Origin of the sequence: Pseudomonas sp. BN417, from assembly GCF_029871205.1 — a bacterium.
Classification (GTDB): Bacteria; Pseudomonadota; Gammaproteobacteria; order Pseudomonadales; family Pseudomonadaceae; genus Metapseudomonas.
Genome location: NZ_SSOJ01000137.1, coordinates 1 through 57,671, shown reverse-complemented (window position 1 = coordinate 57,671; position 57,671 = coordinate 1). Strand labels below are relative to the sequence as shown.

Here is a 57,671-nt window from a genome sequence, read left to right as displayed (position 1 = left end):
GCAGCAATGCGCGCAAGGCAGCGCTGTATATTCCAGCCGCTGCTGCCGGGAATCTGGATGCCGAGTAGATCGCGGAGGCAAACCGACTGCTGCACCCGAACCAGCGTGGGCGAGCCATCCAGTTCTCCCAGGGTCAGGGCTAGATGGATATCCCCATTAATACGGTCTCGATAGGAAAGCATCATGAACTGACCATGATCGGTCATCACCGACTGCTGCCCCAGCCGCTCAACGGTCGTTTCATGGACGGCCCGGTAATGGATCAGATCGGCAATGGTACCGATCCGGAGCCCGTGTTCCTTGGCAAACTCGATCAGCTCGGGCAGGCGTGCCATGGAGCCGTCTTCGTTCATCACCTCACAGATCACACCGGTTTCGTTCAGACCAGCCAGCCTGGCGAGATCGCAGGAGGCTTCTGTATGCCCGGCTCGTACCAGCACACCACCCGGCTCCGCGACAAGCGGAAAAATATGCCCAGGCTGGACAACGTCCTCTGCCCGCGCGTTGGGCGCCGCTGCGGCCTGAACGGTTAGAGCTCGATCCGCGGCGGAGATCCCCGTGGTGACCCCCGCCGCCGCCTCGATCGAGGTGGTGAACTTGGTGCCGAACCCTGACCCGTTGCGTTCGACCATCAGCCGCAACCCCAAGCGCTCGGCCTGGGACTTGCTCATTGGCATGCAAATCAGACCGCGGGCAAAACGGGCCATGAAGTTGATGTGCTCAGCCTTCACATGCTGAGCAGCCATGACGAGGTCGCCCTCGTTTTCGCGATCCTCATCGTCAATCAATACGACCATTTTACCGAGGCGGATGTCTTCGATGATGTCTTCAATCTTGTCTAACTGCATAGCTGCACCCTTAATGGCCGTTTGATGGGATTCCCCCTAGCTACAGGCTTTCCCGGCGTGCCGGCAAATCGGCCGGCTGCGGATCGCTACCCGGCCACCGGACCCGCAGATCGGCGGTGAGTGAGGTCGCAACCTGCTCCCAAGGCCCCATATGTACTGCCAGCATTTCCCTTTTAGAAAAATGCCATTTGCCGTGCAGACGTTGGTATTTGTCGTTATAACGCACAGCCCCAAACAGGCTCTGCCCAGCCATGGCAATTTCGAGATGCGCGCCAACCACCCCCGTTGCCGTGTCTTCTCCGGTGAAGGTGATTAGGCAGTAATGGGGGGTATGGATAGTGACGCCCATGTTCGCTCTGGCACTTCGCAGGAAAGCCATGATGGCGGCCCGATCAGTACCGCCAGTGAACCCGCCGGCACGGAGTACGGCCTCAGGCGTAAAAAGCGCTTCTAAAGTGGCGTAGTCATCATCGTCCGTGGCAACGAAGTAGCGGACCGCCAAATCCTGCAATTCGGCGCGGTCTTCCAGGGCTTTCAGCCTGCGTTCGATATCCGACATGGTGCATACCTTCTTGTTGTTTCAGGCAATCGTGCAGCCTTTGTCGACGCCAGTCAACTAAAGAGTTGATAAATCCTGTTGACGACAGAACCTCCAGATCCGATCCCCGGGCAACCTGCCATGCGCGGCAGCCAACATGGCGACATCGGAATGAATAAATTCCAGCCTCAGCCTGCAGATCCGCGGCCGCATATTCAACACCAAAGTTGACTAAATGACCTTGCCAGCCGACATTCGGAGCAGATGAACAACACCAGGAGATGCGCACATGCGAGCAATCATTTGCAGAGAATACGGCCCGGCAGACAAGCTGACCCAGGGCGAGATGGACAGTCCGGCCATAGGGCCCGACGACATTCGGATCAGGGTCTATGGGGCGGCGATCAACTTTCCGGACAATCTGATCATCCAGGGGAAATACCAAGCCAAGCCTCCGATGCCCTTTGCACCCGGCTTCGAGATCGCGGGGGAGGTGATTGAAACCGGCACCAATGTCAGCACATTACACCCGGGTGACCACGTCATGGCCCTGACCCGAGACGGCTATGGCGGCTTCGCCGAAGAGGCTGCGGCCCGGGCCGAACTGGCGGTTCCGGTACCGGAGGGCATGGACTGTATCACCGCATCAGGTTTTTATTCCTCGTACGGCACCAGCTACTACGCCCTGGTTCGCCGCGGCCGGATTCAGGCAAAGGAGACCCTGGTTGTGCTTGGCGCTGCGGGCGGCGTGGGCCTGGCAAGTATTGAAATTGCCAAGGCGCTGGGTGCAACGGTCATCGCCGTCGCCAGCTCTCCCCACAAGCTGGAGACTGCCAGGGCGCACGGCGCCGACCATCTGATTGATTACAGCCGCGAGGATCTGAAGCAGCGGGTGCTGGAGCTGACCGACGGCCAGGGGGCGGATCTGTGCATGGACACGGTGGGCGGCGAAGCCTTCAACAGTATGTCGCGCTGCATGAGACATGACGGCAGGCTGTTGATTGTCGGCTTCGCCAGCGGACAAATTCCGCAGATACCGGCCAACCTGCTGTTGCTGAAAAACTTCCAGGTGGCCGGCATCTTCTGGTGGCCTGCCGTGCAACGCAATCCAGCGCAGCACCAGGCCAGCTTCAGGCACCTATCGGAACTTTACAGGGCGGGCAAACTGAGGCCGCTGATTGCGCAGACCTACCCCTTGGAGAAGACTCCGGATGCCCTCAAGATGGTATTGTCGCGCAACCTGACCGGCAAACTGGTTATTACGCCGACCGCCGAGCCACGCAACTAGAACCAGTCGTCCCGGTCGCCAACCCCGCTTAACTGGGTTGTTCTGTCGCCATCTGCCGGTGCCGATAGACGGGATCGGCCGGGAAGCGGGAACCGCGCAAGAACCCGTCGAGAGGGATCGGCGCCTGCGCGTCGGCCCAGGCTTCAACCTTGTGCCAGTCCAGCACCACGGTGCGCTCATCAATCTTCCATTCGCCATTGCGCCGGGACAGTCGATCCAGATAACGGGCGCCCATTACATCGGCCAACTGCGGACTGCCCTTGCGCACAAGGGTCGCCATGACCTGCGACTCCGATTGGGCGGTATCCCCGTGAACCTCAATTAGCACGTTGGTGATTGAATGCGTGGTCGCTAGGTTGGCAGCTGTCAGGCGTGCAGATACAAAACGGGCAAAGTCGCTACCGGATCCCCGCCAGTAACCATGATCATCATAGGCATCGTCATGGTAGACGGAGCGGATCAGCTCCTCATCGCAGCGATCCACACCACGGCAGTAACGGATCAGCACTTCATAAATCGCCTGCTTGTCCAGCAGCACCTGCATGTCGTTGTTCATCTATCAACCCTTACTGTCACTGTGATCCCGGCCATAAGCCAACGCTCGGACAGCCCGAACGGCTTACAGCGACACTTGTAGCTAACGACTTAGCATCGTTCATCCGAAAGCATCAATCAACACAATTGTTGACACGAGTGAAACAGGAATGCTACTGATAGCCACACCACACAAGAGGTGGGCTAGGCCGAGCGACATTAGGCAAGCTGGCGATCGGATCAGCCAATCCAAGTCACAGGAGTAGCACAGTGAACACAGCCAACAACCTGCTCGAACGCAATAAGGAGTTGGTGCGCCACTTCCTGAGGGTCTTCTCGTCCGGCGATGTGACCGACATTCTCGACTGCCTGGACGATGAATGTACCTGGTGGATATCCGGCAACATACCCGGCATTTCAGGCAGCTACAGCAAACAACAGATGGGCGAGCTACTGGCTGGCATCGTCACCGTCTACAAGCAAGGCGCCCTGCCCATCACCCCCGGTGGCATGACCGCCGAAGGCAATCGTGTCGCGGTGGAAGCCGAGTCTTGCTCGGAACTGAACAATGGACGGGTGTTCAAGAACACCTATCACTTCCTGTTCGAAACGGACGGCAAGCGCATCACCGGCATACGGGAATACAGCGACACGCTGCACATGTACGAAACCTTCATCGTCGAGTAGATCAGAGCCCTCACCAGCATCGCAGGGCTGCCCCTGCACAACACAACAAGAGGAAGAACCGTGGGTAGACTAACAGGCAAAGTGGCGTTGATTACCGGAGCTGCCAGGGGCATGGGCGAGTCCCATGCCAGATGTTTCATTGCGGAAGGCGCCAAGGTGGTGCTGACCGATCTGTCGGAAGAAGCCGGCCAGGCCCTGGCCGATGAACTGGGCGGCAATGCGCTGTTCCTCAGACACGACGTCACCAGCGCCAACTCCTGGGCAGAGGTGGTGGCGAAGGCCGAATCCGCGTTCGGCCCACTCACGGTGCTAGTCAACAATGCAGGCATACTCGGCCCGGTTGCTAACACCCTGGCCCTCAACGAGGCCGACTACCTGAAGGTCTGCGACGTCAACCAGCACTCGGTGTTCCTGGGAATGCGGGCCGTTCTGCCGTCCATGCTCAAGGCCGGCATCGGCTCAATTGTGAACATTTCCTCGATTGCGGGCATGGCCGCCAACTATGGCTTCCCGAATCTGGCCTATGTGGCCAGCAAGTTCGCAGTACGTGGCATGACCAAGGCCACAGCGATTGAATACGGCCCGAAAAAGATCCGCGTCAACTCAGTACACCCCGGCTTCATTCAGACGCCGATGATGGTCGAGGCGACCGATGAGAGCGGCGGGGATGCGCTGGGCCTGATTCCGCTGGGCCGTATAGCCGATCCCAAAGAGGTCTCCAACCTGGTGCTGTTTCTTGCCTCGGACGAGTCCTCCTACATCACCGGCAGTGAACACCTAGTTGACGCCGGGATGCTGGCTCAGTAACCAGCCCATCCTTGCTGATCAAAGCAGTCGTGCTTAGGATTTCTTTGCCAAGCTCGAAGCGTCAACAGCCCCTCGCGGCGCCCCGACTCGAGCGCTGCGAAGGGCTCAAAGCCGCGTGACTGGATCCGTGGCTGGCCAGCTGATTGCCCACGGCTCCCCGCTTCATTGAGCCGCCCGGCTTTCGGCTAATTCCTACAGCAATGAAGCTGTGAGGCGAGAAAATGCGCAAGATGCGATTCAAGGGCGCCGCGGGCGTCAGCCTGGCGGCCGATGTCGGCGGCGATCCCGATCGTCAGCCCGTCGTGTTGCTGCATGGCGGGGGACAAACTCGTCACTCGTGGAAGAATACGGCGCAGCGTCTGGTTGACCGCGGTTATCACACCGTGTCGCTGGACTTGCGAGGCCATGGCGACAGCGACTGGTCGCACGACCAAGACTACAGCCTGGATCTCTTCATTGCAGACTTACGCGAGGTATTGGAGACCCTTCGCCGACCACCTGTACTGGTCGGAGCCTCGCTCGGCGGGCTGACTTCGCTACTCGCCATCGGCGAAGCCCGTCAGCCGGCCCGCGGCCTGGTGCTGGTGGACGTAGTGCCGCGGATCGAGGCCGAGGGTGCAGCGGAGATCCTCCAGTTCATGCAGGCCGCCCCGAATGGATTCGAAAACCTACAAGAAGCGGCCGATGCAGTCTCCGCCTATCTTCCCCATCGGCAGCGACCGACAGACTTCGCAGGGCTCGAGCGCAACCTGCGCCTGTGCGCGGACGGCCGCTACCGCTGGCATTACGATCCGGCGTTCACCTCTCCGGACAACCAACGCACTCGGCACGCCGAGCGCCTAGAAGCTGCTGCCTCAGGGGTGGGTATACCTACGCTGCTGATCCGTGGCGGCGCCAGCCGGCTGGTCAGTGAGAAGGGGGTAAAGCAGCTACTTGCGCAGATTCCGCACGCACGACTGGCCAACGTGGCCGGCGCCGACCACATGGTCGCTGGCGACAGCAACGACGCGTTCAACGAAGCCTTGTTCGACTTCCTGAGCAACTCGGTAAAGGCTTAGAAACCATCCGTAAATAACGTTGATGGTCGGTGCAACCGTTCGAAATGACGATGATTGCTGCGGCCAAACAGGAAGGGCAAGGGAGCTTCGCTCACGCTTTTCGCACAGGCTGTGGATGGTTCACATAGGTAGCCATAGCAACCCGCAGGCCTTGGCTACCATGCTTTCGTAAACTCGTTTCAGCTTGTCATATCGGAACGCCACAGCAAGGTATACATTTTTCCCAGTAGTGCGGACCTCGAACAATTTTCACCTCAACCCATACGCCTGACATTTTCAATTTATGCCAGTCCTGGCGCTAGGGCTTCCTCATGCCCCCAAGCAGGAGAGCCTGGTTCGCCTGAGCCATTTCTCGCAGAAAATTCCCGCCTGCCTTCATTCGTGCAATGTCCTTCAGTTCAATTGGCATCAGCATCCAGAACGTCCGGGTGAACTCAATCTGCTCGCTCAACACTCGTCTCAAGCGCAGATCCGAATCGGCAGAGAATGACGGGAGGATCGCGATACCGGCCCCTGAGGCGGTGGCCTGCTGCTGCGCGAGAATACTGGTGCTTCGCAATGCAACATGCCGGGGCTTGCCGATTTCATCGAGATAGAGGAGCTCCTTGCTGTAAAGCAAATCATCGATATAGCTGACAAAAGCATGATCGCGCAGATCCTCCCGATGCCGAATGGGCGGATGCTGCTCCAGATAACTGACGGAGGCCTAGAGCTTGAGCACGTAGTCGGTCAGTTTGGTAATGATGAATGGCCCACGCACGGGACGTTCCAAGGTAATCACGATATCGGCTTCGCGGCGCGACAGTTGCACGGTCCTAGGCACTGCCAGCAAATCGATCCCCAGGCTCGGATGACGTTGGGTGAATTCGGCCCGATCGGCGAGCAGCCCTGAAGCCAACGCGAAATCAGCAGGCCGCGAATAGGCCTGCCTACTCCTTTTCAACATTGAAGAGTGCAGCCAGAGTGATCTCGAGCATGGCCCTTTGCAGGGCCAGGTCTTGTGTGTCCTCGACCTCTTCCCGGCTGACCGTGTACGTCAGCGAACCCAATGCCCCCATCCACAGCAACTGCGCCGTCTCCCTCGGCGGATACTTCAATAGCCCCTGCGCATGGAACTGGGCCAGGTCGTCAGCCAAGCCTCGCAGGGTATCGGCGACAAGGCTCGGTGGCTCTCCCGCCATGATTTGCTGGATCACTATGCGACACATATTCGGCTCTGAGTAAGCAAACTTCAGGAAGGTTGCCCACCCATCGCGAATCCCCTTGAGCGGCCCCTTCTCTTCGGTGCCGTCGTGATAGGCCTCGGCAACCTGCAGGTAGGTTTCGTCAATCGCAGCCTTGTGCAGCCCCTGCAGATCACCATAGTGGTGATACAACGTTGGCGGCGTTACACCTACCTCCGCACAGATCGCCCGCATGGTTGCACCGTCGCGTCCCTTGGTGCTCAGCAGGTGCATTGCTGCACGCAGCAAGTCCTGCTTGATATCGCCATTGCTGGGGTCGATCCGACCTTTTTTTTCCAGAGGGCACGCTGTTGTCAAAGTAAGTCCTCACTGCCGTGTTCGATCCAGGGCGACCCAAGCCACTCGGCTGCTAAACGCCCCTCCGGAAAACCGGTCCGCACAATACCAGCATGCTTCACAAGTCAAAACCACCCATCAACCATGCCGTTGAATATTTTTCACCGCGCATGTTGACCACCAACGCCATCGTCCATATATTTACTATATCACCGATATACAGCTCAACCTGACCCGTTGAGCAACGCGGCTCGGCCTCGCTGGCCCAGGCCCAAAGCACAATAAAAACGAGGTGTAACAATGCAATATGCAAGAGCAGCTGTGATGGTCGAGCAAAATCGGGTCGAGACATGGAAAGTCCCGATTTTTGATCCTGCACCAGGCGGAGCCCTGGTACGCGTGGTCCTCGGTGGCGTGTGCGGCAGTGATGTTCACATTGTTTCCGGCGAAGCAGGCACCATGCCCTTCCCGATCATTCTCGGCCACGAGGGTGTGGGCCGCATCGAAAAACTCGGGGCCGGCGTCACCACGGATTACGCAGGAGTTCCGGTCAAGCAGGGTGACATGGTGTATTGGGCACCCATCGCCCTGTGCCATCGCTGCCACAGTTGCACCGTTCTGGATGAAACCCCCTGCGACAATTCAACCTTTTTTGAGCATGCGGAAAAGCCCAACTGGGGCAGTTACGCCGACTTTGCCTGTCTGCCCAATGGCATGGCCTTCTACCGCCTGCCCGATCATGCCCAGCCGGAAGCACTGGCCGCACTCGGCTGCGCCCTGCCAACTGTGCTGCGCGGCTATGACCGCTGCGGCCCCGTCGGCCTGGATGACACTGTCGTCGTCCAAGGTGCTGGCCCGGTCGGACTCGCAGCCGTGCTGGTTGCTGCAGCATCGGGTGCCAAGGAAATCATTGCCATCGACCACTCGCCGGTTCGCCTCGAAATGGCCCGTAGTCTCGGCGCGACCGAGACCATTTCGCTCAAGGACACAACGCGGGAAGAACGACAACGTATTGTCAGCGATCGCTTCGGCAAGCGTGGCGCCAGCGTGGTGGTGGAAGCGGCCGGCGCCCTGCCGGCATTTCCCGAGGGCGTGGATCTGACCGGCAACCATGGTCGCTACATCATTCTCGGCCTGTGGGGCGCGATCGGTACTCAACCCATCGCACCCCGCGACCTGACCATCAAGAACATGCACGTTTCCGGAGCCACCTTTGCCAAGCCAAAGCACTTCTATCAGGCGATGCACTTTGCCGCCCGGATGCAGGATCGCTATCCGCTGGCCGACCTGATCACGCAGCGCTTTTCCATCAATGATGCCAACAAGGCGCTTGAGCTGGTCAAGACAGGTGCACTGATCAAACCCGTGATCGATCCGACGCTCTAGCCGCCCCCTTCTTCCGGAGAACAAAAATGAGTACTGAAGCCACACAGAGCAATGCCAATCTTGCGCCCCTGCCGCCCCATGTACCTGAGCACCTGGTTTTTGACTTCGACATGTACAACCCACCGAACATATCGGAAGGTGTGCAGAAAGCCTGGGCGACTCTGCAGGGACCGAATGTACCGAATATTGTATGGACTCGATGCAATGGCGGGCACTGGATTGCCACCCGGGGACGATTGATCCGTGAGGCCTTCGAAGATCCCGCACACTTTTCGAGCGAGTGTCCGTTCATTCCCCGCGAAGCGGGCGAGGCCTACGACTTCATTCCCACTTCGATGGATCCGCCGGAGCAGCGCCAGTTCCGCGCCCTAGCCAGCAGCGTGGTGGGTATGCCGGTAGTGGATAAAATGGAAGGTCATATCAGGGAGCTGGCGTGCTCACTGATCGACAACATCCGCCTTCAGGGTCACTGCAACTTTACCGAAGATTTTGCCGAGCCCTTCCCGATTCGGATCTTCATGCTGCTCGCGGGGCTGCCGGATAAAGACATTCCGCATCTGAAATACCTCTCGGATCAGATGACTCGCCCGGATGGCAGCATGACCTTTGCTGAAGCCAGAGACGCGCTCTATGAGTATCTGATGCCAATCATCGCAGAGCGCAAACTTAAGCCAGGCACTGACGCCATAAGCGTAATCGCCAATGGCCAAGTCAACGGACGCCCAATCACCAGCGACGAAGCCAAGAAAATGTGTGGTCTGCTGCTGGTTGGTGGCCTGGATACCGTAGTCAATTTCCTCAGCTTCTGCATGGAGTTTCTGGCCAAAAGCCCAGAGCACCGCAAAGAGTTGATAGAGCATCCAGAGCGCATTCCGGCTGCCACCGAGGAACTGCTCCGGCGCTTTTCACTAGTAGCTGATGGCCGAATTCTCAAGTCCGACCTTGAGTTCCATGGCGTGCTACTAAAGAAGGGCGATCAGATCCTCCTGCCGCAACTGCTGTCGGGCCTGGATGAGCGTGAGAACGCCTGCCCGATGCACGTCGACTTCGGCCGCCAGAAGGTATCGCATACGACATTTGGTCACGGCAGTCATCTGTGCCTTGGCCAGCATCTAGCCCGCCGCGAAATCGTCACCACCCTACGGGAATGGCTAGCCAGGATTCCTGACTTTGCCATTGCCCCGGGCGCCCAGGTGCGCCACCAGAGTGGCATTGTCAGCGGCGTGCATGCACTCCCGCTGGTCTGGGATCCGGCGACTACCAAAGCGGTATAAACACGTGGGGTGGGTGCAGTGAACGCAAACAAAAATCTGGTCATCGTCGGTGCTGGCCACGCAGGGGTTGAGGTTGCTTTTAGCCTGCGCGCCAACGGCTGGGAAGGTAATATCTGGCTGGTGGGGGATGCAGCAGTTATTCCCCATCACCTGCCGCCCTTGTCCAAAGCCTATCTGGCTGGCAAGTCCACACCGGAAAGCCTGTACCTGAGAACCCCGGATGCCTACGCGGCGCAGAACATCCAATTGCTCAGCGGCACGCAGGTAACGGCGATCAACCGCAACCGACGGCAGGTCAGCCTGTCGGATGGCCAGGTACTGGACTACGAGCGGCTGGTGTTGGCTACTGGCGGACGTCCGAGGCTGCTACCGGTAGCCAGTGGCGCAGCCGGCAAGGCGGCCAACTTTCGATACCTACGCACACTCGAGGATGCCGAGTGTATCCGCCAACAGCTGATTCCCGGCAATCGCCTGGTAGTGATTGGCGGCGGCTATGTCGGCCTTGAAGTGGCTGCAACCGCCATTAAGGCGAACGTGCAGGTCACCCTGCTCGACACGACAGACCGCGTTCTCGCGCGAGTTACCGCTCCGCCGGTTTCGGCCTTTTACGAACGCCTGCACCGTGACGCCGGCGTTGACATACGAACCGGCATGCAGGTGTGCGGATTTGAGATGTCAGCCGACCAGCAGAAAGTGACCGCCGTACTGTGTGAGGACGGCACGCGACTGGCAGCAGATCTGATAGTTGCCGGGATTGGTCTAATCCCGAACTGTGAGCTGGCCAGTGCGGCCGGGCTGCTGGTAGATAACGGTATCGTGGTCAACGAGCAGATGCAGACCTCTGATCCCGTGATCATGGCGATCGGCGACTGCGCCCGGTTTCACAGCCAGATCTATGGCCGCTGGGTACGTATCGAGTCGGTGCCCAATGCATTGGAGCAGGCGCGGAAAGTTGCCGCTATCGTCTGCGGCAAGCCAACGCGCAACGAGACTGCCCCTTGGTTCTGGTCCGACCAGTATGAAGTCGGATTGAAAATGGTTGGGCTGTCCGAGGGATACGATCGGATCATTATACGGGGCTCTTTGGAACAGCCCGACTTCAGCGTTTTCTACCTGCAGGGGGACCGAGTGCTGGCGGTTGATACGGTGAACCGTCCGGTGGAATTCAACCTGTCAAAGCAGATCATCACGGATCGACTTCCGGTTGAACCAAACCTACTGGATGACGAAAGCGTGCCGCTGAAAGAAATAATTGCGACAGCCAACACTGAATTGAATAGGGCCTGAAATTTTCCCGCGATCGGTACCCGCTATAGATCGCCGTTTTTGCCCCAAGAGTGCGAGGATAAAAATGTCTAAAGTAGTGTATGTGTCACATGATGGAACGCGCCGCGAGTTGGATGTTGCTGACGGAGTAAGTCTTATGCAGGCTGCAGTCTCCAACGGTATCTACGATATTGTCGGCGATTGCGGCGGCAGTGCCAGCTGCGCAACATGCCATGTGTATGTTGATAATACCTTCATGGACAAGGTGCCGACTCCCACCGAGCGAGAAACAGGAATGCTGAGTTGTGCTGCGGCCGAAGTGAAGCCGAACAGCAGACTTTGCTGCCAGATATTCATGACCTCTGACCTGGACGGTATTGTAGTGAACATACCAGACAAGCAATGGTGATTTGCGGTATTGACGAACAGCGACCAAGGCCTGCCGGACAGACGTCTGTCCGGCAGCAATTCGAGATACGCCCTGATCGCCGCAATTGCACAGGGCCGCAAGACCTTGACGTGAACCTTGCGACTGCGGCTCTCCGCTCCCACCTGAACACCAGCGCCTGCAAGGCAAAGGCATTACTCGCTTCGTCCTATGCATTCATTGCACGGCAGAGGCCGTCAAGGCGTGCGTTTCATGCTTGAAGGTCTTTGCAAGGATGGACCATCAGAAACGTGCAACATAGATGAAAAGTTGCAAACGGGTGGCGCGAGAGTATAGTGCCGACACTGTGCATATAGAAACATCATAACTTTGCGATGAAATGCCCTCCCCTTACCGCCAAATCCACAGAACAGTAGATCGGGATACCGACAAAGACATTTCATGAATTTAAGATTGTCCCGATATCATGACCGAGCCCAGCTCTTGAACCAGGTCTCTTGGGAAATCCTGAAGAAGACTTCCTGAATCTGGTGAAATACGCCGATCCCGTTGCATGAGTTGCCCGATGAAGCAGATGACCTTCGCCGACGCCGAGTACGCCGGCAAGCGCAAGCAGACCCGCAAGGAGTTGTTCCTGATCGAGATGGATCAGGTGGTGCCGTGGCAGGGTTTGATGGCCCTGATCGAGCCACATTACCCGAAGGGCGAAGGTGGCCGCCCGGCCTATCCGTTGAGGGCGATGCTGCGGGTGCACCTGCTGCAGAACTGGTTCGGCTACAGCGATCCGGCGATGGAGGAAGCACTGTACGAGACGACGATCTTGCGCCAGTTTGCCGGGCTGAGCTTGGCGCGTATCCCCGACGAAACCACCATCCTCAACTTCCGTCGTTTGCTGGAAAAGCACGAACTGGCGGCCGGGATTCTGGCCGTGATCAATGGCTATCTGGGGGATCGCGGCCTGTCGCTGCGCCAGGGCACCATCGTCGACGCCACGCTGATTCATGCGCCGAGTTCGACCAAGAACCAGGACGGCCAGCGCGACCCGGAGATGCACCAGACCAAGAAGGGCAACCAGTGGTACTTCGGCGCGAAAGCGCACATTGGCGCCGACGATGAATCGGGACTGGTGCACAGCGTGGTGGTCACGGCGGCCAATGTCGCGGACGTCACCCAGGTCGACAAACTGCTGCATGGCGCGGAAAACGTGGCGTGTGCCGATGCTGGCTATACCGGGGTCGAGAAGCGTGAAGAGCATGCGGGGCGCCAGGTCATCTGGCAAATTGCGGCCCGGCGCAGCACCTACCAGAAACACGGCAAGCGCAGCGCCTTGTACAAAGCGATCCGCAAGATCGAGAAAACCAAGGCCCAGGTGCGAGCGAAGGTCGAGCATCCGTTCCGGGTGATCAAGCGCCAATTCGGCTACACCAAGGTGCGCTTCCGCGGCCTGGCCAAGAATGCAGCGCAAATGGTCACGTTGTTCGCCCTGTCGAATCCGTGGATGGCGCGCCGCCATTTGTTGGCCACAGCAGGAGAGGTGCGCCTGTAATGCGGGGAGTGGCCGCCGCGAGGTGCTCGCAGCGGCTCAAAACATAGAAAAAAGCGGATGATCTGGGTGTTTTGGGTCGATTGACCGCTTTCCAAAATCGGCGGGGTCTGAAGTCAGCCGGAAAGACATGGCTACTTCAGACCATCCCTTGATCCTGACGTCAGGTCAGTCTTTCTGCATTCCAGTAAAGAATATATTGCAAAAAGCATCTGCCACCTCCTTGGCCGAAAACTTGCTTTTTGGGGTGTACCAGCGGTACGTCCAGTTCAACATGCCGAAGATAGTGTTGGCTGCCAGGCTAGCGGGGATATCATCCCGGAAGCTACCCTCGGCCACGCCCTGCTTAATCAGAGCTAGCACCGCATGCTCGAAACCCTTGGTTTTTTCAAGCATTTCCTGCGCCCAAGGAGTTTTGGCATCGGCGATCTTGTGCATCTCCTCCTGAATATAGACATACATGTAAGGATAGCTATCGCTGTATGACTGCATCAGCAGTTGTACCAGTTGCCTCAGCTTTTCCCGGGTACCTATATCCTCGCGGGCGAGCATCTGTTCGATATTCTTGGCATTCTGCTCAACACCACCCTTGACCGCATCGCGGAAAAATTCCTCTTTGTTGCCTACGTAATAATAGACGCTGGCCCGATCCATACCAGCATAATTGGCAATGTCGTTGAGGGTCGTTGTCTGATATCCCTTTTCCTTGAAAAGATCAGCTGCAAGGCGGATCAACTCATCTCTCTTGGCCTTGTACTTGACTCCCCCGTCATTCAAGGCAGTCTTGCGACGCCGGGATATATTGCTACTCGGAGGTGACGAATTGGGCATGCTGCAGGTTCTTCCTTAAGTCAAATGTAGTGACCCACTTGCTGATCACTTTTCAATCAATGCTACCGATTATCAACGCATGCGTAAAGAAGAAGATATTGCCACCTGACTGCTCCAACCACATGCTGCGGCACCTGAGCAATCTACAGCCAGCCGCACCGGCTTCCAGCCTGGCGCGTGCCGGCCTATCTTCAATCCAATGTCGTTAGGCAGCCTCAATAGCTGTAAAAGCCTTGGCCGCTCTTGCGTCCCAGATAGCCGGCTTCGACCATCTCACGCAATAGCGGTGCTGGACGGTACTTGGAGTCATTGAAGCTGCTGTAAAACACTTCCATCACCGACAACAGGGTATCCAGGCCAATCAGGTCTGCCAGCGCCAGTGGCCCGATGACATGGTTGCAGCCCAGGCGCATGCCCTCATCGATCGCCCTAGCACTGGCGATCCCTTCCTGCAAAACGAATACCGCCTCATTGATCATCGGTACCAGAATCCGATTCACGGCAAAGCCCGCGCTGTTCTTTACCGAGATAGCAGTCTTTTTGATATTTTCTACAAACTGCTCGGCTGCCTGATGGGTGGCATCATCGGTCTGCAGCCCACGAATCAATTCGACCAGCAGCATAACCGGCACTGGATTGAAAAAGTGCATGCCTATGAAGCGGTTCGGCGCGCTACTTGCCGCCGCCAGTTTGGTGATGGACATGGATGACGTATTGCTGGCAATAATCGCGTCTTTACGTACCGTTTTGTCCAGGGTCTGGATGATAGCCAGCTTGACTTTCTCCACCTCGGAGGCAGCTTCAATCACCAGATCTACATCAGCGAGATCGGCGTAATCGGTGGTGCTCTTGATGCGCTGCAGGGCAGATTCGCGGTCAGTCGGCAATAGCTTTTCCTTGCGCACCAAGCGCTCAAGGCTACCAGACACAGTATGGAAACCTCGCTCCAGTGACCGCTGATCAATGTCCAGCATGACCACGCTGAGCCCCGCAGTGGCACACACCTGAGCAATACCGTTACCCATGGTACCGGCTCCGACGACACCAACCTTGTTGATCTGCATAGCTGTTGTCCAACCTCTATAAAAAATGCTGTCTATTACACACGCTCAAATATGGCGGCAATACCCTGCCCGCCGCCGATGCACATGGTGACCAGGGCATAACGCCCACCTGTACGTTGCAGCTCATAAATGGCCTTGATGGAAATGATTCCACCGGTAGCACCGACCGGGTGCCCGAGAGAAATACCCGAACCATTGGGGTTCACAATCTCTGGATTCAACCTCAACTCCTTGATCACCGCACAGGCCTGGGCGGCAAAGGCTTCGTTAGCCTCAATCACATTAATCTGGTCGAGATTGATGCCGGTTTTCTCCAGCACCTGACGAACCGCCGGCACCGGACCTATACCCATGTAATCTGGATCGACTCCGGCATGGGCGTAGCCAACTAGGCGGGCTAGGGGAGTCAGGCCTAACGTCTCTACTGCCTTGCCCTCCATGAGTACTAGTGCTGCGGCACCGTCGTTCAGACTGGAGGCATTTCCTGCGGTAACCGTGCCATTTTCTTTGACAAAAATCGGCTTCATGGCTGACAGTTGCTCGATTGTCACGTCGGCGCGGACATTTTCGTCGCGGCTGAAGTAGTTGGTGCCTTTGCGAGTCTTGAGTTCGACCGGCACAATCTGCTCGTCGAAGTAGCCCTTGGAAATTGCACGGGCAGCGCGGCGCTGACTTTCAACCGCGAGTTCATCTTGCGAAGTACGGTCAATGCCAAAACGGACAGCCACATTCTCGGCGGTGACCCCCATGTGCATGCGCTTCCAGGGGTCATGCAGAATGCCGTTCATATAATCGATGGCTTCAGCATTGCCGAGCCGCGCGCCCCAGCGCAGATTGCCCATGATGAACGGACCGCGGCTCATGCTTTCCGCTCCGGCACCGATGGCAATATCCGTGTCGCCTAGCAGAATCGACTGCGCGGCGGATACGATGGCCTGTAGAGCGGAGCCGCACAGACGATTGACATTGAACGCTGGAGTTTCCTGCGGCACACCGGCATCGATGGCAGCGACTCGGCTCAGGTAGGCGTCCTTGGGCTCGGTGGGAATCACATTTCCCATGACCACGTGCCCGACCTGTCCCGGCTCGATGCCGGCACGCTCAATTGCCGCCCGTACCGCTACGGTAGCCAGAGTGGAAAGCGGAAGGTCCTTCAGGGAACCGCCAAAACTGCCAATTGCGGTGCGTGCAGCCCCCACCACAAATACCTGACGCTGTGTCATGTGTAGCCATCCTAATCAGTAATTTGGTAGCGGCCTTGGCGACAGTGCCGTCCCTATACCTTAAAAAAGAAGGGCCTGACTGACATTATCTGCCAGCGGCCCAAAATGGAGCGTTGCCACAAACTAAACCGGAAGCGCGAACTTCAGGGTAATTACCGAAAGTTCTCGTTGCCCCGATACTTCAGCCATTCCTGTTCGGTAGCCAGCCGACCTTTCCGCTCTCGGTATTACCGATCCGCGCGTTGAAACTCTCAACCGCCTGCGCCACCACTCCGCCGATATCAAAGCCGGTCATGGAGGTTAAACCTCCGTCAACGGCAATGGACTGGCCGGTGACATGCGCAGAAGCATCGGAGGCAAAGAACAGTACCGCTTCAGCAATATCCTTCGGCTTGCCGGCCCGGCCCAGAGGAATCAGCTTGCCGTAGGGCTCCTCAAGACTTTCAGTGAAGGCCGCGTAATGCTCAGGTGCCACATCGCAAGCAGTACCAATGATTGGCGTGAGAATTAGACCGGGCGCGACCACGTTGGATCTGATTTGCTTGGGCGCCAGTTCATAGGAGGCTGAACGTGCCAGGTGCAGTACTGCGGCCTTAGCTGCATCGTAGGAAACCGATGACCAGCCGGCTTCGATACCGGCAATACTGGAAATTGAAACGATGCTACCGCCCTGCCCCTGGGCAATCATCTGACGCGCAGCATACTTGTGACCAAGTGCCGCAGAGCGAAGCAGCAGGGTTACCGTTTTGGTAAAACCGTCCGCATCAAGGTCGATCAGCGCGGTCTGATCGCCAAGGGCACCGGCGTTGTTAACCATGATGTCCAGGCGTCCGAAGCGTTCAACCGCATAGGTAACCAACGCCTCAATCTCGACATCGCTGGTCACATCCGTACGCTTGAAGGCAACCACCTCCGCGCCAAGCTGCGATTCGAGTTCGGCAGCCTGATCATTGATGTCACCGACCACCACCTTCGCACCTTCGGCAACGAAGGTCTCGACAATGCACTTGCCAATACCCCGCGCGCCGCCGGTGACGATAGCTACCTTGCCCTGCAATCTCGACATGCTAACCCCTTCTTGTCTTCGTTCATTTTAGGGGCACTCTTGCACATCACCGCCCCAACAATCAACACATAAGTTGATTTGCGCTTCGCATTTGCTCCCCACTCCGAAGAGCAAGCGCATCAACCCTACCTCAGCGACGCCGCAAGCCTTCCAGCAGCGCTCTAAACTCGCAGGTAGCCATGCAGGCGATGATGGATTGCGCCTCGGCCTCAAGCTGCTGCTCAAATGGAACTGAGGCCGATTGCCAGACCAGACGTTTTGTGCCGGACACCGCTGCCGGGCTCAGCTCAGCCAGACGCTCAGCGTATTCACAGGTTTTGGCTTCCAGTTCGGCCGGCTCGACCACCCTGGACAACAAACCGAGTTGCCTGGCCCCATCAGCGTTCAACTCCGGCTCGTCCAGAAATATCTGCAGGGCGCGCCGAGCCCCTAGGGCCTGCACCAGACCGATCGTACCGCCACCGTCAGGTGAAACACCGATCTGCGCATAGGCCGGACGAAAACGGGCATTGGCCGCGGCAATACAGAAGTCCCCCATGAAGGCCATGGAAAAGCCGGCACCGGCGACCGCACCATGCACACTGGTCAGCACCAGCTTGTCCATGCGCCGCAGCACCAACAGAAAGCGGTTGAAATGCGCCAGTAACTTGCTGATCGGCGGTGCCAGATCGTCGATATGGGAGAGGAACAGATTGACATCACCGCCGGCACAGAACGCCTTACCCGCACCACGAATGACCAGCACCCGGACGCTATGGTTCCGCTCAACAGTCAAGGCCAGCTGCTCCAGACATACCGCCATATCTATATCTATTGCATTGAATGAGCTGGGACGGTTGAGCGTGATGATGGCAATCACACCATCCATCTCCAAAAAGGCCGGCGCATCAGCTGACCGCGTATTCGTAAGCGTCATATGGCAGCGGAACCTGGGTTGATCGAAGGAGGCTAGACCCGAGCGCCCGCCCGACCTGCGGTTAAGTTCAAATCATGGTTGCATCACCAACGCCACCAAGTCAACGATTATGTTGATTATTCCAACAGAAAATCAACAAAACCGTTGACTTGCACATCCCTATAGCACCATCCTTGAAGGCGCCAGCGCTGCGCAGCAACTTGGCACGGCCATTTCCGGAACGGTCGGGAGGTTCGGCACGACGCCTTACGAGCCTCAGGTTTAGGCATACAGCCCTTCGATCAATAAGACAGAGAACAGGAAGGCAACATGAAACTGCTAGAAGGTAAAAGAATCATCGTAACCGGCGGCGCACAAGGTATTGGTGCGTCCGTGGTGCGGGCCTACATTGCCGCGGGTGCAACTGTTGCCTCAATGGATATGAACGACACGCTCGGACAGCAGGTGGTTTCCGAAGCTGGCAAGGCCAATCCCGGCTGCAAATCCCGCTACTACCATTGCAACATTGCCGACCGTCCCGAAGTGGAAAAGGCCTTTGCTACAGCGGCTGAGGATATGGGCGGCTTGGATGTCATGGTCAACGTGGCGGGAGTCCATCGCCACTCCCCGCCGGACGCCATAGCGGAAGAACTGTACGACATGCTTTTCCGCGTCAATGTACTAGGAACCATCAACACCAATGCCGTTGCCTATCGGCTTATGAAGGGGCAAGGTATCGGCAATATCATCAACTTCGGATCAGAATCGGGACTGACGGGCGAAATTAACAATGCCCTCTATTCTGCTACCAAGGCGGCGGTTCACACCTGGACACGCAATGTCGCCCGCCAATGGGGTCCTGACGGCATCCGCATCAACGCCGTTCTGCCTTATATGGTCACCCCCATGTATGTCGATTTCCGCAATGCACTGTCATCGGAAGATCTAGCTGCCCATGATGCCGCCACCAAGACAGACATACCGCTGGGCGGAAAATTCGGCGATGCCGACAAGGATCTGGCACCGGTAATGGTGTTCCTCGCCAGCGACGCGTCCCACTTCATGACCGGTCAGATGTTCCCGGTGGATGGTGGCCTGATCGCTGTACGCTAGGCGTCCCAAAGGCTCCAGCCATTCGGCTGGAGCCCCCACCTCAGGTTTCAACCACAAACGCGCCCCAGACAGGCTGAAATTGGACAAATCAGAGAGCGGCATAAAAAATCAACGCACGAGTTGACTTTTGTCGATTTACGGCTAATCATTACGACAACGCCATTCCCCTACACCACCGCTTGTGCTGACTAATGGAGCACACCATGGGAAGTCAACGCGAATCAGCTATACAACGATTTTCCGGAAGCGTCTGCGAGATTGTTGCGGCCGTTCTTTCCCATAAGGGGGAGCTAGCTCTGCTACGTCGCAGCAATCTGGTAACAGGTGATGTCGGGCGCTGGAATTGCATTACCGGGTTTCTCGACCACGATCGCGATCCGCTTTCTCAGGCCCTGACCGAAGTGGAAGAAGAAGCCGGTATCTCAAAGCATCACCTGAAACTGCTCAGTAGCAGCGTGTTGCACCTGCTGGGGCAAGATGGTCGGACGTGGCGCGTTTACGCCTTTCACTTCCACAGCCTGACTCGAACGCTCACGCTTAACTGGGAAAACGACGCCTCAGTCTGGCTGGCGCCGCATGAACTGGGTCAGGTGCCCACCGTCTCCTGGTTCGCACACATCTTGAATGCCTGCGAGCTCAGATCCTCGTCAATGACGGCTAACCTAAGCTAAAACTCTCATTCACGTCCCGCCTACTGTCTACCAATCCCCAACAAGGACACTCTGAACATGTTTACTGGGGGACTATTCCTTCGTACATACCGGCTTCCTTGGACTCCCGCTAACTGCTGCTGAAGACAGCGACTCGGCCACCAGCTATGCCGAGGATACCGGCGAAGCCAGCGAACTTCTGATCAGTACCGCATGGACAGCCTTGCCAACAGCCATATCATCGATACTCGACTATCAATGGCGGCATCCGTTGAGCAGAAAGATCAAAGTCAAGCAGGCATCTACTTAAAAGGTGAACGACTATCTGGCGGTAGTCGGCTACTACTACCCCAAACTGAATACATTGCCCCCACCGCCGACAAATCAGCTCTAGCCTGCAACTGCGTGGCAGGCCATGATCTGCGACAAAAATATTGCAGGAGATAGGATGGCCCCCTCAGAAAGCTGGCGAAAGAAACCGCAACAGGCGCGCTCAAGGCTGACAGTCGAAGCCATTTTGCACGCTGCAGAAGCACTGTTCGTCACCCATGGTTACGAAGCCACGACGCTGGAGAGAATTGCCGAAAAGGCTGGGGTGGGAATAGGGTCAGTATACGATTACTTTACCAATAAGCATGCCATTGCTCTGACCCTATATGAGCTGACCTCGCAACAAGCTGCACTGGACTCGCGGAAGCTGCTGATTGATCCGGGTATCGAGGATATCGAAACCAATCTGCCCAAGATCATCCGCGGCGTTTATCAATGCTACCGGGATCACCAGTCCATACTGATTGACTTAGTGGATGAGGTCGTTGAGCTGCGGGCGGCAGAAGCCTACTCCTTCGAACGGCTGATTTACCGAGCCAGCTTCATGTACCTGCAGATATACGAGGATCGATTTGCGCAGCATGATCTGCAGTCTGCACATGCTTATCTCATATTGATGGTCACCAGTACCATAAAGCAGTACATCAAGTCCGCACCGACGCAACTCAGCGAGGAAGACTTTCTCGCACACCTATCCCGAACCATACTAAGCCACCTGCTTGCCGAACCACCTTCTCCTCTCCTATTACGGCACTGAGAATTCGGAGCGCCGATCTCAAGGTACGATATAAACACCTACCAGTATGACTGACGCGGCAGCATAGACCCAGCTTCCATACAGCCGCCTCCAGGGTTCGGGAAAATGCCGAGCCTCCATGTAAAACATGATCACCAACTGAGCCTTTACTGCGGCAATCAGTATCACAAGCAATGCCACACCCTTCTGCACGGAACCAATTTCTCCAGAATAGACCGAGACCAAGGTTAGCAGCATTAGACATCCGCACAGAAAAACCGGTGTACGCACCAAACTCGCCACTATGGATTGTCCTTTCATACAAGATACAATAATGGAAAAATAAAAATCCACAACACATCGATAAAATGCCAGAACAACCCAGCATTCTCGACCCCTGACAAATGAACTGCAGGTTGATTATTTTCCTGAAACGCCCGCCGATAGCCATTCAAAAACAACAGGCCTGCCAGAACATGTAGCAGATGCACCATCGTAATGAAAAAATAGAAAGCGATGAACGAATTATTTATATCAATTGCAACACTCAACTCCTGGTAATACTCAAGCAGTTTGCTCAGGCAGAAAACGCCCCCCAGTGTTATCGCAAATCCAAGCTGCCGTGCAGCTCGTACCGAAAGCGCCTGGCGCGCGCTGCAGACAGCCTCGAACACTAGCCATGAACTCAGCAGCAAGATTAGAGTGTTCACCAATCCGAATAGCGGATTCAGTTGTTGCTGCCCCGCGATGTACTGCTCCAGATTGGCCCGCCGCTCCGTCATGAAGGCCAGAAATACCAGCAGAAAAATACCCATGTCCATCAACACGAAGATCCAGATACCTTCAGTGCCCGGTGCGGACTTACCTACTTTCATCCGCTCCGGGCTTGCAGCAGTTATTTCTTGCCACTTTGTCATATATAGGCCCCACATCGGGTCAGCGAGAGTCCCTCCCCACGCTGCTTTTCCGCAGAGACGGGGAGGGACAAGACAGTCACACCTCAGTGGGCATAGCTCGACGCGACTACCGGCATTAGAGTCGAGCCCTTCTTCACTGCCTGGATCATGTAGTAACTAAACGGGGCAAAGAATAGGAACAACCAGGTACCAAAGACGATGTAGAAATTCCACGTGCCGTTGACGGCAAAGGGGCCAGAGGAGACAAAGGGGATCAGCACCAATGGCATGAAGATGATACCCACCGCGATCGCGCCCCAGCCCGTCCAGCGCGGGAACAGATTCTGGCTCTTGGCTAGTACGACATACAGACCCAGCCCGGTCAGTTGTACCGTCGTGATCATGAAGGTCGTGTCGTAGATGAACCAGGTGAAGACGTGGACGAGCTTAAGCATCTCGGGATTCATTTCGTGTGCGAATATTGCACAAGCAGCCCAGATTGCAGGGCAAAAAGCGAGTACCCAAGCGGTCAGGATGCCACCGCCCAACTCCATATAGCCGAAAAGGCTGAAACTTCCATCTTCATCTCGGAGCATCCAAGCTAGCAAAATGGACCAGGGCAGATAGAGCATACCAAAGACAGCAGACCCGATCATGCCAACTGCGATCATGTTTTGGTACTTTCCGTAATGATTCGCCACCAACTCCTCTCCGGACATACCCATCATATTCGGCGGCGGCAAGTTATTTCCCATGATGGCCCAGAAGACAATGTAGGCAAAAATAAAGAGTGGCCCTATCCATGCAATTGCTAGCTCGACTTTTTTTCTTGTTTCGTTATCCACGGCAAAGCACCTCGATTGCGTTTAGTTAAGGTTCTCAAGCCCTAAGCTTGAACTGAAGAGCGACCCTCAGGATTGACACTAGGGATTGAGTTTTTAACGATCAATACGAATAGGCCTCGGATTCATCTCGGAATTTGCTCGCATTTGGCGCAATACTGGTCACCACGACCGGTATGGTGAAGGAGTCCGGGTGAAGACCGCTTGTGCTGAACCGCTTAGAACAGAGCCCGTTAACCAACTCGGTGGTCAAGCGCTCTCCACAGTTTCACAAGTGATTACATCCTTCAGGCCAGCTAGCTTCAGCCATTCCAGTCACCCCTAATCGGTGGCTATGCATGTGATGCCCCATCCAGACCTCGTTGGGACGGGTCGGCTCGAAAACCTGCCCCAGCCTGCTCCAGTTAGTTCTCTGCCACCTGTAGCGCGTGTGTCGAATGGATGATTGCCTAGAAGTTGCTCCTTTGCCGGCATCGAAAGCCCAGTTTGCGACGCAGGCGGGTAATACGGTCGTACCCAGCAATAAAGCCGTCTTTCGCCAGCTCCGGCTGTAGGCGACGTGCTTTTTAAGTCTCGCGGGTCTAGGTGTGAGCTACTCGAATCGCCATGCTCAACCGTTCGTTCTCCGGTAACGGCGTTAGCCTGCGTACAAACCGGGTGCAGCCTTCGGGATCGAAGGCTGGCCATTTCACGATCAGCGTTTCTTGCCCGTACGGCAGGTCGTTGGTCACCGTCGCCTGGGGATGGCACTTTGCCCCGACCTTCAATGAAACAAATGCGGGCATGTTGGTGAATGGTTGGTCGCGGTAGAACGATAGCCACTTGCGCACGACATTGGCGTTGACACCATGGCTCAGGGCAACACTGGCCACCGCGGCACCAGGTTGCAGGCATTCCTTGACGACCTGGGATTTGAACGAAATTGGTTAGGAGTTTCGTTGGCAAATGGCGATCCGCTTGCAGGAGCCTGAATGGTGTCCACTTGAGATAGGTGGGCACCATTACCCTTGACGCAAGGATCAGGAAGGTGTGTTTGCTGCCAGCTTACGTAACTCGCAGCGCCACCATCCCTCATCTATCGAAATCGGTCGAGCGTGACGGTCGCGTCAGGCCACGCTTGACGACGGGAGGGCTTTCGCTCAGCCGTGACCGCCTGCTTCGAAGCAGACTGAAAATCGGTCCCGTTGCTGGCAGAGCGGGAGTGGTTAACCAAAGCGACTCTGAAGGTTGTGACAGGTCATGAAGCGCGTATTTCGGGAAATTTAATCGCGACAACCAGCAAAAATAGGTATCTACTAAAATTAGTGCGACGCTCTTACTGTTCGCCTAGCAATGTCACCTGCACAACCCAGTGGAGGAATCCGAGAACAACTCTGAACCTGAATCGCCAACTTCATTGAGCAGGAGGCGAGTCATGAATATAAAACGCTGGTCTAAACTTATAACAATCGCAGCTTTCCTAGTTGGCTGTACGACGTCCCAGAACCGCCAGGTGGCCAATATCCCGTTAACTCCCAGCATCCACAATGCTGGACAGATTGGGCAGGCAACCTTGGCATCGGCAGGAAAAGAAACAGCCCTATCAATCTTTATCAGCGGCGTTCCAAGCGACACAACAAGGCCGGTTCACATCTACACTTTTATCTACTCCGGCACTTGTAAGCAACCAGAAAGGACACCAGCATTTGAAATGAACCAGTACGCGCTGGCAGGCAAGGCATACGCCAAACGCGGATGGACCATTTACAGAAGCGCTCCTGTAAAACTAAGCACGCTTCGAACCGGTGGCTATTCGATCGTGCTCCGCGTCGGCCCGGCCGATGGGAATCGGACGATATTCTGTGGAGAAATCACGTAGAGGTCAGTGAGAAGCGGAGGAGATCTCTCCCGGCCGAGTGGTCGCTACATTAAGGTGGACCTCCGCCTCAAAAGCAGCCTGATGTGGCGCCTCCATCTTGGCATATTCCTTGCCGCGCTTCTCCAACTCACTTTGCCTACGTTGCGCGTTCCTTTCTGCTCGGCGGGACGCTGCCTGCATGGAGCGCAATGTTCCCTTCCATCCCATATTCGTGACTCCCCTTTGCTTCCCTATCGGTCTCTGGGTACCAGAAATACCGAAGCAACGTCATATAGCCATCACAGAGTACCTGAACGTAGGGGAACCTCAGGAGACCAAGTTTTAAAGCGAATTCGCTCGCAGCACAGCTGACACTCTTGAAGCAACCTGCAAGTTGGCGAATACTGGCTTGCTTACTGACACCAGGCACCGCAGTTTGACTTTATTGGACGCTACAATTGCCCTCTTGCTCGCCGCTCAGATTCACTGTTCGGATAAGGCCATCAAAGCCACAGCGAAACGCTGCGCCCAACGTCTTCCCCGCAGCAAACGAGATTTGATGTTCTCCATCATCGACAGCGCCGAACCACTCAAGCTTGTCAGGTACATAGCAGAGAATTTGGACTGATGGATTGGAGGGTCGAGCTACCCTCGTAACTCGATCAAGGGCAATGGCATCCGCCAAAGTTATAGCAGACGATATCGGTCAACTGTGGTGTTTATTTGCATCACGCTAAGGAGAACGCAATGAGCAAACTGGCTGAATTTAAACGCCTGGAAGCCCAGCTGGCAGAACAATTAGCAGCCTTGGACAGCCTCAAGAACGACACGGGGCTCAAGCGCGAAATTGAGTTTGAAACCAAACTCAGAGCGCTGCTGGATGACTACGGCTTTGGGCTAAAGGCAGTAATCAACATCCTTGATCCAGGTCGCACGCGCACGCCACTACCAGCTCAAAAAGGCCAACGACGCGAGCGCACCGTCAAGGTCTACAAGAATCCGCACACCAATGAAGTGGTCGAGACGAAGGGCGGCAACAACAAGGTGCTGAACGCTTGGAAAGCTGAGTATGGGGCAGCAGCAGTAAAATCTTGGGTCCAGTGAGTCCGCGTAGCTTAAGGTCGGTAACGCCCGGCCTTAAGCACTCCCACAGCTGGTGATGTGAGCGAGCTGCTCGCCGTAGCAAATTTTAGGCAATCGGACCAGCCAAACGCCCAGCTGGCTCAAGCTCTCTACCTTTCTCCAGGCCGACTCTGAGAAAACGACGCTGATTGCCGGAGATCGCCCCGGCCGAACAGCGAGTTTTGGCTTTGGAGTCGACGACTTCCCGCAGCTTAGACAGGCGCGCTTTCGCTTTCATGGCCTTCACCAAGGTGTGGAATCCCGACAAGACTGCCCAGGCACATTAGCCGAGGGGACTCTCGGCCCCCGGGTCGCACCAGTTCCGCAGCGATCAGGTGGCCAGCTTCCAGCACCAAGGCGATCACCGCATCAAGCAGGGCGCGATCGACGTTCTGGCGAGCTAACGCTTTAGGTGACAACGGCTCAGGTCGCTCACGCATGCTGGTACCCTTACAGTGGGCTGGTGCAGGGACTGGCCTGCCGCCTCACCGGCAGGCAGGTCACGCCTGGGCGTTAGCGGTGGCCCTAAAAACTCAGGGTCAGTGATAGACCCCATACTCGATGCGCCCAAGAAAGGTCTCGAGCACTTCCAGGTCCTCTGCGTTAGAGAGCATGTCGATCGGACGACGCCGCTCGAGCCCCAAGGCCGGCGCCGCCATCCAGCGCTCGGCGGCCTCTCGACTGCCCAAAACTTGCGTGGCGCGCTTCAGCACTTTGGAATACTGCACAGCAAAATTCTCAGTCATGATGGTCGCTCCTCTCCGGGCCATGCAGGCGCCCGGTCCCAGTTAGCCAAGCCTAGTCACCACCAAGCGTCATGACGCGGGACTCAGCGCTGCTGACTGGGTTCTGTTGCCGAGCATGCGGTTAGTGGTCAATGGACCGCGTTCGCTTAAACTCTGTCGCCGAGCTAAACACAGGGCCCAAGGCACCTAAAGGCAAGGTTTCCGCCTGCTCCTCGATTTTGCCGGCCAGCAGTACATCGTGCTTGGTTGGAAAGTGACGCAAGAGAAAGCGGGCGGCGCGGCGCACGCGCTCTGGCAGGGTCGCATCACGGGAGAGCTCAACCAGAAAATCGTAGGTCTGTACCACCGCGCGGGTACGCTCGTGGGGCATCGTCATAATATCCACCTCGACAGGGCCACAGGCCACTGTGCTCCTGATCATTGTCCACTTGCACCGCCGTTGCTCGCCAGTACCTCAGGACCAGGAAGCTTGGTCTTCGCCGAGGGAGGTTAGCCCGATAATTTCGGCGTGGTCCCACATTACCGGAGAGCGGGGCCTTGTGAATCCCCTAGAACTCAAGTCCCTACCACTATGTGCTAGGGAAGGCGCCGGGATGAGTCATTGCGGACGTTGAACTGCTCCAGAATTCACGTAGCCCGTAATAGCCCGGACCAGGACCGCCGCCAGATAACCCGCGAGCTCCATTAACGGCGAAGCTCACCAAACGGCATGTCGGGTTCCACATAGCGCAAGGCGGCCTTGGCATCGCGCCAACCGACGTAGCCCATCAGCGCCTTGGCGCTCCACTGGTTGCGGCTCGCCCAGGTCGCAAACCCGCGGCGCAGGGAATGACTGCTGTAGCGTTCCCCCTCCAAGCCACTGCGGACCATCGCCCGGCGAAGGATCCGCAACACGCTGTAGGGATGCAGCCCGGTGTCGGCCAGATGCCCCCAGCGATCCAAGGCCCGAAACACCGGCCCTTGCTGTAACCCAGAGACCGCAAGCCAATCGAGATAGGCCTCCACCGGACACAACCGTTTCAATGCCGGCACCGTGAACGACCGCCCGGTGTTGTCGCGGTCGCCCTTGCTGCTGGGCAAGAACAAGTCCATTCCCTCCCCTGGCCGCGCGTCAATGAATTCCACCCGCAGGCGGCACAGGTCATCGCTGCGAAACGCCCGCCAGAACCCCAACAGGATCAGGGCGCGGTCGCGGCGGCAGCTCAACAGGGCGTGGCGGTCGATCTGTTCCTGCGCCACCAGCCAGTCGATGCAGCGGGTCAACTCGGTCAATTGCAGCGGCTCCGCCTGCCGCTCGAGCCGCGGGTGCAGGGCCTGGATGCCGCGGAGCACCTCCCGCACGTGCGGTGCTTTGGTCGGATCGGGAAAGCCCAGACGCAGGTGCCACTTGGCCAAGGCGGCAAGGTTCGCCCGCAAGGTCGAGCTGGCCAGGGTCTCGGCGTAATCCGCCAGGTAGCGGGCAATCGCCTCACTGGTCGCCGGCAGAAAGCCGCCCCAGGTGTCCTCGAAATGCGCGAGCGCCTGCCGATAACGGCGCTCGGTGCTCTCGCGCCGCGCGGCCTGCCGGTAGCGCTCCACCTTCTCCGTCACCGTTTTGCCCTCCTGCATACTGGAAAAACCGCCCTTTCCCCCTCCTCCGTCGCTGAGGTTTGAGAATGCCCGCTTCTCAAACGCCAGTTCGTCTGGACGAGTCTTCCGAATCAGGGTGCTGATGCAAGCCGTACTTCCATACTCCATGACACACCACGAAATCGTCGGAGTGGAGGGGTGAAGCACCACGCGCCGAAGCAGAGCCCCTGACGAACAAATGAAGAGCAGGCGCGTGTGCCATCCTTCTCGCCCTGTCTGTCCGACTGTCCACCATGTCCCCCAAGGCTAGCGGCGCCGGCGCCCGGCAAGCGGGGCATAAAGGCCAGATCTATCTGTCCGGAGGCGTGGAGACCCAAGGGCGAGCCGGGCAGCTCCACCGCCCGGCTCGATGCGCAGCACGAAAGCCGGCCCGCAGGGCACGGCCATTCAGATGGACGAATGCCAGACGGCGACATCGCTGAAAGGATGCATCGCTCTATGGCATTCGGCATGATCTGCTCTACCCCTCCCTGTCAGGACGTCTTCATGCCCTTGGAGCAAGACCAACCGGATGCCAGCAATGCTGCCTCTCAATTCTCGAGTGCCCGAATCGACGCAGATTTGCCGGTTAACGCCCCCGAGCAGGATGAATTTCAGTACAACGCATTTGCCAAGACGCTGGCCAAGGCAACTGTCACGACCCCGAGCCCCAAGGGAGTGGTCATGTCGCTTCATGGTCCATGGGGCAGCGGCAAATCCAGTCTACTCAACCTGGTAAAGCATCACCTCAACACCATCCCGGAGGATCAGGGACGCCCGCTGGTAATTGAATTCAACCCCTGGTGGTTCAATGGCCGCGAGCAACTGGCTGGGCAGCTCCTGACACAGTTTCACAAAGCGCTGTTCAACGAGTCGGAGTTGCTCCGTGCAGCTGGGGATCTACTTGCTCAATACGCCGGTACGATTTCTAAAGCAGTCACCATCTCGAGTGGTATACCTGCTCTGGATTGGGTCGCCAAACCCTTCCTGAAGCTTCTCGGCCGCAAACCGGTAGACGTCCCGAAGATGAAGGAGAAACTCAGCGACGCGTTAGGGAAGGCAGGTAAGCGCATCCTGATCATCATCGACGACATCGACCGTCTCACTCCGCCGGAGATGATGGAAGTGTTCAAGGTGGTGAAAGCCCTGGGTGACTTCCCCAACGTGCTCTACCTACTGTCTTTCGACAGAGATGTGGTTGCCGAGGCGATCGGAAAGCAGATCAATGCTAATGGTGCGACTTATCTGGAGAAGATCATCCAGGCGTCCTTTTCACTTCCAGTCGTTAGCCAAGCGCAGTTGGATCAGAAGCTATTAACTGAGATTGGCATCCTCCTCTCGGAACTCCCGACCAGCGCCAACGAAACGCACTATTTCCATAGCGCTTACCTGGACGGCCTGCAGCAGTACATTGAAAAGCCGCGGGATGTGGTCCGGATTCGCAATGTTCTATCTGTGACTTATCCGCCCGTTGCGGGTGAGGTTAACTGGGCAGACTTCATCGCCCTGGAGTTCATGCGCGTCTTTGAACCCCTGGTATACGAAACCATCAGAGATCAAGCGCACATGTTCATGGGGGAAGCATCATTCAGCGGCCGCACTGAGGCCCGACGAACATTTCACGAGGGGTGGCTAGAGAATGTCCCGGTGGAAAAGCGAAACGGCATTCGTGAGCTCGTATGCCGCCTATTCCCACGGGTGAAAGTCGCGCTGAAAAATCACCTTGACCAGTACAGTGGAAACCAACTGTACCAACAGATGCGTGTCTGCTGCCCCGACTTTAGGTCAATCTACTTCAGCTTTGGCGTCCCAGATATCGTGCTTGGCAGAGCTGAAGGTGATCGATTCATTGAGAAGGCAGCAGATCCTGAGGCGTTCGCAAGCGATTGGAATGAAGCACGGAACATCATCAGGCCAGATGGTCACTCCAAGGCTCGTGACATTCTGGATCATTTTTCACGCTTACCAGGCTCTGCGGAGCCAGCGGTAGCGAAGCGCATACTCAAGGCTCTCCTGGCTGTTCCCGGTGATCTGCTCATCGACGAAGATCAGCGGGAGTATGCGAATTCATGGGCGATCAATTTCGCTCTGCTTAATCTGCTGCGACAGATCCCTGATGATGAGCGGATTGAAACCCTAAGGGATGCACTGTCATCGGCAAACGCAATCAGTGCCTGCATTTTCCTTGTCCACAGCCTCATCAAGCAAAACGACAATCCAGAACCAGAGCAGTTGAATGGAGTCGATGACGTCGTGCTTGAGGAGTTCAAGGCGCTCATGGTGCTTAGGGTGAAAAGACTGGAGCTTGAGACGCTGTTGGCCTACCAATCCCAAGCATTCATGCTTGGAACCTTTGCCAAATGGGCCTCTGTAGACGAAGCTCGGGCCCGCTATTTGCCAGTGTTGGCTGACGATCACTTGCTTGCCGCGTTTATGGAAAAGCTGGCCTCTAAGGGTTCCATGTGGGCATCAAATGATCGAGTAGGGCAAATGTCAGTGCACATTAACCAGAACGCCTTCGATCCAATCGCCAGTCCTGCGGAGATAAGGCCTCGCATTCAGGCCCTACTGGCCGGCGTGAAACATTCCGCTTTCCAGCGAGCGGTAGCTAAGGAATATCTCAGGGTTACAGAGAATCCCAGTTCTGACGAAACCCAAACCCACCAGGATCTTCAGGCTACTGAGTAGGCCGCTATCAGTCGCCGCCCTACCTCGGCCCTTCCTGAACTTCGCCTTGGGCAGAGGGCGAAGGTCGAACAAGTAGGCAGGCCAGGGGCGTGAGGGCGCTCCACCCCTACTTGCAGTTACTAGCCAGGCTATAGCCAGCCTGCAGGGTACGCTGGCTATCGAAGTGGTTGGCGACATCACCTACGTGTCCAGGCAAGACTGCTGCCAGCCGGAAGAGGCACAGGTGCCCGGAATAAGTCGCTGTCGGTCGACTGAATCGAAACCCCGTGGCGAATCAATTGACGGCTACCGTGCCGCCTTGCCCTATGGATCTCCCGTGACGAGAGCCCCTGCCTGCGGCTTAGCGGCCGCGCGGTGACTTCCCATCCGGTAAGTCAGGTTTGCGCGGCATCCGCCGCCGGAACACCGCCTTCCGCACTGAGCGGGAAGACTGGCGCGGCCTCGATATAACGCAAGGCCGACTTAGCATCCCGCCAACCGACGTACTCCATGAGCGCTTTCTGGTTCCAGCCATTGCGCGTGGCCCAGGTCGCGAAGCCGCGGCGCAGGGAATGGCTGCTGATCCCCTGGACGTCCACACCGGCGCCTTGCAGTGCCTGCCGCAAAATAGGAATGACACTGTTGGGGTGCAACGCCGACGCCTTCACCTGTCCCCAGCGGTTGATTGCGCGAAACACCGGTCCTTCGTGGGAGGGAGCTGCCTCCAGCCAGTCGAGATAGGCCTGCACTGGACAGAGGCGTTGCAGCGCCGGCGCCTTATAGGTCACCCCGAGATTCTCCCGATCCGCTTTGCTCTGCGGCAAAAACAGCTCCATGCCCTCTCCCGCGCGCGCCTGAATCAGCTCGACCCGCAAGCGGCAGAGCTCGTCACTGCGAAACGCCCGCCAGAAGCCGAGCAGAATCAGGGCACGGTCACGCCGGCTGCGCCGATAGCGGCCGCGCTGGCCGGCTGCCTGCGCGGCCGCGGCTTGCGATTCCAGCCAGCCGACCGCGGCCTCCAGCTGCTGCAGCTGCAACGGCACGGCCTGCTTCTCCGGGTTGGGATGCAAGGCGCGGATGCCCTTGAACACCTGGCGCACCAGTTCGGTTTTAGTCGGATCGCTGAAGCCATTCTGCCGGTGCCAGCGCGCCAACGCCGCCAGCCGATGGCGCAGGGTGTTGGTCGACAGGGACTCGGCGTAACAGGCCAGGTAGCGCGCCACGCTTTCACCGCTAGAGGGCAGCAGCCCACCCCACACCAGCTCGTAATGCGCCAGCGCGGTCCGGTACGAGCGACGCGTGTTGTCCCGTTCGGCGGCCTCGAGGTAGCGATCGAGCTCGCTCATGTGAGATCCCCTTGGTTGTACTGCTCGCCCCGGCCGTTTGGCCAGAAAAGTCCCCTAACCGTGGATAAATCTAGTTTATCCACAGTTAGCCTGTCGCCCTCCTGAGCCAACCGCCTCCCGTCCATACAGCTGTACTCCCATACTCTGGAACACACTACGAAATCGTCGGAGGGTGCTATGGCACGCGGCGGCATCAACAAAGCCCTGGTCCTGAAGGCCAAGCAAGCGTTGCAGGCGCGCGGCGCCCGGCCGACCATCGATGCAGTGCGGACGGAGCTGGGCAATACGGGTTCCAAGTCCACCATTCATCGCTACCTGCAAGAACTGGCAAGGTTGCCGGAAGCCCCCCCGCCCTCGCTTAGCGAAGAGCTTGGGTCTTTGATTGCCCATGTAGCCGACCGCCTGGTTCTGGAAGCTGAGGCCAAAGTGAGTACGGCACGGGAAGCCGTTGCCCGGCAGCACAACGAAAATCTCACCCAACGGCGTTACAGCGAGGAGCGAATTCAGGATCTGCAAGCAGGAAATATGCGCTTGACCGAGCAATTGAACGAGTGCCAACAGGACCTGGAGCAACTGCGAGAGCGTTACCAGACCAGCGAGTTTGGACGTGGGCAAGCCGAGCGAAGCCTGGAAGAGCGCGCCAACCAGTTGCGGTCGCTGGAGGATAAGCACCAGATGGCCCGCCAAGCGCTGGAGCACTACCGAGAGGCCCGAAAAGAGCAGCGCGAGCAAGAACACCAACATCATGACGCGCAAGTGCAACAGCTGCAGGCGGAGCTGCGCCAGCTTCGTCAGAGTTTGCTGAGTAAACAGGACGAGCTGTCCACGCTAAATCGCGACAACGAGCGCCTCTTGGTCGAAGCCCGAAACTTGGTGAAACATCAATCGGCGATCGAGAGTGAACTGGCGATACAGCGCAGTGCGTTACAAACGCTTCGCCAAGAACTGACGGTACGGAGCACGGAGAAAGCCGCATTGGAGGAGCGATTGAAACAGCATAATGTGGAGCGCTTACGACTGAAGCATCAGGTGCAGCAGCAGGCCCGGCAGCTCGAAGTGTTGCAAGATCGACTGGTCACCCTGGCAGCGGTAGCTCCTCCTCCCGAGGTCGTTCCTCTACCCTCCCCTGCAAGGTAACGGGCACTTCCTCTGCTTCGACCGTGCCGAAGTCTACTGATCACGCGCCCCAAATGTGGTGCTGCGAGTGATCAGCAATGCCGAGACACCTAAGGATCGAAAGCAGCATGCATCCCGCTGAGCTTCTACCCTCGAACGTCCGCTATCTGCCGAACACCCGGCTGAAGCGCAGGGCCGAGGTTCGATGACCATCCCTACTCGTTAACTAGCCCCTGCTCCTGGGGGAAATTTCCGGCTAGGTCAATTCGCCACGTAGGCCCTACGAGCGCGGTCCAATTGTCGACGAAGGTTACGCGGGCAGCGTGGATCACCGCGATGCTTACTTAATGCATAAAGTGTCTCAACGCTAAGCTCCCTAGGCTGCGTCAATAGAATCATCAAGAGCAGTCTCCCACCTGGCACTAACTCTGACACCCATCCCCTCTGAACAGCACGGCCTGCAATCAACCGGTATAAGCGGACATTATGCCGAAACTCACGCTCGTTTCCCGGCCAATGAGAAAGATAAACCTGTCCAAACTTGCCCGTTCCATAAATCTCTAAAATTCGACGAAAGAGCATCGGACCGATATACGAAAGCGGCGGCGATATACAGGCAATCTGCAAATAAGGGAGGATAGATTTTGCAGCCCATCTGCGATGCAGAGAAAACTGAGTCGACCGTGTGCGCAACAAAATCAATAAAGCGCCCAATCGTTTCCAATCGGGACAAAAGAACGCTGGAAGCTCGCCACGACTGCCTGGGGAGGTAAACAAATTGACAGCTGCAGAGTTGGCCAATACGTCCCAGTTTATCTTGTTACCCGGATAAATCACTAAACTCAACCAAAGCAAATTTTTAGGAACTTCACGAAGTTCTTCAAAGAGATCGAGGATTTGATTCAGTAACTCGCCTTTGGGGAAACGCCCCACAAAGAACTCACGCCACTGCTGATCCCGCTGTGTTCCCGGGAGCTGGTTGCACAGCCGTTCGAAGCAGCGCGCTAAGTAGGTCCCGTTATGCTTACAACATGCCAAATCAGCCAACATGTGAGCAAAAAACATGCCTCTCAAGACGCGAGCGCCCCGATCGAGACTTCGCTCGCCGGGAACCCTCCCAGATTCCCACATAAAACACTCCGAGCCACTGTGAATCATGATACGCAGCGTTCTAGACGGGTTGACGTATTTAGTCAACGGTCTTGTCGGTACGTAGTATTGGGAGCAAGGTATTCATCACCGACTCCTTAGCAGGATGTGTTCTAAGGCTTCGTTGTTTATTCGTCCTCGGCAATAGACAAGGAATGCGGTTCAGGGCTGAAAAGCCCAATGCCAGGTACAGTTTGAGGTAGGCATCATGCACATCTTAACTAGAGCCTTACTTCCAAACCCGATGGGAGAGCGTAAGTCTCCATTACTTCAAAGCTCGCGCACGCTTGCTCCCTTCGCTAGAGGGCGCCGAAAACGCTCTGGATCCCCTCGCTGATCACACGTCGGCCGCCGCTGCGTAAAGCAGAAGAATCCACGTAAACCGCCGGCATACGCCAAACACTTTCACATTAAAACATAACCGATTTCTTGATCAATCGGGAGAGCAGTCATGGGCCTGAAAAACAACTCACCCAAACTAAACCCGCCATCCAGAAACATTAAAAACGGACACTTTGGCAAGCATATCGTTTACTTTCCTTCGTTAAAAAACTCGCGCCAAATCGTATGCGAAAGCAAACTCGAATCAGACTTCTGCATACTCTTGGAATTTGACCAAAGCATAATCTCCTACCACCCGCAACCAATTACTATTAGGACGGTAGTGGGCGACACAACAAAAAGATACACCCCGGACTTCCTCATAAAGCGTCGTTATCAAAAGGATCTATACGTCGAAATCAAGCCTGACGCACAACTGCTCACCAATGATTACCTCGAACATATCCTTCAGGCGCGGAGGCAATTCCGGAAAAGAGGTGCGAGTTTCCTGCTGATAGACGCAAAAAAAATCCGCACCCACCACAAACTGAATAACCTCAGGACCATCTACAGCCGAATCCACAACACGACAAAGCTCGAAGATGACTACTTACAGGACTATTTAAAGGAGACTCTATTTCCCTGCTCGATAAAACGCCTTGTATCAAATCCAAACGCCCCGACGCTGAATGCAATCCTCAAAGCCATTTTCACACACAAGCTGTATATGAACCTAGATGAACCAATCAGTCCGACCTCAACTGTGGACACGCATCATGAGCAATGAACTGCAGGTCATCCCTGGCGCGCAATACTCGTTTAACAATGACATTTACGAGGTCGTAACCTCGTCCGATTTGATTACCCTTCGCTCCATCAACACGAAGCTGCATAGGCATATCGGCATTAATGACTTTGCCGCAATGCTGGCAAATAAAACTATTACGAAATACCAGAATGCCCCCATCGATTTGACCTCAGCACCACTCCTGCTTGCGTTAGACGAGAGACACCAGGCCAGATACATCAGAAGACATACATACATTCAGAAACTTGAACACCTGTTCGCGGGAAGCCTACCCCGCGGAAAAACTAATTTGGCAATTCAATCAATAGCCGCTGAAATAAAAGATCCGAAACCACCCAACTACTCGACCGTTTATAACTGGAAAAAAATATTTGACGAAAACAATCGAAATCCGCTAGCCCTGATCAGGAGCGAACCCAATAGGCCGCGAGGAAATCTGTTATCCGAAGAAACTCACGAGTTAATTCAACATTTTATCCATACCGAGTTCTTTAAGGCCGAGCGAGCCAGCGCCAAGACCATACACAAACTGATCTGCGGAGAGATACAAAACATTAATCTGGAACGGTCCAAGTATACCGCTGATTTTCTAAAGGTCCCATCCTACTCCACCTTGAGGCGCGCAATCATGAAACTTGATGGCTATCTGGTTGATTCTCACAGACACAGTAGAAATTTCGTCACTAAAAAATACCATTTCGGCGTTAAGACCGAAGTAGCCGAGTCGTTATATGGCCAAGCACAAGGGGACACGGCTTTGATGAACCTTTTCGTAGTCGATGAGCATGGCATTGTCATGGGAAGACCGATACTCAGTGCCATTTTGGACCTAGGTTGTCGAGCGTGTACAGGCTGGGACATTTCGTTAGGCGCACCCAATGCGGAAAGCTTCATTAAGGCAATTAAAATGGCGGTAGAGGCGAAACCCGAGGGCGCCATTGGGGGAAAGATGGAAGAGCTTGTCGTTGATAACGGTCCCGAGGTTAGAAATGACCGCGTAAAACTTATCGCACGCCTACTAGGTATTGAACTGCGCTACGTGCCTCCAGGCCAACCAAACGCAAAGGCATTTATTGAGCGTTTTTTCAGAACGGTCGACACCGGTTTGACACATTTTATTCCAGGCACCACAAAATCGAATCCACTTGAACGCGAAGATTATGACTCGACCAAGCAAGCGACTCTGACACTGGATGAGTTGCGCGCTATTTTCAAACGCTGGCTCGATGAGGTCTATCACGAAACAATACACTCCTCACTCCATATGTCGCCAAAGCAAGCACTCAAAAAAATGAGTGAAAATCATATTCCGCCCGAGCGTTTTTCACGGGACGATCTTGATTTTGCTTGTTTATGCTCGAAAAGAAGAACAATAACGGGAGGACGGACGCAAATATTCAATCTAACGTGGACCGGTGCCAGCTTACCCGATTTAGCACGGCGGCTTGGGAAAAAACTTGCCATCGTCTATTACGACCCCACAAACCTGGGAACAGTATGGACTGCTCACCCGGAAGAACCTCGCCACCTGTTCCCTGCTTTTGCAACCAATCCGCAATATCAAGAGGGTCTCTCACTGCAAAGCCATAATGCGGTGAAAGAGCGCCTCGCCGAGGAAGGAAAAGAGTTCACTAATACTGCCGCGCACCAAGCTTTGAGAGAAATATATAGTGAAATCTCCGAAATAAGCAAAAGCAGCCAGAAGCCTAAAGATAGTCAGAAGCCTAAGTCCGCGCCGAAATCCAAGAAGGCCAAGAAGACCAAGAAAGCAACTAAAACCATTCCGAAATCTGACGATAATGGGAACGACAACGGCAGCCCCATAACCCAGCAACTTGCTGATCAGCAATTCTCAGATGAAAACACTCTGTTTAAATCTTACCGCATAAGACCCACATAAGCCTTCATAGGAAACCTGAAACTTCAACTCCATCTAGCACGAGGGCGCGGCGGTCATGGAAGTCGATATCCAGCTAAAACTTACTGAATTCAAAACCTATGCAGCAAGTCATCCTGATTTTGATGAAGCACTCGAATTGCTCCAAGAAAGTATCGAACTCACATTGGAGCGAGGTGAGCAATCTGGAGTTGTGTTAACGGGTGATTCTGGCACCGGTAAGACCACCGTCTGCAACACTCTGATATCAATGTATCCTCCGCCCCAACTCAGGGAGACCGAGGGTAGCGTCAACTCGATTATTCCTACGCTGTACTGCAGAGTGCCGGCCGACACTACTCTAAAGCACTTGGTCTCAGCAATGCTCGGAAAACTTGGGTCGAACAAAAATGTTGAGCACCGCCCAGTTCTAGAGCATCGACTATTCACAAGACTAAGGGAATGTCAGACTGAACTAGTATTCTTTGACGAACTCCAGAATTTGCTCGAAAAAGGCCAAGAAGCAACACGTGACAAAGTTTGCGACTGGATCAATGGGTTTTGCAACGAATTTAACAAACCGGTAATTCTGGTCGGCCTTCCCGCATGCGCGACAATCGTAGAGAACAACAAACAACTCTCTCTTAGATACCCACTTCGAGCAGAGCTTAAGCCATTACCATGCTCAATCGATTCGTCGCGCTCAGTATTACGAACAATGCTCAGCACCCTACTTAGCGAAATAGTGAGCTGGGACTATTATGAGTCAGTCCCCTGCCTCACCGACCCGAAACTCGAGATGGCTATTTTTGTTGCAACTGGAGGCAACATGAGAGCCATGAGATTCCTTTTACAGCGGGCATTAAAAGTTTCACTTAAACGAGCAGATAGAACACTTCTAGCTAGTGATTTCAGCACAGCACTTAATCGCACGCTACTACGAACACGACTCGCATCCGTTAACCCCTTCACCCTGGATATGCAGGAACTTAATGACATCATCAAGGGGCAAAGAAAATGTCAGAAATGACATTCGTTGCATTACCGTATGAGGATGAAAGTCCTATCAGCGTATTAATGAGAACAGCGGCCGGCAATGGGTACTTAAGTGTGCATGCGTTAGCCGTCGGTTTCGATTTGGCAGTGGATGTCAGGACGAGTGGTTGGCAACTGACGAAATCCACGTTCATCCAGTATATTATGGAGCACTCAAATAAGAGGCACTCTGCTCGTTTTGAATCGGCATTCTTTGGGTTCACCGGAGACAGCAGGCAGCCAAACGTTCAGTTTAATGAAGTTCTCATTCCATACAGGCAATTATCATTTAAGCTTAGAATCTGCCCCGAGTGCGCGAAGAATGGATTTTATGAAAAAAGCTTCCACCTCCAATGGATTGACGCCTGTCCAATTCACGGCTCCAAATATATAGAGGCCTGCCCCCAGTGTGGCAAGCCGATTGACTGGACAAAACTTAACTATTGCATTTGCAAATGTGGCTTCGATTTTCGTACCGCAACCGCACCCCCTGGCGACATAGAAGTATCCAGAACATTTATTGAACATACCACTAGAGGCGATCAGCTATTCATTAATCGATTCATTAAAATATTAAAAATTATCAGCAATGAGTCTGAGCTTGCCTATGACAGATCCCAAAACATAAGAGTTTCAGCCAGAATTGCGGGTGGAGACACAAATGAATTATTGAACCACTTGCTGACCAGAAAGAAACTTATTCCTTCATTAAACCCATTAGCCTATTGCGCGTCCTGGCTATGTTCAAGAGACCAGCTACTCAGCAATGTTGCTGCAGAATTCGTGAAAAACCATACTCAAGTATACCCGGAGGAGTGCGCCCCAGAATGCATCTGCCATACACTACGACTAACATTGAATGAACTATGCTTAGCTTATAAACTTTCTCACACGAGAATGTACGAGCAGCTTGCCGCGGAAAAATTTACATTAACCAAAAACAAGGCAACCAAATATTATAGCTGTAACTCTTTATGCAAAAGCCTTAATAGACGACTAAATTCAATCCTAAGCTTTAATACAATCATTCCATCTTCAACGCTCCGAAAGGATGAATATACGAATTATCGGAGTTCCATTAAATTCCTTGGCGCGTCGGGCGAGCAAATAACGCTAGCAGTTAAATTAAACCTGCTAAGCTGCTACCGAATCCCTCCAGACTTTATACGAGTCATCCCGACAGCTGAGCTCGAGCTTTTTGCCAAACAGTACGTTTTTCACGGCAGCCTAGCTAGGCAACTAAAGATAAATCCAGCCGCCCTTGCTGAATTATTCGATTTTGCAAACGTACGTCCATTTCGAACACTATCGTCCGGCCATGGAAAAACTTATCGTAGATGGGGAGAGATCTACCTTAAGAGCGACACTAAAATTATAACTGACTTTTTACTTAGCATAAGGGCACGTGACGACCGCAAAGTAAATCCTAGCGGCATCCGCTTCCTTTCTAAAGAGCTAAACATTCAATGTTCTGTTATCAAGAAACTTATTGAATGCAAGATTATCGAAGTTGACCTTACTGACGCGAACGGCATGAAGAGAAAAATCAATGAATTGCAATTAGTGGCAGCCTTACAATGGAGATCCAACCATTGCACCCTGAAGGAGTTATCCCAAGAATTCGGGATAAATTGCGCCGAACTATCCCGAAGATTTCTTTCTTGCTACTACGTCCCCGTGATTAGAATTATGAATTATGTTTTCATTCATAAGGATGATGCTCAAAGAATGAGAGACCACCTCTACGATTTCTTTTCATCGCTCCAAGCGGCAAAATTCTTAAATGTCACAACAGCCCGTATTCATTACTACTTAAGAACAGGTGCACTTCAAGCAGTTCCTCCCAGTGAATGCGGGGGAATTCTGAACTTCACCTTGATCCGCCGTAATGACGTAGAACACCTAGCCAACGCTATCACCTAGGAGCCTTGGCAAGGCTCGATTCTGTCCTTTTTTCTACGCTAGGATCTTCACTCGCGCTCACCAGGTCTGCCCTTCCTCCTGCATTTCTCTCCCCTCTGCTGCGAGCGCTAGTTGATTCTCTACGCGGCCCCCTACTTCTCGCCACCAAGCACATTAAGCAGTTTCTTATTTAGCCGAATCAATTCGAATAAATTCCTTTTTTTGTTGCACATCTCGTTTCAATCTAGTGATTACAACCCCTCTACAATAAGCTTTTCCACGGTGAGCATTGCATTTTTTGGTGGCACTGGAGGGGTCAAGACATTAGGAAAAAATAAACGCTTTGCCTGAAATGGAAGTTCGGGGTAGCGATAGAAAAGAGAAACCCCGCCTTGTGCGGGGTTTAATCTTAGGAGTCCGAATAAATGCGTTTCTCCCAGAAGCTCGGAATCACTCCCCACCAGAAGCTTGTACAGCGAGAATCCATTGATCAAGAGCTAAAAAACAGCCTTTGGAGCGCTGTAGTACTGGCGGTATTTGACAATGTAGAATTTACATACGGATACGCCGACAGAACAGATTCATCAAATTTATCGTCCCTAATAACGTGCCTTTGGCTCCATCTTTTTAAAAAACCTGTAGACAGAATCCCAACTTACTTCAGCGACACAAAAGAAGATCTCCGTAAATATTTTTTTACCTGTCGATGGCATGAAGCTTTAGATTTTATTGAAGCGATAGCTGACTACTGCCCAAAAAACCTTAAAGAAAGCTTCATAAAATTATGTAACGCATACTTGGAGCGGGAAAATTCAGCTTATCGATTCATAAGAAGCGAGCTTACCGAAATAACTTCAAAAGAAGAAATCGACAGCGTAGAAGAAGCACTCTCCTCACCATCAGAAAGTGTAAATGAACATCTTCGATCCGCACTCTCTCTACTAAACGACAGAACAAATCCCGACTACAGAAATTCCATAAAAGAGTCCATATCCGCTGTCGAATCACTGGCAAAATCCCTCACCGGTGACGCTAAGGCGACACTAGGCCAAGCATTGAAAACACTAGAAAAAAGCGGAAAGCTTCATGAGGCTTTGAAGTCTGCATTCTCCGCTCTATATGGCTACACTAGTGACGCTGAGGGCATTCGACATGCGCTTCTCCAAGAGTCCAAAATCGGGAAGGCCGATGCAAAGTTCATGCTAGTCAGCTGCTCAGCCTTCATTAATTATCTTGTAGAAATAAGCGAAGTTAAGAGCAGCTAACTCGTGAGGTAGCCTAGATATAAACGCCCAGCCTCGCGTAGGGTGGATGACGCTCTTTTCATCCACCGCCCTCCGAGGCACCGGGCCCAACGACTCAAGGAGGAGTCATGTCCAATTACCGCCGTGCACGGATGCCGGGCGGCACGTACTTCTTTACCGTGAACCTGCGCGACCGCCGCGACAATCTGCTGGTGCGTGAAATTGACCTGCTGCGCACCGTGGTCCGCGCGGTCAAGCAACGTCACCCCTTCCATATCGATGCCTGGGTGGTGCTGCCCGAGCATATGCACTGCCTCTGGACGCTGCCTCCCGGCGACAGGGCCTATGCGGATCGCTGGAAGGCGATCAAGTTCGCCTTCTCCAAACGCTTGGCGAGCGCGGAACAACGCACCGATGCCCAACAAAAGCGCGGCGAACGGGGAATCTGGCAACGTCGCTATTGGGAACACCTGATCCGCGACGACCTCGATTACCAGCGATACTTCGATTACATCCACTTCAATCCGGTGAAGCATGGTCATGTGCAATGCGTGCGGGACTGGCCGTATTCGAGCTTTCATCGAGCGGTGCGGGACGGGATTTACCCGATGAATTGGTCGGGAATTGCGTTGGGGGACGACGCGGGAACCTGGGGCGAGTGAGTTCGGGATTGGCTCCGTCTGGTGGATGAGAAGAGCGTCATCCACCCTACGCGGGGTCATTCTTCGCTAAGTCCAATCAGCCAAATCCCACACCCCAACAGCATTGCCCCTTCCCCGCCCCATCCATAGGCTCTGTCCCCGGCGCCTAAGAAACGCTTACTCACCTAGCGGCCGGACCGCTCCCGAAAGCTCAGCGGCTTTTTTGTGCCTGCGGCATACTCGCGCCCGCACAAAACCTCTGTTCTGCCGGGAGTGGGCTAATACAAAACCCGAAAGGGGAATACGTCCGGCCCTCTAGGTGGGGTTTCTTAACTCCCGGCGCCACAGCCTTAAGAAAGCTGATTGAGACCTAGCAGAGGTAATGGATATGCCCGAGTTCCCCCAGTTTCACCCCGCCCCTCCCCCGGACGCCGAAATCCTGATTCCCGCCCGATTCGTCCGCCACAAGCGCCTGCTGCGCGCCGTGTTGCTGGATGAAGAACCCTGGTTTGCCGCCGGCGACCTGGCCCGGTTGATCAACCACCCGCCCCTGCCCGAACGCGTGCAGCGCAACCTGGACGAAGACCAGATGCAACGCGCCTGGATGCGCAACGGCCATGGTGACTTCGAGCAGGAACTGCTGATCAGCGAATCCGGCGTCTATGCCGTGCTGATCCTCTACTACCACCCGGAAAACCGTGGCATCCGCCAATGGATCACCCAGCACGTGATCCCCCGTTTACGGCAGGAGGAACGCTTCGATGCCACAGGCCCTTACCGCGAAGTGATCCGCTGGCAGGACCGCGACATCGAGGTGCTGCACTGGCAGGGCAAGGCGTGGCTGCATCTGCGCGATTGCCCGAACCTCCTGCAACGTCCGCCGCAGGTGATCGGCTGATTCACCGGTAGGTTGGCGCCGAGGAACGAGGCCCAAGGTCGGAGCCCGATCGAGACTCCGTATCGTTGGGCTTCGTGCCTCAGCCCAACCTACGACGCCTGCAAGCGCCTCAGGTGTTGGACCAAAAAGGGGACAGATTTATTTTCTTTACTCTAACCCTGCCTACACCCAGACACCTCTAGAGTAGAAAAAATAAATCTGTCCCCTTTTCCGGTCCCCTTTTCCGTTTTTCACCCAAACTTTTAGGTCCCGACATAGCGCAGGAGGCCCTTGTCAGTGGGCCAGGTCTGCCAAGTCCCGTCTGGAGTCACCTCGCCGTAAGTTAATGCCGTGCAGTCATAGCCGAAACAGTAGCCTTGAAAATCATCGCCTAACAAAACGATATCCGTCCGGCCGAAGGTAGGGCCGTAAACCTCTTGGGGCAGGATAGGTCAGCTGTAAAGCATGCGCCCACTGACTGTCTCACCCCAGCCGACGTCACGGAGGTAGGTGAAGTACTCTCGTGGGAGTGCCGGGTGCGCGGCGGAAAGCGTAGCAAGTTCTAAGTCCTACAATTGAACTGTGCCCATCGGGGCCTCACAAGAAATAGACGCCAATTAATGTAATAACGATTTCGCCGCCTGCTAAATAAATTGCAGCACTCAATCGGCAGCGATTCAGTCAGCTGAATGCTACTAGTTCTCCAGTCTTCTTCCAGTCCTGCTCCGACTATGCCAGTTTGCAGATTGTTTCGACCTGAGGTAACCCCCCGCCAATCGGCCCGAAGCGGACGTCTAGAGTAGAGAAAATAAATCTGTCCCCTTTTCCGTCCGATGTTGTACGCCTGTCGTGGTAAAAGCAGACAGATCATCTGACTAGATAGTTTACAAACGTGCCCTCCACCTTGGTGTGCGAGGTTTTCTAACACACCAAGTCAGGTTCATATGAAACTCAGAACGGTATGTCTGAATCCGGCTCCTCAGGGCTACGCGTCGGCACGTCAATGGGCGCCGTAGGGGCCGTACTTAGATTCGGCCTCACAGACTCGATTGGCACGTCTACGATGATAGGTGACGGGGGACTCTCGACGACGGTGGCGAGTTGGTATTCACTGTCAGGGAGCCCTGCCTCTGTCTCCGGATCTGTTTCATCAGGATCGAGGTCCTCGAAGTCATCACCCATCATCATCTCGTAGTGGGCCATGTGGTTTGTGACTTTAAAGATTTTGAAGAAGATTTTCATGTAGCTGGCAGCCATAGCGTCACCAATAGCGACGTAGAGCTCGTCAGGAGCGTAATGCGATCCGTCATTTACCCAACTAATGAGCGACTGGCAATGAACTTTCTCATGCCCCTCAAACCGCGCCACAATCGCCTGAGTGTCGATACCGCCGAGGATTTTGAAGTAATTCTCCAAAATTCTGCGCATGGTGTTTTGGAGCGTGAGGGCTGGTACGGGCTTTTTCTTCAGTTCGTTCCACAGTAGCTGATACGAGGTTTTGACGGGGTTAACTGGATGGAATTCGATTTCCGAGTAATTCCCTGGCTTACGAACGATCCAGAACCCTTCATCGCCGAGAGAGGTGCCAGGCTTCCTGCTTTGGTTATAGGTGACTTCTTTGTGAAAATGCACATTGTGAGTGAGCACAAATATTTGCTTCAGATTGCTTCCCTTCTGCCTAATCTCGGTAAATAGTTGTTTGATTAAGCTACTTACGATGAATAGCACATCGCTGTCGAGACTGGAAACAGGATCATCAATGACCACGACACGGTCAGTGGTGATACCGGATGTGGTGATGCTACCTTTGAGCAGATGGTAGAAGTATAAGAAGGTAACGAACGTCTTTTCACCTTCACTAAGCGTGGTCTTGGCGTCCGAACCATCAGCCCTAATAAGCCGGTAGGAATTTCCTGCACAGGCCGGATCGAGAGAAAAGCTACGAAACCCAAAGTCCTTTAGAATTTTGTTAATGGCAATGACCGTGGGCTTAACACTCGTTAGAGATGTTTCTATCTTATCGATCTCTAGATCGGCCTGAGCAATATCCTGCCGTGCCTTCTCAAGGCTCCCCGCGATTCCATTAATCGCTTTTTGTAGGCGAGATTTTTCATCATTATAGTCCGCCAAAGGAGTTTTGAGCTCAACCTCCAGAATGTACTTCCACACCTCTGCGGTCAGCTTCTTTTGCTCAGCGGTAAAGCTCGCGACTAAGCGATTATGCTCCGAGACCTTCACATTAGCAGAATGAATAACATCCTCAATACCTTGACGAAGGCCTTCAAGACTTTCGAGGACGACTTCCATACTCGGACTGGAAATCTTGTTGTCAATTCGCCCTTTGTTGACAAGAACAATAGCCTTCATAGCCTGAAAATCAAGATCAAGCTTTTCCTTATTTAGATGAATGCAATCTGTGGCGAGTATGTTATCAGCCAGAGCTAGAATTTCGTCCGCCCCTCGGAAATACTGCAAGCGAAAATCTGATACGGCCTTGGTATCCGCTTCGAATGCTTCATCAAAATAGCTAGTCAGGCTTTGCTCGAATTCATGAGAAATACCCTGCTGACAGAAGGGGCACTGTTCATCCGAGTGCTCCAAAAATCTCATACCTTGACGAACCCAGTCACTATTATTGAGTCGCTGGATAAGAGCAGAAATGCTTACATCCTCTTTACCTATCACCTTCTTTTTCAGAACCGGGCTGGATTCGAAAGCGATCAAGCGAGACAGATCAAAATTAGGGACAGAGTTCATCGGCGAAGGTGCGTCGCCGTATAATACCAACGCCCTCTCTTTTAGGTTGGCCAGATCGACTAGGGCTGACTGATTACTCGTGCTCTCCTGCAATACGCGAGCCTTAAATCCTTCCTTACTATTCCTTACGCCTGTAAAAGCACCCTGAAAATCATTGTCGTGCTTTTGCTTTTGATCCCAACAGCGGGCAAGAAATTTTGTTTCCAAAGCCAATAGTTCTGCATTTTTACCACCATTGCCATTCTCACCATCCAGCATTGCCACCGCCCTATTTTTTTGCTGTTGGTGACGCTGCTTTTCTGCCTGGAACTCTTTGAGACGATCAAGCTGTTCTTTCTCAGCTTTGCCCAGTGTAAAGACGCCTCTGAGGTCTTCGGAGTCCTTGTAGTTATCCTTGATAAAGTCGTTGTTGTAGACCAGCGCCGTGATTGGGGTATTCCGCAGCCAAGTAATCTTGGAGTCTTCGGAAATCTCGGGATTATTGATGAGCCGACTAATGGTGGTCTTGCCCGCACCATTCGCCCCGTAAAAGAAATTGATGTTCTTGAGATTCGCGATGGTTTGGGAGGCTGCGGGGCTATAAGTAGCAATGTTGGACAGGCTAATCGACTCGATCATGTCTCACTTCCATGGAGAAATTGCGGCCTGCTGAGAGCCGCGATAGGTTCAGAATTGGAGGTGCGAGGCGGCGGTTACGACGGCCTTGACCTTGAGCAATCGCATGCTGGCGAATTGCCTCACCTAGAGTAGCCGGTTCGGCAAAGTGAGCAAAATTCTTGGTGGCCTAGGGCAGTGTCGAGGCGTGGAAAAGAGGTCCACGGTAAAGGGGATTGGGAAAGGGGACAGATTAATTTCTAAGCCAAACCGTCCGCTTTTGGCCGGTTTCTGCCGGTTCCCACCGGCAGCTTCGGTCGAAAACGGACGTAAACAATCGATTGATTCACAGCGCCGCGCATGAGGACTATATCCCGCTGGTTGAGCGCGCCCATGCGAATGCGGTGGGAACGCTCGATGCTCGCGGGCGTTACAATGGCGCCAGCGCCGATTCCCCGAATCGGGCACGCCCGGAGCCAGCTTCAGATGTTCACCCTTGTAAGCCTGGATACATCGCCGCCCGAATCCCTGAAGAGTCAGGTTCTACAAATGGTGGTGGACTACTTCAGCGACATCAGCCCGGTGTCGCTGACGCCCAGCAATCCGCTCTATCAGTTGTATCAGTACGTGATTGGCTACGAGGTGCACCTGTATCTGCAAGCCATGAACAGCTCTCTGGACAGCACCGCGCGGTTGATCCTGGCCCTGGATGATGAAGATCCCTCCCAGGTGCTGGGTTTTGCCCTGTACCTGCCGAGCCAGGATGATGCCGAGGCCTGCACTCTGGCCTATATGGCCGTCAAGGCCAGCCACCGCCGACGCGGTATTGCCCGGGCCTTGTTGCAGCAGATGGTCAAGCATCGGCCTCACGCCGAGCTGGCCTGCGTGGCGAACAAGGTGCCGACCTTTGAGTCGATGGGGTTTCAGGTACTGGCAGCGCAGGGGCCGCACGTGCTGCTGAACACCCGCGATCACCGCTCGGACGGCATGGTGGCGGTGCAGGATCTGGCCCCGATATTCCAATCCAAGGAAGTGCGGCAGATCCACGCTTACCTGGTGCAGCAACACGGCAAGAAGGCCATGAGCGCGGCCGAGAAAAAACGCGACCGCCTGCTCGACCAGATGGCCCATCAGGCTCAGGCATTGGTGAAAGAGCGTTTCCCTACGATTCACTGACGGCCAAAGGGACAGATTTATTTTTTTGCTTTGAACGTCTGTTTTCGGCCGATTCTGTTGAAAAACTCCCTCCGCAATGTCTGGCCGCGAAAGTGAGCGGCTGACGTTGAAATCTGAGCCAGCGTCAACACTGAATTGCTCCAGATTTCCCATAGCGACGCCTCAATCGGATGTATTTCCGGCCTCGAATGAGTGAATCGCGACGACACCGACTTTTTCAACAGAATCGGCCGGTTGTGACCGGCAGAAGTCGACCCATAGCCGCCGCTGGCGAATGGCAGTAATCGGCCAGGAGCGGAAGCGCGGGAAGTTGCATTGCTTTTGAATATCTACGGACTAACCTCAGTGCATCATTACACCGCGCGCAGGGGGACTTGCCGCCAAGGTGTCATTTCCCAACTGACCTCCATTTCACGTTGGCCAAGGAGCCTTATGAAGACCTTCTTGCTAAGGACGGCCCTGTTCGTTGTTTTATTTTTCTTTGCCCTGCTCTGCCTTCTCGTATCTCTTTCCTCGTACAAGGAGGTGGACGAGACGAAGACTTGGCAGAAGTTGAATGCCACTGTCGCCACTGTCTCCATTTCTGAGGAGATGCGCAGTAAGGGTATGACCTATTGCCCTCTGGTTAACGTGACCTTTGAGTTGAACGGACAGCAATACACTTATCCGCTCGAAATATCGCAGACCCCCTGCAAGACCAAGCTGGAGTCGGTCGAAAGATCAGTTGCAACACTCAGGGAAGGAAAAGTGATCGAAATTCTTGTCGACCCTGCAACGCCGGGTAGAGTGAGGCCAGGTACTCACTCACTAGGTGGGGTTTTTTACTTCGGCGTTTTCTTGGGCACACTAGCCTTTATCGGGGCTGTAGCTGTCCTGGTGTTTCCGGCTAAGAAATCTGTCAAGTTGACGCAAATAGAAAGCACTTCACATTCAACTTTGAGCAAGAAGGAGGTTCAGGAAAAAGTTCGCGAGCTACTCGCCGCCGGCACTGCAAAATCGGAAGTATTTTCACAATTCTCCGGGCGGGGTGTGAAGGACAGTCACCTTGCCTACTTTATAGCCTCGTATGCAGATCCAATTCGTTGTGATGAGCACGATCGCAAGGTCAATATTCTCATCACGATAATGCTCGCCCAGGCTTTGATTGCATTCTTTCTGGGATTGGATATCGGCGCCAGGATAGGGCCAACGGCCAAATGGGTTATGGGTGTTTCAATGACCTTGATTCCCTTGCTTTTGGTATGGGGCTTCTACAACCACCGCGTCGGCGCCTACAACGCATACATACTCCTTGCGCTTCTCCAATTCCCAAGATCGCTTGAGGGGTTTACATCGAGTCCGGCAACAACCTCTATCGCATTAGCTATAAGTATCGCTATCCTGGCTTTTGTTTGGTACGTCCGAGGAAAAATCTTTCCAGACTTCGCCTTCGTCAATCCCAGGAAAATCAAAGGCAAGTACTTCTTTTCGGGCTGACCCATCATGCCGCCGGACCTGCCCGAACGGCTGCCCAGGCCTGTGAGTTCAATCGTTAGCGAAGACTGCTTCGGGTCGAAGTCCGACTTTCAACAAAAAACAAGGCGACAAAATGGACTTCCTCTCTGACATCCTTTTCACTGTTCTGGCCCATCGCATCGGTGTGTTCATCCTCAAGGCGCTGACCGGTGGCCGCTTCAAGGGTGAAAGCGGTTTTGCTTGGGGCTGGGCCGTGGCGCTAGGTAGCCTGGTGCTGTTGGCGCCTTTCGCGGCCTTCATTGCCTGGAAGATTCACACCAGTACGGGGTGATATAGCTAAATTCCAAGATTCCATAGGCACTTCGTGGCGACTGCTGCCGGTAACGATCGGCAGAAACGGCCAGAAACGGATATGAGCCTCAGTCCCCCGCCCCTTCGCAAACACCGCGTTGCAGAACGGAGGAATACGTTCACCCCGGAAGGATGTCCATGAGTCCCGCCGGGGTGATTTATTCCAGTCGATGTCAATCAGTCAGGAAAGCAATGGCGCCTCAATCGGTTTTACTAATCTGTGTCCTGTGGGCGGGGGTTTCATTGGCAGCAGAAGGGTACCCGTCGGACGTTGCGCAATACATTGAACGCCGGGAGTTGTGTGAGCATTTCCGTGGAGAGCCATGGCCAGAAGGGGGCTCAGTCGAAGAAAAAGAACGAAGAGCATTCATCACTAGCCAGTTTGAGCGTTACTGCAAAGATTCCGACCAAGCTATTGAAAAGCTGAAGAAGAAATACACAAACAACCAGGCGGTGATGAATAGGCTGGAAAAATACGAGAAAAATATTGAAGGGAAGCAATGAAAAATTCGTATTCTGCCCTGCCATGGCTAAAGCCTGTCAGTTCTCCTGAACGCAAGACAGTGACTGCTTCGGGTCGATAGCTACCGGGGAGCGTGGAAGTTCGGTTGAGCCATTCCCCGCCCGGTGTATTGATCGAGCGCGTAACCTGATTGCTTGCGTAGGGCGGATAACGCGCCAGCGCTATCCGCCGTGGAGGGGCCGGCGTATAACCTATTCCGGGTTATGCGCCCTACGGTACTAGCGATGGTTGCGATAGCGTTCGGTCAAGGACTGCACGAGGGTAACGTAGGATTGCGTCTCGGCGTAGGGAGGCACCCCGTTGTACTCGACCACGGACGCTTCGCCGGCGTTGTAACCTGCCAACGCCAGCACCAGGTTGCCGTTGAAACGCTTGAGCAGCCAGGCCAGGTAGCGCACGCCGCCACGAATGTTCTGTCGCGCGTCGAACGGATCGTCCACGGCGAAGCGCTCGGCGGTGGCGGGCATCAACTGCATCAACCCCTGGGCGCCGGCTTCGGAAATGGCGTTGGGGCGAAACGCCGATTCGGCATGTATCACTGCGCGGACCAGCGCCCTATCGACACCGTAATGACCCGAAGCGGCTTCGATCTCCCGCCGATAGGAAAGGGTGTCCAGGCGCAGTGAGGCGACCTTGAAATCCTTCGGCGCCATGCACAGATAGCAGCCCTTGATGTAATAGAGCTCAAGGACATCGACCCGTGCGGAGATCCCCACGGGGCGCCGGCTCACATATTGACGAATACCCTTGTGGACGAAGGTGTACACCCTAATCCGCACCGCGCCTGAGTTGTCGTCCCGCACAAGCCTTGGCAGGGCCATTGCCTTGGCGCCGACAGCGGGGCCCGCCATGCCCTCCAGGCGAGTGCAGCGGGCGCTGGCGATGGCTTGGCTGGTGTAGCTGATGGTTCCGTCCCTGGCTTGGCACTTGAACATGGCGCTGGCGCACAGTGGAGCGACCAGCAAGGCCAGCTCGATGCAGCCAAGAAGGCTCTTGCGAGCCCATCGCCATGCTCTGGAACTCATCACGTCGCTCCGCGCCGCTGGCGCCGATCAGGCCCGGGGACGCCTGGCCCGGGCAACCGGGAAACACCAACTGGGACTGTCGTTGCCGGCGGTAGCCCCAAGCGAGCTTCGCGCACGCTCGCCGTGCTCCTGTTACTGACAGGTCCCCAGGATTTCCCAGGCGCTGCCTTTGGAGGGCCTATCCGGGTTGACCCACCTTTTGTTCCGGTAGTTATACCCCTTGTAACCGGCCTTGGAGCTTGCGTTGACGTACGGGCTGCCGGCGCTCCCACGCGTGGCGCAGGCCTGATTGCTCGCACGACGCGTCGTCCCGGCTTGCCAGGGCCGGGCGCACGCCTGATCCACGGGTGACGGACCCGGAGCTGGGGCCGGGCAGGCCCAGGTAGTCGACGGCAAAGTTGTCATCGTTATCCGCCCGGGCCGAACTCATCCGAGAATGAAATACACCTGCGCACCGGCGTGATGTTTTCCCAGGTCCCCTTGAACCCCGCCGCCACCACGAACGAATCCCCGGCCCGAAGGTCTTCGCCACGCCGTCCGCATCGGTCAGGCGCACGGTGCCTTCGAGGATGTGGCACAGCTCGTCGTAGTCGCAGGCGCATCTCGGTCTACGCACTGACCGAAACACGGCTGCTTCCCGCGAAGACCCAGCGGTTCATCGAGTTCATACGCGACCATCTCAACAGTGCTTAATGCCTGACGACTGGATAGGGGGCATCCCGACGCAAACGAATGTCTCCTTCTGGCCGATTCTGTTGAAAAAGTCGGTGTTGGCCAGAGTCGCCTATCCATAGGCCAAAAAGCGGCTGATTTGCGCGTTGCTACGTGAAATCCAAGGCAGTTCTGCCCCGGAAATGGCTCAGATTTCAGCGTAAGCAATGCACTTTTGTGGGCAGAAATCTCGATGGGAGTTTTTCAACAGAATCGGCCGACTGGAGCCGCACGGCCACTTCCTGGAAGAGCCATCGGAGACCGGGTAACTGGATGAAAGCCATGATGCTCAGCTCCCGTTCGCCGGAGCGATGTTCTGGTTGATGTGGAAGAGGTTGTCCGGGTCATAGGTCGCCTTCACTGCTGCGAGCCGCTCGTAGTTGGCGCCATAGTTTGCGGGCGCACGGTGATCGTCGTCGCTGGACATGAAATTGACGTAGCCCCCATCGCCGCCCGAGTGGGGATGAATAGCGGCGTAGTAGTCCCTCACCCACTTGATGTTGGCCTCGTTGTCAGCAGGGTCCGACCAGATTCCCACGACCACCGGGGCAAAGCTCTTGTCCCGGTGACCGAACGCAGTCTCGTTGGCGCCGACCCGATGCACCGCACCGTTGATCGGATGGAGATGCATGCTCGAGCTTATGTTGGGTGTCTTTTTTCCATGCTCGACGTGAGCAGCGATCGCCTCGTCGGTGAGCCCGGTGATGAAGTCTGCTTTCCAGTAATGCTGCATGCCCTTCGGAACCAGGCTGTCGAAGGCGCTTTGCAGGGCCGGGAACGGCATGACGCCGAGCTGCTCCGCCTTCACTTCGGCAGCGTCGCGTAGTGGCTTGAGGACTCGCTCTGCCTCCTCGTGTGGACCGTTCCAGCACGTGACCAGTACACAGAACAGATCCCCGACCCGGTCTTCGGGGATAAACGGCAGAGGAGGAGCAATCTGCCAGCCGAAAAAGCATCCGAGCTGTTCGGGCGCCTCCGCGATGTATTCGCGGTAACACTCCAGGACTGCCGCGGCATCGTTGAACTCGAAGAACAGCGGGCCGCCCACGATGTCACCGACCTCGTGGAGCTGAAACACGAAGCTGGTGACGACACCGAAATTGCCGCCGCCCCCGCGCAAGGCCCAGAACAAATCTTCGTTCTGGTAATCGCTTGCGGTGACCTGCCGACCATCGGCGAGGACGACATCGGCCGCCAGCAGGTTGTCGATGGAGAGACCGACGCTGCGGGTCAGGTAGCCGATGCCGCCGCCCAGCGTCAGGCCACCAACCCCGGTCGTCGAGATGATCCCGCCGGGCGCTGCCAAGCCGAACGGGTAGGTCGCATGGTCGACATCACCCCACGTCGCGCCGCCCCCAACCCGGGCGATCTTCTTGACCGGGTCGACCCACACGTTGTTCATCCTCGACAGGTCGATGACCAAGCCGTCGTCCACCGTGCCGAATCCGGGAACGCTGTGGCCACCACCACGAATTGCCAGGTCAAGGCCAGCGTCGCGGCTAGCCGTGACCGCGGCCATCACGTCGGCCGAATCCACGCACTGGATGACAGCGCGGGGTTTACGGTCGTGCATGGCGTTGTAGACAGCGCGAGCGTCGTCGTAGCCAGGATCGGACGGGGTGATGACGCGACCGCGTACCGCTTCGGTCAATGCCTTGATTGTGTCTCTCATTGGGTGCTCCTCCGTTCCGGGTGCTCCTCTGCTTCGTCTTGCCAAGGTTGCTCCCTCAGGCGTTCCCGAAGCGTTCCCTCTCAACCGGACTCGCTCAGAAAGCCGATTGCTGCCCGGAACGCCGGGAGATCATGGCCCGACGGAATGGTCTCGAGGAGGCCCCCAAGTTGCTGACGCAGCGTCTCATCGGGAAATCGGCTGGCGAAAGAGTGGAGCGCCCGAAGCCCCAGCCAGCCCGCACCTTGAGCGCTGGCGATCTCAACGGCACTGCGCAAAGAAGCGGCGGCGGCTTCGGTTTCCCCGGTGCGATAAGCCAGCTCACCGTCGACTCGCCACAGCTCGGCCTCGAGGTAGCGCTGGTTGCAACGGTGTGACCATGAGATCCCCTCGCGTGTGGCAGCTCGTCCCTGGCGGAACTCGCCGACGATGCCGCGGGCCCGGGCGAGGAGAAGGAGTGTGTAGGTCAGATGAAGGGTCTCCCCTTCCGTACGCGAGCGTGCCACCGACTGCACGATCTTCTCGATGCCACCAGCCGATCCCCCGCACACGTCCAGCCAGCCCCGAAGGGCCTCCAGGACGACCATGAGGTAGCGGTCCGAAAAACGCTTCCATAGAAGGTCGGCATCCCCGAGGAGATCGGCGAGGCGGGCGAGATCTTCGGATTCGGCCGCGATGATCGCCGCGTAAGTGATGACGTACCCCAGCGTCATCGGATGATCGAGATCCACGGCGATCTCAAGAGCAGACCGGGCTGTCTTGTCGGACCGGCCGGCATCTCCAGCCCATAGCTCGGCCCAGGCCAGCCGTACGAGGCAAATCGCCTTCGGGTCCTGGGCGTACAACGCCAGATGCTCGTCGCGCTGGGACACGCGATAGGTTTCGATAGCGCCATCGAGATAGTGGCGGGCTCTGGCCAGATTGCCCCGCCAGAACGCGCTCACGCCGAGGAGATATTGGCCCTCTGTCCTGGCAATCGGATCATGATGCTCATCGTCGAGAAGGGCTTGGGCGAGTTCATCGCAATCGTCGAAGCGGCAGCCCTGCAGTCGGGCGAGGCCGAGACCACGGAGGATCGGCGAGTCCACGGGTCGGTGAAGCGTGCGGCAAAGCGAAAGGGCTCGCTCGTAGAGTTGGTGCGCCCCCTTGGAGCCATAACCCTCGAGCGCAACAAGGGGAGATCCGAGAGCGATCCGGATGTCGAGTTCGAATGCATCGCGCTCGGGTGACGGTGGCAGGTCGGCGAGTAGCGCGAGCGCGCGCCGAAACAGGGCGACCGCTTTTTCCAGGGCCGACACGGCCACCGCTCGGCCCCCCGCCACCCGGTAGGCATGGATGGCCGGTTCGACCATGCCGGCCTGGTCGTAGTGTGCGGCCAGCTGCGGGCTGGCCGCGTCGATGTCGTTGTGGAGTTCGACCGCGATCGCCTCGGCGACGGCCCGGTGGAGATGACGTCGACGAGCCGGACTGATCATCTCCAGGGCAACCGCCCGAAGCTTGTCGTGACTGAAATCGTACGTGAGCCCCTGTTCACGAATGATCCTACGACGCCAAAGTTCGTCGACCTGATCAACGAGCTCGCGCTCATCGGTCCCACTGGCCGAGACCATCAGACCGACCGAGAATGGCCGACCGACGACGGCCGCCACCTCGGCTAGTCGCCGAGCGCCGTCAGTCAATTGGCCCAGTCGGGCGCGCAGCACCGCCCGCATCGTCGGTGTGAGGACTGCCTGACTTCCATCAGAGGTGATCCCGGCTCGAAGAGCTTCGATGACAAAGAGTGGATTGCCTTCGGTCTCGCTCCAGAGTCGTGCGGCCAGTTTCGGATCAATCCTGTCTTCAGCGCGCAGCCGAGCAGCGAGCCTCGAAGTGGTGGCTTCGTCAAGTCGGTCGAGTGAAACGGTGGTCGCTGCCTGGTCGTGGCCCAAGGCGTCGATGAGTCCAACGAGTGGATGATGCTGTGGGATCTCCTCCCAGCGGGCAGTACCGACGATGAGGACCGGTGCCGTCTGTCCGCAACGAACGACAAAACCGATCAACTCAATGGTTTCGGCGTCACACCACTGCAGATCGTCGATGATCAGCAAGCGCGGGCGGTCGCCAACTACGATGGCTCGGCTCACAGCCTCGAACAGCCGATGGCGCTGAGCCAGGTCGCCCGACTGGCTCGGTCCAGACGACAGGGAAGCGTCGCGGAGTTCGGGCAGGAGACGAGCGAGCTCGGCCCTCCAGACCGTGTCGAGCGTGTCAATGTGGCTTCGGAGAGCATCCGATCGAAGCAGGTCGACGACGGGCCCCCACGGCAGTCTGCCCGCAGCCTCGTATGCACGAGCCGATGCCACCACGTGTCCCTCTGCTCGAACGCGGCGGCAGAGCTCCAGCGCGAGGCGCGACTTTCCGATCCCCGGTTCCCCTGTCACCAACAAGAAATGTGCCCGACCCGCCCGTGCCGCGTTCCATGCCTCGTTGAGCTGCTTCCATTCGAGTTCGCGGCCGACGAAAGGCGATTCGGCCACGGGTGACAGGTCCTTGCCCTGCACCTCGTCACGGTTGAGTGTTCCAGCCCGGAGCTGTTGGTACATGGCTCTGATCGCCTCGCCCGGAGCCAGCGCGAGGTCACGCTCAAGCGCCTCTGCGTACCGGTGATAGGCGCGCAGCACAGCGGCTCTATCGCCAAGCGCGAGATACGCTTCCATCTGAATTCGAACGGCTGCTTCATCGGTTGGCTCAAGGTCGATGATGCGTTGGGTATACCTGAGCGTGGTTTTGTGGTCGCCGCGCTCCGCAGCCTCTTCTGTCAGCCGCACGAGAGCCCCATACGCCTGCGCTCGAAGTTTCGCTCGCCCGTCCAGGACCCAGTCGTCATAACAAGCTGGTAGGAGATCGCCCGAATAGAGGCGCGCAGCGAGCTCGAAATCACCCGCGGTCATGGCATCCTGGAACCTCAGCACGTCGACCTCGCTCGGCCCAGTCGCAATCCACCACACAATCTCGTTGTCGATCTCGACGAACTTACTGATATCGGGAAGGGAATGACGGAAGTCGTGGAGTAGCTTTCTGAGATTGGTGCGCGCCTGTGGCTCGTCGGAGTCGGGCCAAAGCTCGAACGCGAGTCTTGAGCGGTGTTGCGGGTCTCTTCGCAACACGATCAACGCCAGGAACCGTTGCAAGCGGAGCGAGTTGAAGGCGCGAATACGCCGGCCGTCCAGGATTATCTCGACTCCACCAAGAAGTCGGACCTCTAACCGCGCCGGCGGTTGGCCACAGCCCCCGCTCATGTCACTCGGCATACAGCTACCCTCGTGCCCTGGTTGCGGTCCAGGTCTGAAAGTCCCCTGCCTACCCTCGCCTCTGTCGATAAAAAGCCGATCGGTAGATTGGTGAGGCCGCCTCCGAGTCTCCGGGCCGGAACGCGTGGTGTTGACACCCACCGGCCTACGTATCGTTATAGCTCGCTCCCGCGACCGTTGTCGGGGCGGGGCCAAGGATCCAATCTGCTGCGCTGAACGTTTGAAGCCAAGATCCCCGTTTCCGCCATTGATCCGCCGGCCCAAGGCGGAAATCCACCTCAAGGACTCTCGCTCTACACAAGGTCCAATCCAAACACTTCTGGTATCCACTGCCACGCCCCCCTTCGCGGCCGCTGATCAGCCAATTCCCACACCCCAACGGCATTGCCCCTCCCCCGCTCCGCCCATAGCCTCTGTCTCTGGCGCCTAAGAAACGCTTACTCAAGCAGCGGCAAGACCGCTCCCGATAGTCCAGCGGCTTTTTTGTGCCTGCGGCATACTCGCGCACGCACAAACTCTGCTCTGTCGGGAGTGGGCTAATACAAGACCCGAAAGGGGAATACGCCCGGCCCTCTGCTTGGGGTTTCTTAGCTCCCGACGCCAACAGCCCTAGGAAAGCTGTTTAATCAAGCAGAGGTAATGGATATGCCCGATTTCCCCCAGTTTTACCCCGCCCCTCCCCCGGACGCCGAAGTCCTGATGCCCGCCCGGTTCGTCCGCCACAAGCGCCAACTGCGCGCCGTGCTGCTGGATGAAGAGCCCTGGTTTGCCGCCAGCGACCTGGCCCGGCTGATCAACCACGCGCATCTCCCCGAACGGGTGCAGCGCAATCTGGACGAGGACCAGTTGCAACGCGCCTGGATGCGCAACGGCCATGGCGACTTCGAGCAGGAACTGCTGATCGGCGAGTCCGGCGTCTATGCCGTGCTGATCCTCTACTACCACCCGGAAAACCGCGGCATCCGCCAGTGGATCACCCAGCAGGTGATTCCGCGCCTGAGGGAAGAAGAACGCTTCGACGCCCAGCGCCCCTACCGCGAAG

Annotated in this window: 48 protein-coding genes and 5 pseudogenes (1 of these 53 running past the window's edge); 29 read left to right on the top strand and 24 right to left on the bottom strand. The window is 55.8% G+C overall.

Annotated elements, in window-relative coordinates; all coding sequences use genetic code 11:
- Window positions 1-848, bottom strand: the 5' portion of a protein-coding gene (ribBA, locus tag E8F11_RS17845) for a bifunctional 3,4-dihydroxy-2-butanone-4-phosphate synthase/GTP cyclohydrolase II (RefSeq protein WP_069084965.1). 256 nt of this gene lie to the left of the window's left edge; the window shows 848 of its 1,104 coding nt (coding positions 1-848); the start codon lies at window positions 846-848; the stop codon falls past the left edge of the window.
- Window positions 849-888: 40 nt separating this feature from the next.
- Window positions 889-1,407 carry a nuclear transport factor 2 family protein gene (locus tag E8F11_RS17840; protein ID WP_280290168.1) on the bottom strand — a complete coding sequence of 173 codons (519 nt, stop codon included), beginning with the start codon at window positions 1,405-1,407 and terminating at the stop codon, window positions 889-891.
- A gap of 268 nt (window positions 1,408-1,675) precedes the next feature.
- Between E8F11_RS17840 and E8F11_RS17835 the strand changes: the two genes are divergently transcribed.
- On the top strand, window positions 1,676-2,674 hold the full coding sequence (locus tag E8F11_RS17835; protein ID WP_280290167.1) for an NADPH:quinone oxidoreductase family protein: 999 nt from the start codon (window positions 1,676-1,678) through the stop codon (window positions 2,672-2,674).
- Between the two features lie 28 nt (window positions 2,675-2,702).
- Here E8F11_RS17835 and E8F11_RS17830 read toward each other — a convergent pair whose 3' ends face one another.
- A complete protein-coding gene (locus E8F11_RS17830; RefSeq protein ID WP_280290166.1) occupies window positions 2,703-3,230 on the bottom strand; it encodes a nuclear transport factor 2 family protein in 528 nt (175 codons plus the stop codon).
- A 248-nt stretch (window positions 3,231-3,478) separates the two neighbouring features.
- Between E8F11_RS17830 and E8F11_RS17825 the strand changes: the two genes are divergently transcribed.
- The 3 genes from E8F11_RS17825 to E8F11_RS17815 all read left to right on the top strand — a co-directional run bounded on the left by E8F11_RS17825 (window position 3,479) and on the right by E8F11_RS17815 (window position 5,760).
- The gene (locus tag E8F11_RS17825; protein WP_202969609.1) at window positions 3,479-3,895 is read left to right on the top strand and encodes a nuclear transport factor 2 family protein; all 417 of its coding nucleotides are present in this window, start codon (window positions 3,479-3,481) and stop codon (window positions 3,893-3,895) included.
- 60 nt (window positions 3,896-3,955) lie between these two features.
- Complete coding sequence (locus tag E8F11_RS17820; protein ID WP_069084970.1) at window positions 3,956-4,702, top strand: glucose 1-dehydrogenase; 747 nt, start codon at window positions 3,956-3,958, stop codon at window positions 4,700-4,702.
- A gap of 221 nt (window positions 4,703-4,923) precedes the next feature.
- Complete coding sequence (locus E8F11_RS17815; protein WP_280290165.1) at window positions 4,924-5,760, top strand: alpha/beta hydrolase; 837 nt, start codon at window positions 4,924-4,926, stop codon at window positions 5,758-5,760.
- A gap of 120 nt (window positions 5,761-5,880) precedes the next feature.
- On the opposite strand, the pseudogene E8F11_RS17810 reads toward E8F11_RS17815, so the two are convergent.
- From E8F11_RS17810 to E8F11_RS17800, 3 genes and pseudogenes are all read right to left on the bottom strand, one after another.
- Window positions 5,881-5,973, bottom strand: a pseudogene (locus tag E8F11_RS17810) (IS5/IS1182 family transposase); the annotation flags it as partial.
- 85 nt (window positions 5,974-6,058) lie between these two features.
- Window positions 6,059-6,622: pseudogene (locus E8F11_RS17805) on the bottom strand (LysR substrate-binding domain-containing protein); the annotation flags it as partial.
- A gap of 67 nt (window positions 6,623-6,689) precedes the next feature.
- Window positions 6,690-7,301, bottom strand: coding sequence for a TetR/AcrR family transcriptional regulator (locus tag E8F11_RS17800; RefSeq protein WP_280290164.1), 612 nt, complete (start codon window positions 7,299-7,301; stop codon window positions 6,690-6,692).
- A gap of 279 nt (window positions 7,302-7,580) precedes the next feature.
- Here E8F11_RS17800 and camD point away from each other — a divergent pair, with 279 nt between their 5' ends.
- The 5 genes from camD (at window position 7,581) to E8F11_RS17775 (ending at window position 13,140) form a co-directional block, all read left to right on the top strand.
- Window positions 7,581-8,666 (top strand): 5-exo-hydroxycamphor dehydrogenase, encoded by a 1,086-nt coding sequence (gene camD / locus E8F11_RS17795; RefSeq protein ID WP_280290163.1) that lies wholly within the window; start codon window positions 7,581-7,583, stop codon window positions 8,664-8,666.
- A gap of 26 nt (window positions 8,667-8,692) precedes the next feature.
- Complete coding sequence (locus tag E8F11_RS17790; protein ID WP_280290162.1) at window positions 8,693-9,940, top strand: cytochrome P450; 1,248 nt, start codon at window positions 8,693-8,695, stop codon at window positions 9,938-9,940.
- An 18-nt stretch (window positions 9,941-9,958) separates the two neighbouring features.
- Window positions 9,959-11,227, top strand: a complete 1,269-nt coding sequence (locus E8F11_RS17785) for an FAD-dependent oxidoreductase (RefSeq protein WP_083246076.1) — start codon at window positions 9,959-9,961, stop codon at window positions 11,225-11,227.
- Window positions 11,228-11,291: 64 nt separating this feature from the next.
- On the top strand, window positions 11,292-11,615 hold the full coding sequence (locus E8F11_RS17780; protein ID WP_069084974.1) for a 2Fe-2S iron-sulfur cluster-binding protein: 324 nt from the start codon (window positions 11,292-11,294) through the stop codon (window positions 11,613-11,615).
- Between the two features lie 544 nt (window positions 11,616-12,159).
- Window positions 12,160-13,140 (top strand): IS5 family transposase, encoded by a 981-nt coding sequence (locus tag E8F11_RS17775; protein WP_280290161.1) that lies wholly within the window; start codon window positions 12,160-12,162, stop codon window positions 13,138-13,140.
- A gap of 165 nt (window positions 13,141-13,305) precedes the next feature.
- On the opposite strand, the gene E8F11_RS17770 is transcribed toward E8F11_RS17775, so the two are convergent.
- From E8F11_RS17770 to E8F11_RS17750, 5 genes are all read right to left on the bottom strand, one after another.
- On the bottom strand, window positions 13,306-13,872 hold the full coding sequence (locus E8F11_RS17770; protein ID WP_280290160.1) for a TetR/AcrR family transcriptional regulator: 567 nt from the start codon (window positions 13,870-13,872) through the stop codon (window positions 13,306-13,308).
- 311 nt (window positions 13,873-14,183) lie between these two features.
- A complete protein-coding gene (locus tag E8F11_RS17765) occupies window positions 14,184-15,032 on the bottom strand; it encodes a 3-hydroxybutyryl-CoA dehydrogenase (RefSeq protein WP_280290159.1) in 849 nt (282 codons plus the stop codon).
- A 35-nt stretch (window positions 15,033-15,067) separates the two neighbouring features.
- On the bottom strand, window positions 15,068-16,255 hold the full coding sequence (locus tag E8F11_RS17760; protein ID WP_280290158.1) for an acetyl-CoA C-acyltransferase family protein: 1,188 nt from the start codon (window positions 16,253-16,255) through the stop codon (window positions 15,068-15,070).
- Window positions 16,256-16,436: 181 nt separating this feature from the next.
- Entirely contained in the window at window positions 16,437-17,321 is an 885-nt protein-coding gene (locus E8F11_RS17755; protein ID WP_069084979.1) for an SDR family oxidoreductase, read from the bottom strand.
- Between the two features lie 130 nt (window positions 17,322-17,451).
- On the bottom strand, window positions 17,452-18,237 hold the full coding sequence (locus E8F11_RS17750; protein ID WP_280290157.1) for an enoyl-CoA hydratase-related protein: 786 nt from the start codon (window positions 18,235-18,237) through the stop codon (window positions 17,452-17,454).
- Window positions 18,238-18,546: 309 nt separating this feature from the next.
- On the opposite strand from E8F11_RS17750, the gene E8F11_RS17745 reads away from it, so the two are divergent.
- From E8F11_RS17745 to E8F11_RS17735, 3 genes are all read left to right on the top strand, one after another.
- On the top strand, window positions 18,547-19,329 hold the full coding sequence (locus tag E8F11_RS17745; RefSeq protein WP_069084981.1) for an SDR family oxidoreductase: 783 nt from the start codon (window positions 18,547-18,549) through the stop codon (window positions 19,327-19,329).
- Window positions 19,330-19,532: 203 nt separating this feature from the next.
- Window positions 19,533-20,000 carry an NUDIX domain-containing protein gene (locus E8F11_RS17740; protein WP_069084982.1) on the top strand — a complete coding sequence of 156 codons (468 nt, stop codon included), beginning with the start codon at window positions 19,533-19,535 and terminating at the stop codon, window positions 19,998-20,000.
- Window positions 20,001-20,427: 427 nt separating this feature from the next.
- Window positions 20,428-21,066 carry a TetR/AcrR family transcriptional regulator gene (locus E8F11_RS17735; RefSeq protein ID WP_069084983.1) on the top strand — a complete coding sequence of 213 codons (639 nt, stop codon included), beginning with the start codon at window positions 20,428-20,430 and terminating at the stop codon, window positions 21,064-21,066.
- Window positions 21,067-21,362: 296 nt separating this feature from the next.
- On the opposite strand, the gene E8F11_RS17730 is transcribed toward E8F11_RS17735, so the two are convergent.
- The 4 genes and pseudogenes from E8F11_RS17730 to E8F11_RS17715 all read right to left on the bottom strand — a co-directional run.
- Window positions 21,363-21,962, bottom strand: a complete 600-nt coding sequence (locus tag E8F11_RS17730; protein WP_161490984.1) for a cytochrome c oxidase subunit 3 — start codon at window positions 21,960-21,962, stop codon at window positions 21,363-21,365.
- Between the two features lie 83 nt (window positions 21,963-22,045).
- Window positions 22,046-22,786, bottom strand: a complete 741-nt coding sequence (locus E8F11_RS17725) for a hypothetical protein (protein WP_069084985.1) — start codon at window positions 22,784-22,786, stop codon at window positions 22,046-22,048.
- Window positions 22,787-22,929: 143 nt separating this feature from the next.
- Window positions 22,930-23,409 (bottom strand): annotated as a pseudogene (locus E8F11_RS17720) (IS3 family transposase); the annotation flags it as partial.
- Window positions 23,410-23,598: 189 nt separating this feature from the next.
- Window positions 23,599-23,706, bottom strand: a pseudogene (locus E8F11_RS17715) (transposase); the annotation flags it as partial.
- 491 nt (window positions 23,707-24,197) lie between these two features.
- Here E8F11_RS17715 and E8F11_RS17710 point away from each other — a divergent pair.
- Window positions 24,198-24,641: a hypothetical protein gene (locus E8F11_RS17710; protein WP_083245971.1), complete on the top strand. Its 444-nt coding sequence runs from the start codon at window positions 24,198-24,200 to the stop codon at window positions 24,639-24,641.
- Window positions 24,642-25,367: 726 nt separating this feature from the next.
- The gene (locus E8F11_RS17700; RefSeq protein WP_280290155.1) at window positions 25,368-25,724 is read left to right on the top strand and encodes a histone-like nucleoid-structuring protein, MvaT/MvaU family; all 357 of its coding nucleotides are present in this window, start codon (window positions 25,368-25,370) and stop codon (window positions 25,722-25,724) included.
- Between the two features lie 557 nt (window positions 25,725-26,281).
- On the opposite strand, the gene E8F11_RS17695 is transcribed toward E8F11_RS17700, so the two are convergent.
- The 3 genes from E8F11_RS17695 to E8F11_RS17685 all read right to left on the bottom strand — a co-directional run bounded on the left by E8F11_RS17695 (window position 26,282) and on the right by E8F11_RS17685 (window position 28,078).
- Complete coding sequence (locus E8F11_RS17695) at window positions 26,282-26,488, bottom strand: antitoxin Xre/MbcA/ParS toxin-binding domain-containing protein (RefSeq protein WP_069084988.1); 207 nt, start codon at window positions 26,486-26,488, stop codon at window positions 26,282-26,284.
- Window positions 26,489-26,609: 121 nt separating this feature from the next.
- Window positions 26,610-26,864: a BPSL0761 family protein gene (locus E8F11_RS17690; RefSeq protein WP_069084989.1), complete on the bottom strand. Its 255-nt coding sequence runs from the start codon at window positions 26,862-26,864 to the stop codon at window positions 26,610-26,612.
- A 308-nt stretch (window positions 26,865-27,172) separates the two neighbouring features.
- Window positions 27,173-28,078, bottom strand: a complete 906-nt coding sequence (locus tag E8F11_RS17685) for a site-specific integrase (RefSeq protein ID WP_280290154.1) — start codon at window positions 28,076-28,078, stop codon at window positions 27,173-27,175.
- A gap of 525 nt (window positions 28,079-28,603) precedes the next feature.
- Between E8F11_RS17685 and E8F11_RS17680 the strand changes: the two genes are divergently transcribed.
- Window positions 28,604-30,784 carry a P-loop NTPase fold protein gene (locus E8F11_RS17680; RefSeq protein WP_280290153.1) on the top strand — a complete coding sequence of 727 codons (2,181 nt, stop codon included), beginning with the start codon at window positions 28,604-28,606 and terminating at the stop codon, window positions 30,782-30,784.
- A 374-nt stretch (window positions 30,785-31,158) separates the two neighbouring features.
- On the opposite strand, the gene E8F11_RS17675 is transcribed toward E8F11_RS17680, so the two are convergent.
- A complete protein-coding gene (locus E8F11_RS17675; RefSeq protein ID WP_280290152.1) occupies window positions 31,159-32,109 on the bottom strand; it encodes a site-specific integrase in 951 nt (316 codons plus the stop codon).
- Window positions 32,110-32,286: 177 nt separating this feature from the next.
- On the opposite strand from E8F11_RS17675, the gene E8F11_RS17670 reads away from it, so the two are divergent.
- Entirely contained in the window at window positions 32,287-33,246 is a 960-nt protein-coding gene (locus tag E8F11_RS17670) for a DNA-binding protein (protein WP_280290151.1), read from the top strand.
- 240 nt (window positions 33,247-33,486) lie between these two features.
- Here the strand turns inward: E8F11_RS17670 and E8F11_RS17665 are convergent, their stop codons facing one another.
- Window positions 33,487-34,290, bottom strand: coding sequence for a hypothetical protein (locus tag E8F11_RS17665; RefSeq protein WP_280290150.1), 804 nt, complete (start codon window positions 34,288-34,290; stop codon window positions 33,487-33,489).
- Window positions 34,291-34,825: 535 nt separating this feature from the next.
- On the opposite strand from E8F11_RS17665, the gene E8F11_RS17660 reads away from it, so the two are divergent.
- From E8F11_RS17660 to E8F11_RS17630, 7 genes are all read left to right on the top strand, one after another.
- Window positions 34,826-35,482: a TnsA endonuclease N-terminal domain-containing protein gene (locus E8F11_RS17660; protein ID WP_280290149.1), complete on the top strand. Its 657-nt coding sequence runs from the start codon at window positions 34,826-34,828 to the stop codon at window positions 35,480-35,482.
- On the top strand, window positions 35,472-37,403 hold the full coding sequence (locus E8F11_RS17655; RefSeq protein WP_280290148.1) for a hypothetical protein: 1,932 nt from the start codon (window positions 35,472-35,474) through the stop codon (window positions 37,401-37,403). The genes E8F11_RS17660 and E8F11_RS17655 overlap by 11 nt, the downstream gene beginning before the upstream one ends.
- Window positions 37,404-37,458: 55 nt before the next feature.
- Window positions 37,459-38,409 (top strand): TniB family NTP-binding protein, encoded by a 951-nt coding sequence (locus tag E8F11_RS17650; RefSeq protein ID WP_280290147.1) that lies wholly within the window; start codon window positions 37,459-37,461, stop codon window positions 38,407-38,409.
- A complete protein-coding gene (locus E8F11_RS17645) occupies window positions 38,406-40,337 on the top strand; it encodes a TniQ family protein (protein ID WP_280290146.1) in 1,932 nt (643 codons plus the stop codon). The genes E8F11_RS17650 and E8F11_RS17645 overlap by 4 nt, the downstream gene beginning before the upstream one ends.
- A gap of 404 nt (window positions 40,338-40,741) precedes the next feature.
- A complete protein-coding gene (locus tag E8F11_RS17640) occupies window positions 40,742-41,581 on the top strand; it encodes a hypothetical protein (RefSeq protein WP_280290145.1) in 840 nt (279 codons plus the stop codon).
- Between the two features lie 107 nt (window positions 41,582-41,688).
- Entirely contained in the window at window positions 41,689-42,222 is a 534-nt protein-coding gene (locus E8F11_RS17635; RefSeq protein ID WP_280290144.1) for a transposase, read from the top strand.
- A 367-nt stretch (window positions 42,223-42,589) separates the two neighbouring features.
- The gene (locus E8F11_RS17630) at window positions 42,590-43,099 is read left to right on the top strand and encodes a BRO family protein (protein WP_280290143.1); all 510 of its coding nucleotides are present in this window, start codon (window positions 42,590-42,592) and stop codon (window positions 43,097-43,099) included.
- 930 nt (window positions 43,100-44,029) lie between these two features.
- Here E8F11_RS17630 and E8F11_RS17625 read toward each other — a convergent pair.
- Complete coding sequence (locus E8F11_RS17625) at window positions 44,030-46,453, bottom strand: AAA family ATPase (protein WP_280290142.1); 2,424 nt, start codon at window positions 46,451-46,453, stop codon at window positions 44,030-44,032.
- 462 nt (window positions 46,454-46,915) lie between these two features.
- Here E8F11_RS17625 and E8F11_RS17620 point away from each other — a divergent pair, with 462 nt between their 5' ends.
- The 4 genes from E8F11_RS17620 to E8F11_RS17605 all read left to right on the top strand — a co-directional run bounded on the left by E8F11_RS17620 (window position 46,916) and on the right by E8F11_RS17605 (window position 49,915).
- Window positions 46,916-47,605: a GNAT family N-acetyltransferase gene (locus tag E8F11_RS17620; protein WP_280290141.1), complete on the top strand. Its 690-nt coding sequence runs from the start codon at window positions 46,916-46,918 to the stop codon at window positions 47,603-47,605.
- A 432-nt stretch (window positions 47,606-48,037) separates the two neighbouring features.
- Window positions 48,038-49,081: a DUF3592 domain-containing protein gene (locus E8F11_RS17615; RefSeq protein WP_280290140.1), complete on the top strand. Its 1,044-nt coding sequence runs from the start codon at window positions 48,038-48,040 to the stop codon at window positions 49,079-49,081.
- Window positions 49,082-49,193: 112 nt separating this feature from the next.
- Entirely contained in the window at window positions 49,194-49,391 is a 198-nt protein-coding gene (locus tag E8F11_RS17610; protein WP_280290139.1) for a hypothetical protein, read from the top strand.
- Between the two features lie 158 nt (window positions 49,392-49,549).
- Window positions 49,550-49,915: a hypothetical protein gene (locus tag E8F11_RS17605; RefSeq protein ID WP_280290138.1), complete on the top strand. Its 366-nt coding sequence runs from the start codon at window positions 49,550-49,552 to the stop codon at window positions 49,913-49,915.
- Window positions 49,916-50,152: 237 nt separating this feature from the next.
- Here E8F11_RS17605 and E8F11_RS17600 read toward each other — a convergent pair whose 3' ends face one another.
- Entirely contained in the window at window positions 50,153-50,959 is an 807-nt protein-coding gene (locus E8F11_RS17600) for a lytic transglycosylase domain-containing protein (RefSeq protein WP_280290137.1), read from the bottom strand.
- Window positions 50,960-51,559: 600 nt separating this feature from the next.
- On the opposite strand from E8F11_RS17600, the pseudogene E8F11_RS17595 reads away from it, so the two are divergent.
- Window positions 51,560-51,652: pseudogene (locus tag E8F11_RS17595) on the top strand (LysR family transcriptional regulator); the annotation flags it as partial.
- 307 nt (window positions 51,653-51,959) lie between these two features.
- On the opposite strand, the gene E8F11_RS17590 reads toward E8F11_RS17595, so the two are convergent.
- Window positions 51,960-53,342, bottom strand: a complete 1,383-nt coding sequence (locus E8F11_RS17590; RefSeq protein ID WP_280290136.1) for an FAD-binding oxidoreductase — start codon at window positions 53,340-53,342, stop codon at window positions 51,960-51,962.
- An 80-nt stretch (window positions 53,343-53,422) separates the two neighbouring features.
- Complete coding sequence (locus E8F11_RS17585) at window positions 53,423-56,629, bottom strand: AAA family ATPase (protein ID WP_280290135.1); 3,207 nt, start codon at window positions 56,627-56,629, stop codon at window positions 53,423-53,425.
- Between the two features lie 645 nt (window positions 56,630-57,274).
- Here E8F11_RS17585 and E8F11_RS17580 point away from each other — a divergent pair.
- Window positions 57,275-57,671, top strand: a 397-nt coding sequence (locus E8F11_RS17580) for a Bro-N domain-containing protein (protein ID WP_280290134.1), incomplete at its 3' end; no start/stop codon positions are given.

Coding starts and splice junctions, on each gene's coding strand:
- E8F11_RS17840 (WP_280290168.1), bottom strand. CDS start 1,407: ATGTCGGATATCGAACGCAGGCTGAAAGCCCTGGAAGACCGCGCCGAA.
- E8F11_RS17835 (WP_280290167.1), top strand. CDS start 1,676: ATGCGAGCAATCATTTGCAGAGAATACGGCCCGGCAGACAAGCTGACC.
- E8F11_RS17830 (WP_280290166.1), bottom strand. CDS start 3,230: ATGAACAACGACATGCAGGTGCTGCTGGACAAGCAGGCGATTTATGAA.
- E8F11_RS17815 (WP_280290165.1), top strand. CDS start 4,924: ATGCGCAAGATGCGATTCAAGGGCGCCGCGGGCGTCAGCCTGGCGGCC.
- camD (WP_280290163.1), top strand. CDS start 7,581: ATGCAATATGCAAGAGCAGCTGTGATGGTCGAGCAAAATCGGGTCGAG.
- E8F11_RS17790 (WP_280290162.1), top strand. CDS start 8,693: ATGAGTACTGAAGCCACACAGAGCAATGCCAATCTTGCGCCCCTGCCG.
- E8F11_RS17780 (WP_069084974.1), top strand. CDS start 11,292: ATGTCTAAAGTAGTGTATGTGTCACATGATGGAACGCGCCGCGAGTTG.
- E8F11_RS17775 (WP_280290161.1), top strand. CDS start 12,160: ATGAAGCAGATGACCTTCGCCGACGCCGAGTACGCCGGCAAGCGCAAG.
- E8F11_RS17765 (WP_280290159.1), bottom strand. CDS start 15,032: ATGCAGATCAACAAGGTTGGTGTCGTCGGAGCCGGTACCATGGGTAAC.
- E8F11_RS17760 (WP_280290158.1), bottom strand. CDS start 16,255: ATGACACAGCGTCAGGTATTTGTGGTGGGGGCTGCACGCACCGCAATT.
- E8F11_RS17755 (WP_069084979.1), bottom strand. CDS start 17,321: ATGTCGAGATTGCAGGGCAAGGTAGCTATCGTCACCGGCGGCGCGCGG.
- E8F11_RS17750 (WP_280290157.1), bottom strand. CDS start 18,237: ATGACGCTTACGAATACGCGGTCAGCTGATGCGCCGGCCTTTTTGGAG.
- E8F11_RS17745 (WP_069084981.1), top strand. CDS start 18,547: ATGAAACTGCTAGAAGGTAAAAGAATCATCGTAACCGGCGGCGCACAA.
- E8F11_RS17740 (WP_069084982.1), top strand. CDS start 19,533: ATGGGAAGTCAACGCGAATCAGCTATACAACGATTTTCCGGAAGCGTC.
- E8F11_RS17735 (WP_069084983.1), top strand. CDS start 20,428: ATGGCCCCCTCAGAAAGCTGGCGAAAGAAACCGCAACAGGCGCGCTCA.
- E8F11_RS17730 (WP_161490984.1), bottom strand. CDS start 21,962: ATGACAAAGTGGCAAGAAATAACTGCTGCAAGCCCGGAGCGGATGAAA.
- E8F11_RS17710 (WP_083245971.1), top strand. CDS start 24,198: ATGAATATAAAACGCTGGTCTAAACTTATAACAATCGCAGCTTTCCTA.
- E8F11_RS17700 (WP_280290155.1), top strand. CDS start 25,368: ATGAGCAAACTGGCTGAATTTAAACGCCTGGAAGCCCAGCTGGCAGAA.
- E8F11_RS17695 (WP_069084988.1), bottom strand. CDS start 26,488: ATGACTGAGAATTTTGCTGTGCAGTATTCCAAAGTGCTGAAGCGCGCC.
- E8F11_RS17690 (WP_069084989.1), bottom strand. CDS start 26,864: ATGACGATGCCCCACGAGCGTACCCGCGCGGTGGTACAGACCTACGAT.
- E8F11_RS17680 (WP_280290153.1), top strand. CDS start 28,604: ATGCCCTTGGAGCAAGACCAACCGGATGCCAGCAATGCTGCCTCTCAA.
- E8F11_RS17675 (WP_280290152.1), bottom strand. CDS start 32,109: ATGAGCGAGCTCGATCGCTACCTCGAGGCCGCCGAACGGGACAACACG.
- E8F11_RS17670 (WP_280290151.1), top strand. CDS start 32,287: ATGGCACGCGGCGGCATCAACAAAGCCCTGGTCCTGAAGGCCAAGCAA.
- E8F11_RS17665 (WP_280290150.1), bottom strand. CDS start 34,290: ATGTTTTTTGCTCACATGTTGGCTGATTTGGCATGTTGTAAGCATAAC.
- E8F11_RS17660 (WP_280290149.1), top strand. CDS start 34,826: ATGGGCCTGAAAAACAACTCACCCAAACTAAACCCGCCATCCAGAAAC.
- E8F11_RS17655 (WP_280290148.1), top strand. CDS start 35,472: ATGAGCAATGAACTGCAGGTCATCCCTGGCGCGCAATACTCGTTTAAC.
- E8F11_RS17650 (WP_280290147.1), top strand. CDS start 37,459: ATGGAAGTCGATATCCAGCTAAAACTTACTGAATTCAAAACCTATGCA.
- E8F11_RS17645 (WP_280290146.1), top strand. CDS start 38,406: ATGACATTCGTTGCATTACCGTATGAGGATGAAAGTCCTATCAGCGTA.
- E8F11_RS17640 (WP_280290145.1), top strand. CDS start 40,742: ATGCGTTTCTCCCAGAAGCTCGGAATCACTCCCCACCAGAAGCTTGTA.
- E8F11_RS17635 (WP_280290144.1), top strand. CDS start 41,689: ATGTCCAATTACCGCCGTGCACGGATGCCGGGCGGCACGTACTTCTTT.
- E8F11_RS17630 (WP_280290143.1), top strand. CDS start 42,590: ATGCCCGAGTTCCCCCAGTTTCACCCCGCCCCTCCCCCGGACGCCGAA.
- E8F11_RS17625 (WP_280290142.1), bottom strand. CDS start 46,453: ATGATCGAGTCGATTAGCCTGTCCAACATTGCTACTTATAGCCCCGCA.
- E8F11_RS17620 (WP_280290141.1), top strand. CDS start 46,916: ATGTTCACCCTTGTAAGCCTGGATACATCGCCGCCCGAATCCCTGAAG.
- E8F11_RS17615 (WP_280290140.1), top strand. CDS start 48,038: ATGAAGACCTTCTTGCTAAGGACGGCCCTGTTCGTTGTTTTATTTTTC.
- E8F11_RS17610 (WP_280290139.1), top strand. CDS start 49,194: ATGGACTTCCTCTCTGACATCCTTTTCACTGTTCTGGCCCATCGCATC.
- E8F11_RS17605 (WP_280290138.1), top strand. CDS start 49,550: ATGAGTCCCGCCGGGGTGATTTATTCCAGTCGATGTCAATCAGTCAGG.
- E8F11_RS17600 (WP_280290137.1), bottom strand. CDS start 50,959: ATGAGTTCCAGAGCATGGCGATGGGCTCGCAAGAGCCTTCTTGGCTGC.
- E8F11_RS17590 (WP_280290136.1), bottom strand. CDS start 53,342: ATGAGAGACACAATCAAGGCATTGACCGAAGCGGTACGCGGTCGCGTC.
- E8F11_RS17585 (WP_280290135.1), bottom strand. CDS start 56,629: ATGCCGAGTGACATGAGCGGGGGCTGTGGCCAACCGCCGGCGCGGTTA.